This window comes from Enterobacter sp. MGH119 (genome assembly GCF_001037675.1).
In the GTDB taxonomy this organism is placed as follows: Bacteria; Pseudomonadota; Gammaproteobacteria; order Enterobacterales; family Enterobacteriaceae; genus Enterobacter; species Enterobacter hormaechei_C.
Genome location: NZ_KQ089929.1, coordinates 1,057,885 through 1,115,555 on the forward strand (window position 1 = coordinate 1,057,885; position 57,671 = coordinate 1,115,555).

General features: G+C 58.9%; 44 protein-coding genes (2 of these 44 only partly in view). 14 read left to right on the forward strand and 30 right to left on the reverse strand.

The window, feature by feature from the left end:
• Together SK53_RS04965 and SK53_RS04970 are read right to left on the reverse strand one after the other, a co-directional pair.
• Positions 1-14,864, reverse strand: the 5' portion of a protein-coding gene (locus tag SK53_RS04965) for an Ig-like domain-containing protein (protein WP_048208687.1). 3,190 nt of this gene lie to the left of the window's left edge; only the first 14,864 of its 18,054 coding nucleotides appear in the window; its start codon is at positions 14,862-14,864; the stop codon falls past the left edge of the window.
• A gap of 120 nt (positions 14,865-14,984) precedes the next feature.
• Complete coding sequence (locus SK53_RS04970) at positions 14,985-16,322, reverse strand: TolC family outer membrane protein (RefSeq protein ID WP_023324619.1); 1,338 nt, start codon at positions 16,320-16,322, stop codon at positions 14,985-14,987.
• 733 nt (positions 16,323-17,055) lie between these two features.
• Here SK53_RS04970 and SK53_RS04975 point away from each other — a divergent pair.
• Complete coding sequence (locus SK53_RS04975; RefSeq protein ID WP_022651161.1) at positions 17,056-17,799, forward strand: DeoR/GlpR family DNA-binding transcription regulator; 744 nt, start codon at positions 17,056-17,058, stop codon at positions 17,797-17,799.
• A gap of 13 nt (positions 17,800-17,812) precedes the next feature.
• Complete coding sequence (locus SK53_RS04980; RefSeq protein WP_048208690.1) at positions 17,813-18,880, forward strand: oxidoreductase; 1,068 nt, start codon at positions 17,813-17,815, stop codon at positions 18,878-18,880.
• Positions 18,881-18,921: 41 nt separating this feature from the next.
• Here the strand turns inward: SK53_RS04980 and cybB are convergent, their stop codons facing one another.
• From cybB to SK53_RS04995, 3 genes are all read right to left on the reverse strand, one after another.
• Entirely contained in the window at positions 18,922-19,452 is a 531-nt protein-coding gene (gene cybB / locus SK53_RS04985) for a cytochrome b561 (protein WP_003857288.1), read from the reverse strand.
• An 87-nt stretch (positions 19,453-19,539) separates the two neighbouring features.
• The gene (gene aldA / locus SK53_RS04990; RefSeq protein WP_032658358.1) at positions 19,540-20,979 is read right to left on the reverse strand and encodes an aldehyde dehydrogenase; all 1,440 of its coding nucleotides are present in this window, start codon (positions 20,977-20,979) and stop codon (positions 19,540-19,542) included.
• A 199-nt stretch (positions 20,980-21,178) separates the two neighbouring features.
• Positions 21,179-21,973 (reverse strand): YdcF family protein, encoded by a 795-nt coding sequence (locus tag SK53_RS04995; RefSeq protein WP_072202091.1) that lies wholly within the window; start codon positions 21,971-21,973, stop codon positions 21,179-21,181.
• A gap of 214 nt (positions 21,974-22,187) precedes the next feature.
• Here SK53_RS04995 and SK53_RS05000 point away from each other — a divergent pair, with 214 nt between their 5' ends.
• From SK53_RS05000 to SK53_RS05010, 3 genes are read left to right on the forward strand one after another with little or no spacing between them, the layout of a single operon-like run.
• On the forward strand, positions 22,188-23,840 hold the full coding sequence (locus SK53_RS05000) for an MFS transporter (RefSeq protein WP_048208692.1): 1,653 nt from the start codon (positions 22,188-22,190) through the stop codon (positions 23,838-23,840).
• 22 nt (positions 23,841-23,862) lie between these two features.
• The gene (locus SK53_RS05005) at positions 23,863-24,945 is read left to right on the forward strand and encodes an HlyD family secretion protein (protein WP_048208693.1); all 1,083 of its coding nucleotides are present in this window, start codon (positions 23,863-23,865) and stop codon (positions 24,943-24,945) included.
• Positions 24,942-26,321 carry an efflux transporter outer membrane subunit gene (locus SK53_RS05010; RefSeq protein WP_045894326.1) on the forward strand — a complete coding sequence of 460 codons (1,380 nt, stop codon included), beginning with the start codon at positions 24,942-24,944 and terminating at the stop codon, positions 26,319-26,321. The genes SK53_RS05005 and SK53_RS05010 overlap by 4 nt, the downstream gene beginning before the upstream one ends.
• An 84-nt stretch (positions 26,322-26,405) precedes the next feature.
• On the opposite strand, the gene hrpA is transcribed toward SK53_RS05010, so the two are convergent.
• Positions 26,406-30,308 (reverse strand): ATP-dependent RNA helicase HrpA, encoded by a 3,903-nt coding sequence (gene hrpA, locus SK53_RS05015; protein ID WP_045897734.1) that lies wholly within the window; start codon positions 30,306-30,308, stop codon positions 26,406-26,408.
• A 202-nt stretch (positions 30,309-30,510) separates the two neighbouring features.
• Between hrpA and azoR the strand changes: the two genes are divergently transcribed.
• Both azoR and SK53_RS05025 read left to right on the forward strand, forming a co-directional pair.
• A complete protein-coding gene (azoR, locus tag SK53_RS05020) occupies positions 30,511-31,116 on the forward strand; it encodes an FMN-dependent NADH-azoreductase (RefSeq protein WP_023324612.1) in 606 nt (201 codons plus the stop codon).
• A 90-nt stretch (positions 31,117-31,206) separates the two neighbouring features.
• Entirely contained in the window at positions 31,207-31,893 is a 687-nt protein-coding gene (locus tag SK53_RS05025; protein ID WP_023324611.1) for an RluA family pseudouridine synthase, read from the forward strand.
• Positions 31,894-31,900: 7 nt separating this feature from the next.
• Here the strand turns inward: SK53_RS05025 and SK53_RS05030 are convergent, their stop codons facing one another.
• The gene (locus SK53_RS05030; RefSeq protein ID WP_003857300.1) at positions 31,901-32,440 is read right to left on the reverse strand and encodes a DUF2058 domain-containing protein; all 540 of its coding nucleotides are present in this window, start codon (positions 32,438-32,440) and stop codon (positions 31,901-31,903) included.
• A 168-nt stretch (positions 32,441-32,608) separates the two neighbouring features.
• Here SK53_RS05030 and SK53_RS05035 point away from each other — a divergent pair, with 168 nt between their 5' ends.
• Together SK53_RS05035 and SK53_RS05040 are read left to right on the forward strand one after the other, a co-directional pair.
• Entirely contained in the window at positions 32,609-33,613 is a 1,005-nt protein-coding gene (locus tag SK53_RS05035) for a DUF1852 domain-containing protein (protein ID WP_022651153.1), read from the forward strand.
• Positions 33,610-34,638, forward strand: a complete 1,029-nt coding sequence (locus tag SK53_RS05040; protein ID WP_003857302.1) for a methionine synthase — start codon at positions 33,610-33,612, stop codon at positions 34,636-34,638. The genes SK53_RS05035 and SK53_RS05040 overlap by 4 nt, the downstream gene beginning before the upstream one ends.
• A gap of 3 nt (positions 34,639-34,641) precedes the next feature.
• On the opposite strand, the gene SK53_RS05045 is transcribed toward SK53_RS05040, so the two are convergent.
• The gene (locus tag SK53_RS05045) at positions 34,642-35,574 is read right to left on the reverse strand and encodes a LysR family transcriptional regulator (protein ID WP_023303693.1); all 933 of its coding nucleotides are present in this window, start codon (positions 35,572-35,574) and stop codon (positions 34,642-34,644) included.
• Between the two features lie 98 nt (positions 35,575-35,672).
• On the opposite strand from SK53_RS05045, the gene SK53_RS05050 reads away from it, so the two are divergent.
• Both SK53_RS05050 and SK53_RS05055 read left to right on the forward strand, forming a co-directional pair.
• Positions 35,673-36,107 carry a DMT family transporter gene (locus tag SK53_RS05050; RefSeq protein ID WP_003857304.1) on the forward strand — a complete coding sequence of 145 codons (435 nt, stop codon included), beginning with the start codon at positions 35,673-35,675 and terminating at the stop codon, positions 36,105-36,107.
• A gap of 4 nt (positions 36,108-36,111) precedes the next feature.
• Positions 36,112-36,570 (forward strand): DMT family transporter, encoded by a 459-nt coding sequence (locus tag SK53_RS05055; protein ID WP_003857305.1) that lies wholly within the window; start codon positions 36,112-36,114, stop codon positions 36,568-36,570.
• Here SK53_RS05055 and SK53_RS05060 read toward each other — a convergent pair.
• The 8 genes from SK53_RS05060 to SK53_RS05095 are packed head-to-tail and all read right to left on the reverse strand — an operon-like array spanning position 36,567 to position 42,447.
• Positions 36,567-37,100, reverse strand: coding sequence for a DUF3833 domain-containing protein (locus tag SK53_RS05060; protein WP_032658352.1), 534 nt, complete (start codon positions 37,098-37,100; stop codon positions 36,567-36,569). The two genes, SK53_RS05055 and SK53_RS05060, sit on opposite strands and share 4 nt — an antisense overlap.
• Positions 37,097-37,621 (reverse strand): chalcone isomerase family protein, encoded by a 525-nt coding sequence (locus SK53_RS05065; RefSeq protein ID WP_032658351.1) that lies wholly within the window; start codon positions 37,619-37,621, stop codon positions 37,097-37,099. Before SK53_RS05065 ends, SK53_RS05060 begins: the two co-directional genes overlap by 4 nt.
• The gene (locus tag SK53_RS05070; RefSeq protein ID WP_003857308.1) at positions 37,618-38,103 is read right to left on the reverse strand and encodes a DUF2878 domain-containing protein; all 486 of its coding nucleotides are present in this window, start codon (positions 38,101-38,103) and stop codon (positions 37,618-37,620) included. Before SK53_RS05070 ends, SK53_RS05065 begins: the two co-directional genes overlap by 4 nt.
• The gene (locus tag SK53_RS05075) at positions 38,100-39,320 is read right to left on the reverse strand and encodes an SAM-dependent methyltransferase (RefSeq protein ID WP_003857310.1); all 1,221 of its coding nucleotides are present in this window, start codon (positions 39,318-39,320) and stop codon (positions 38,100-38,102) included. Before SK53_RS05075 ends, SK53_RS05070 begins: the two co-directional genes overlap by 4 nt.
• Positions 39,317-40,039 carry a DUF1365 domain-containing protein gene (locus SK53_RS05080; RefSeq protein ID WP_045342874.1) on the reverse strand — a complete coding sequence of 241 codons (723 nt, stop codon included), beginning with the start codon at positions 40,037-40,039 and terminating at the stop codon, positions 39,317-39,319. The genes SK53_RS05075 and SK53_RS05080 overlap by 4 nt, the downstream gene beginning before the upstream one ends.
• A gap of 1 nt (position 40,040) precedes the next feature.
• Positions 40,041-41,300 carry an NAD(P)/FAD-dependent oxidoreductase gene (locus tag SK53_RS05085; RefSeq protein WP_003857313.1) on the reverse strand — a complete coding sequence of 420 codons (1,260 nt, stop codon included), beginning with the start codon at positions 41,298-41,300 and terminating at the stop codon, positions 40,041-40,043.
• On the reverse strand, positions 41,297-42,016 hold the full coding sequence (locus SK53_RS05090) for an SDR family NAD(P)-dependent oxidoreductase (RefSeq protein WP_023324604.1): 720 nt from the start codon (positions 42,014-42,016) through the stop codon (positions 41,297-41,299). The genes SK53_RS05085 and SK53_RS05090 overlap by 4 nt, the downstream gene beginning before the upstream one ends.
• Positions 42,013-42,447, reverse strand: coding sequence for a nuclear transport factor 2 family protein (locus SK53_RS05095; protein WP_003857316.1), 435 nt, complete (start codon positions 42,445-42,447; stop codon positions 42,013-42,015). The genes SK53_RS05090 and SK53_RS05095 overlap by 4 nt, the downstream gene beginning before the upstream one ends.
• Positions 42,448-42,706: 259 nt before the next feature.
• Here SK53_RS05095 and SK53_RS05100 point away from each other — a divergent pair, with 259 nt between their 5' ends.
• Both SK53_RS05100 and SK53_RS05105 read left to right on the forward strand, forming a co-directional pair.
• Positions 42,707-42,904, forward strand: a complete 198-nt coding sequence (locus tag SK53_RS05100) for a hypothetical protein (RefSeq protein WP_003857318.1) — start codon at positions 42,707-42,709, stop codon at positions 42,902-42,904.
• Position 42,905: 1 nt separating this feature from the next.
• A complete protein-coding gene (locus tag SK53_RS05105; RefSeq protein ID WP_048208698.1) occupies positions 42,906-43,658 on the forward strand; it encodes a hypothetical protein in 753 nt (250 codons plus the stop codon).
• Positions 43,659-43,714: 56 nt separating this feature from the next.
• On the opposite strand, the gene SK53_RS05110 is transcribed toward SK53_RS05105, so the two are convergent.
• Positions 43,715-45,691, reverse strand: a complete 1,977-nt coding sequence (locus tag SK53_RS05110; protein WP_045894320.1) for an alkyl/aryl-sulfatase — start codon at positions 45,689-45,691, stop codon at positions 43,715-43,717.
• Between the two features lie 202 nt (positions 45,692-45,893).
• Here SK53_RS05110 and SK53_RS05115 point away from each other — a divergent pair, with 202 nt between their 5' ends.
• A complete protein-coding gene (locus SK53_RS05115) occupies positions 45,894-46,529 on the forward strand; it encodes a helix-turn-helix domain-containing protein (protein ID WP_048208699.1) in 636 nt (211 codons plus the stop codon).
• A gap of 42 nt (positions 46,530-46,571) precedes the next feature.
• Here the strand turns inward: SK53_RS05115 and paaY are convergent, their stop codons facing one another.
• The 13 genes from paaY to paaA all read right to left on the reverse strand — a co-directional run.
• On the reverse strand, positions 46,572-47,177 hold the full coding sequence (paaY, locus tag SK53_RS05120; RefSeq protein ID WP_006810541.1) for a phenylacetic acid degradation protein PaaY: 606 nt from the start codon (positions 47,175-47,177) through the stop codon (positions 46,572-46,574).
• Positions 47,178-47,186: 9 nt separating this feature from the next.
• On the reverse strand, positions 47,187-48,122 hold the full coding sequence (gene paaX / locus SK53_RS05125; RefSeq protein ID WP_045894319.1) for a phenylacetic acid degradation operon negative regulatory protein PaaX: 936 nt from the start codon (positions 48,120-48,122) through the stop codon (positions 47,187-47,189).
• 133 nt (positions 48,123-48,255) lie between these two features.
• Positions 48,256-49,572 carry a phenylacetate--CoA ligase PaaK gene (paaK, locus tag SK53_RS05130; protein WP_022648028.1) on the reverse strand — a complete coding sequence of 439 codons (1,317 nt, stop codon included), beginning with the start codon at positions 49,570-49,572 and terminating at the stop codon, positions 48,256-48,258.
• Between the two features lie 26 nt (positions 49,573-49,598).
• Positions 49,599-50,804, reverse strand: coding sequence for a 3-oxoadipyl-CoA thiolase (gene pcaF, locus SK53_RS05135; protein WP_032609127.1), 1,206 nt, complete (start codon positions 50,802-50,804; stop codon positions 49,599-49,601).
• The gene (paaI, locus tag SK53_RS05140; protein WP_032609125.1) at positions 50,804-51,226 is read right to left on the reverse strand and encodes a hydroxyphenylacetyl-CoA thioesterase PaaI; all 423 of its coding nucleotides are present in this window, start codon (positions 51,224-51,226) and stop codon (positions 50,804-50,806) included. Before paaI ends, pcaF begins: the two co-directional genes overlap by 1 nt.
• Positions 51,216-52,640 (reverse strand): 3-hydroxyacyl-CoA dehydrogenase PaaH, encoded by a 1,425-nt coding sequence (gene paaH / locus SK53_RS05145; protein WP_032609124.1) that lies wholly within the window; start codon positions 52,638-52,640, stop codon positions 51,216-51,218. Before paaH ends, paaI begins: the two co-directional genes overlap by 11 nt.
• A gap of 1 nt (position 52,641) precedes the next feature.
• On the reverse strand, positions 52,642-53,430 hold the full coding sequence (paaG, locus tag SK53_RS05150) for a 2-(1,2-epoxy-1,2-dihydrophenyl)acetyl-CoA isomerase PaaG (RefSeq protein WP_126291860.1): 789 nt from the start codon (positions 53,428-53,430) through the stop codon (positions 52,642-52,644).
• Positions 53,430-54,197, reverse strand: coding sequence for a 2,3-dehydroadipyl-CoA hydratase PaaF (gene paaF / locus SK53_RS05155; protein WP_003857343.1), 768 nt, complete (start codon positions 54,195-54,197; stop codon positions 53,430-53,432). Before paaF ends, paaG begins: the two co-directional genes overlap by 1 nt.
• Positions 54,194-55,264 carry a 1,2-phenylacetyl-CoA epoxidase subunit PaaE gene (paaE, locus tag SK53_RS05160; RefSeq protein ID WP_003857345.1) on the reverse strand — a complete coding sequence of 357 codons (1,071 nt, stop codon included), beginning with the start codon at positions 55,262-55,264 and terminating at the stop codon, positions 54,194-54,196. Before paaE ends, paaF begins: the two co-directional genes overlap by 4 nt.
• A 7-nt stretch (positions 55,265-55,271) precedes the next feature.
• Positions 55,272-55,769: a 1,2-phenylacetyl-CoA epoxidase subunit PaaD gene (gene paaD, locus SK53_RS05165; protein WP_003857347.1), complete on the reverse strand. Its 498-nt coding sequence runs from the start codon at positions 55,767-55,769 to the stop codon at positions 55,272-55,274.
• 11 nt (positions 55,770-55,780) lie between these two features.
• On the reverse strand, positions 55,781-56,527 hold the full coding sequence (gene paaC, locus SK53_RS05170) for a 1,2-phenylacetyl-CoA epoxidase subunit PaaC (RefSeq protein WP_023314089.1): 747 nt from the start codon (positions 56,525-56,527) through the stop codon (positions 55,781-55,783).
• A gap of 8 nt (positions 56,528-56,535) precedes the next feature.
• Entirely contained in the window at positions 56,536-56,823 is a 288-nt protein-coding gene (gene paaB, locus SK53_RS05175; RefSeq protein WP_003857353.1) for a 1,2-phenylacetyl-CoA epoxidase subunit PaaB, read from the reverse strand.
• A gap of 12 nt (positions 56,824-56,835) precedes the next feature.
• On the reverse strand, positions 56,836-57,671 hold the 3' portion of the coding sequence (gene paaA, locus SK53_RS05180; RefSeq protein ID WP_003857355.1) for a 1,2-phenylacetyl-CoA epoxidase subunit PaaA. The gene runs 94 nt beyond the window's last position; 836 of the gene's 930 nt are visible here — the last part of the coding sequence; the start codon falls outside the window, past its right edge — the gene reads right to left on this strand; it ends in the stop codon at positions 56,836-56,838.

The following is a 57,671-nucleotide window of genomic DNA, read 5'->3' on the forward strand; positions in this document are numbered from 1 at the left end:
TCGCCGTCGGCCAGGATGCGCGCGTCGGTATAGCGCCACTGGGTACCGCTTACCGTGGCGTAAACCCAGGTGGTGCCGCCATCCATGCTCACCTGCACATACTCACCCGCCCCGAGTTCGGCCCCGAGCGTCCCGTTGAGCGTGTACGAGGTCGAACTGGTCAGGAAGTCATTGTTATCGAAACCGGTATCGACGGTGATGTTATCCACGGTCACCGTAATCGCCGCATCCGGCGCGACCGTATCGACCGTCACCTGCTGATGAGCGCTAGCACCCACGTTGCCCGCCGCATCCACTACGCGAACGTAGTAGTCATAGGTCTGGTTACCCAGCGTGCGGCCGTCCACGTAGTACCAGCTGTTGCCGGTGACGATCACGTTCTGCCAGGTGACGCCGCCGTCGATGCTGATCTGGGCATATTCGCCGTCGGCCAGCGTCGCGCCGAGTGAGCCGTGCAGGGTCAGGGACGTGTCGCGAGTGATAAAGTCGCTGCTGCTCAGGCCGGTATCGTCGCTGATGCTGTCGATAGCGATCGTTTTGCTGGCGTCCGGCGCGACGGTATCAATGGTCACCACCTGGCTGGTGGTGGCGCTGATATTCCCCGCCTCGTCAATCACGCGCAGCTGGTAGTTGTAATCCCCGTCGGTCAGCGTACGGCCATCAATATACGTCCAGCTCAGGCCGCTAACGCTCACGTCAGTCCAGGTCGCGCCACCGTCCAGGCTGATCTGGGCGTGGTCGCCGCTGCCCAGGGCCGCGCCGAGCGTCCCTTTCAGGCTGATCTGGCTGTCGCTGGTAATGAAGTCGCTGTCGGACAGGCCGGTATCCTGCGAGACGGAATCCACGGTAATGGTCGCCGCCGCAGGCTTCGTCAGATCGATTACCACGTCCTGGCTGTCCGTTGCCCCAACGTTGCCCGCGTTATCAATCACGCGCACCTGGTACTGATACGTACCGTCCGTCAGGGTGCGACCATCAGTGTAGCGCCAGGTGGTGCCGGTGACGGTCAGGTCGATCCAGGTGACGCCGCCGTCAAGGCTGATCTGCGCCTTCTCGTTATTGCCGAGCTGCGCGGTCAGGGAACCATTCACCACCACCTGGCTGTCGTTGGTGATGAAGTCATTCGCGCTGAGGCCGGTATCGTTTTGCAGGGAATCAATGCTGATCCCCATCGACGGTGCGGTGAGATCCACGGTTACGGTGTGGTTATCGCTGACGCTGTTGCCGATGGCGTTGCTCACCTGCGCGTTAATCACGTACGAACCGCCGTCCGCCAGCGCGGTCACGTCTGCGCTGCCGACCGTATAGCTCCAGGTGCCGTCATTTTGAACGGTAGCCGTGTAGGTTTTACCGTTAAGCGTAATTGTCACCGTCTGGCCCGCTGGCGCATCGGTGGTGCCGCTGATAACCAGTGGCGTGCCATGTTCGGCGGCATTTACGATATCGTCCTGCGCAAAGGTGTTAATGGCGATGGTCGGCACGTCGCCGTTAAGCGTCACGTCGTGCGTTGCGCTGCCCGGGTTACCTGCCTTATCGCTCACCGTAGCCGTAATGGTGTAATCCCCGTCGCTCAGGCCAAGGAAATCACGCCCCGGCACGAAGACCGACCAGGAGCCGTTCGCCGCCACGGTCGCCTGATAGCTGTGGCCGTTGAAGGAGACGGTCACCGTCTGGCCCTGTTCCGCGGTGGTGGTCCCGCTGATGGTCTGCCCCGCCAGCTGCTCGGCGTTGTTGACGATATCGTCATCGGCCACGGTGCTAATGGTGACGGCTGGCGCGATGGTATCGACCGTTAAGGTATGCGTCGTCTGGCCGCTGTTACCGGCTTTATCGTTGACCGAAGCGGTGACCGTCAGCGCGCCCTGGCTCAGGGCGGCCAGGTCGGCTGCCGGCACGTCGAGCGTCCAAGTGCCGTCGCTGCCGACAAGCGCAGTGTAGGTTTTTCCTCCCAGCGTCACGGTAACGGTCTGACCCGCCTCCGCGCTGGAAGATCCGTGCACGGTCAGCGGCTGCTGCGCTTCCGCCGCATTCAGCACATCGTCGCCCGACAACGTGTTCACGCTAATCACCGGCGCGGTGGTGTCCACGCTGATGGTGTGCGTCGCCGAGGCGCTGTTCCCGGCGCTGTCCTGCGCCGAAACAGAAACCTGGTAGCTCGCGCCGTCGGCCAGGGTGCCCACGTCGGCGGCCGGTACAGTGGTTGTCCAGGAGCCATCGCTCTGGATAGTGGCCGTATAGCTCTTACCATTCAGGGTGATAGTGACCTGCGTACCGCTGGCGAACTGCGCGCTGGAGCCGTTGATGACCAGCGACGCGCCCGCTTCTGCCGCATTGATCACGTCATCACCGCTGAGGGTGTTGACGGTCAGCGCGACCGATGCGGTATTTACCACCACGTCGTGGGTCTGGGTGCTGCTGTTACCCGCACTGTCGGTGATAGTCGCGCTAAGGGTCACGGTGCCGTCGGTCAGCGCGGAAATCACGCTGGCCGGAACGCCCACGCTCCATTTGCCGCTGGCGTCAACGGTGGTGGTGTACTGGTTCGAACCGATGGTGATGACCACCTTATCGCCGACGCTGGCGCCGGTTGCGGTGCCGCTGACGATCTGCGCCTGCCCGTGCTCCACGCTGTTGATGACGTCATCGCCCGCCACAACGTTAAAGCTGACGGTCGGCGGCGTGGTATCAAGCGTAATCGCTTTCCCCGCGCTGCCCGGATTACCCGCGGCGTCACTCACGCTGGCCTGCACGGTGTAACCGTTATCCGCCAGTGCGGACAGGTCTGTGCCCGGCACGTTCACGCTCCAGACGCCGCCCTGCTGAACCTGTGCGGTATAGCTGTTTCCGCCCAGCGTCACGGTGACCGTCTGACCGACTTCAGCCGTGGTGGTGCCGGAAATGTCCACGCCCGCAGCCGCTTCGCTGCCGTTGATCACGTTGTCGCCGGCTACCGTATCAATGTTCACGGTTGGCGCAGTCGCGTCCACGCTATATTCGCGGCCCGCCGAGGCGCTGTTGCCGTGCGCGTTGGTGACGCTCACCTGCACGCTGGCGTCACCGTCCTTCAGGCCCGCGAGATCGGCGGAAGGCACGGTGGCCGTCCAGTTACCGTCAGCATCCACCTTCGCGGTGTACGTCTTGCCGCCGAAGGTAACGGTAACGGTCTGGTTTTCCTCCACGTTCGAGGTGCTGCCGGAGAGCACCAGATCCACGCCTTTCTCCTCCGCGTTAATCACGTCGTCGGTGGCAATCGCATCAATGCTGATAGCCACCGCCGCCAGATCGACGGTCACGTCATGGCTGATGGTCACCGGGTTGCCCGCCGCGCTCTGGCCTGCCACGGTCACGTTGACGGTACCTGCTGCGAAGGCCGCGACGTCTGCCGCCGGGATCGCCGCGTTCCAGGAGCCGTCTGCCAGTACCGACGCGGCATAGGTCTTGCCATTCACGGTCACGGTGAGCGTTGTGCCTGCCGCCAGCCCGTCACTGGTGCCGGAGACGATCAGGTTTTGACCATGCTCAATGCTGTTGATCACGTCATCGCCCGCCACGGTATTCACGCGCAGCCCCGGCAGGCTGGCGTCGATAGTGATATCGCGCTCGCCTGTTCCCGTGTTGCCGTGGCCGTTGGTCACAGTCGCAGACACCGTCAGGTCGCCGTTGCCCAGCGCCGTCAGGACGGATTCCGGCACGTTCACGGACCAGGTCAGATCGCTCTGCACTGTCGCGGTGTACGTGTTGCCGCCAATGGTCACGGTGACGGTATTGCCCGCCTCCGCGTTCGCTACCTTGCCGCTGAGGGTCTGACCCGCGGCCACTTCCGCCGCGTTGATGACGTTATCGCCCGCAATGGTGTTGATGGTGACGGTTGGCAGCGCGGTATCTACAAGCAGGTTCGCGGTGTTGCTCACGCTGTTGCCCACGCCGTTGGTGGCCGTCGCGTTCAGGGTGTAACTGGCCTGACCGAGACCGGTCAGATCCGCTGCCGGAACGGTCAGGCTCCAGGTGCCGTCTGCCGCCGTCGTGGCCGTGTAGTTTTTGCCGTTGAGGGTCACGGCCACCACGGTGCCTTCTGCCAGGTTGGCGCTGGTGCCGCTGACGCGCAGATCCTGACCCTTCTCTACCGCGTTCAGCACATTATCATCGCTGATGGCGTTGAAGCTGACCGACGGCAGACCGGTATCGACGGTCACATTATGCGTGCCGCTGCCGGTGTTGCCCGCCGCGTCGGTGACTGATGCAGTGATGGTCGCGGTACCGTCGCTGAGGCCTGAAATCACATTTGCCGGGACGCCCACGCTCCAGTTACCCGCCGCGTCCAGCACGGTGGTATAAGTCTGGCCGCCGATCGTGACGGTGACCTTATCGCCCGCCGCCGCGCCGGTGGCGGAGCCGCTGACGATCTGCGCCTGATTGTGTTCAGCCACGTTAATCACATCGTCGCCTGCAACGGTATGGATGGTCACCGCAGGTACGGTGACGTCCACCGTCAGGGTGTGGTCAACCGACGCCGGGTTACCCGCCTTGTCGCTCACGCTCGCGGTTACGGTGACGCTGCCGTCGGTTAATCCTGCCAGATCCGCCGCCGGAACGTTCAGCGTCCAGCTGCCGTTCGCGCTGACGGTTGTGGTGAAATCTTTGCCGTTCAGCGATACGGTCACCGTCTGGCCCGCTTCGGCTGTGCTGGTGCCGGAGATTGCCAGGTCTGACTGCGCTTCCGTGGCGTTCAGGATATCTTCGGTGGCAATCGTGTTGATGGTCACGAACGGCGCGGTAGCATCCACGCTGTACTCACGGCCCGCCGAGGCGCTATTGCCGTTCACGTTGGTGACGCTCACCTGTACGCTGGCGTCACCATCCTTCAGGCCAGCCAGATCCGCTGACGGCACGGTGTAAGTCCAGTTGCCGCTGTCGTCCACGGTGGTGGTGTAGATCCTGCCGTTCAGACTAATGGTCACGGTCTGCCCGGCTTCCACGTTGGTGGTCACACCGGACAGCACCAGATCCGCGCCCTTCTCCGCCGCGTTAATCACGTCGTCGGTGGCAAGCGCATTGATGCTGATGGCAACGGTAGCCAGATCCACGGTCACGTCGTGGCTGATGGTGATCGGATTACCCGCCGCGCTGTCACCGGTAACGCTGATTTTCACGGTGCCTTCCGGCCACGCGCTCACGTCGGTGGACGGGATCGCCGCGCGCCAGGTGCCGTCTGCCAGCACCGTTGCCGCGTAATCTTTACCGTTGACGGTAACCGTCAGCGCCGTGCCCGGCGCCAGCCCGTCGCTGGTGCCTGAAACAATCAGGTTCTGCGCGTGCTCGATGGTGTTGACCACGTCGTCACCCGCCACGGTATCGACGCGCAGCCCCGGCAGGTTAGCGTCGATAGCGATCTCGCGTTCGCCGGTGCCGGTGTTGCCGTGGCCGTTGGTGACGGTCGCGGTTACGCTCAGGCTGCCGTTGCCGAGTGCGGTCAGCACGTCAGACGGCACGTTGACGGACCAGGACAGATTATTCTGCACCGTTGCGGTGTAGCTGTGGCCGCCGATAGCGACGGTCACGGTGTTGCCCGCTTCGGCATTCGCCACGGTGCCGCTCAGGGTCTGACCCGCGGCCACTTCCGCCGCGTTGATGACGTTGTCGCCCGCCACGGTGTTGATGGTGACGGTTGGCAGCGCGGTGTCGACAAGCAGGTTCGCAGAATTGCTCACGCTGTTGCCCACGCCGTTGGTGGCCGTCGCGTTCAGGGTGTAACTGGCCTGACCGAGACCGGCCAGATCCGCAGCCGGAACCGTCAGGCTCCAGGTGCCGTCTGCCGCAGTTGTCGCCGTGTAGTTTTTACCGTTCAGGGTCACGGTGACCAGGGTGCCTTCCGCCAGGTTGGCGCTGGTGCCGCTGACGCTCAGATCCTGGCCTTTTTCAACGGCGTTCAGGACGTTGTCATCACTGATGGCGTTGAAGCTGACCGATGGCAGACCGGTATCGACGGTCACATTATGCGTGCCGCTGCCGGTATTGCCCGCCGCGTCGGTGACTGACACAGAGACGGTCACGGTGCCGTCGCTGAGGCCTGAAATCACATTCGCCGGAACGCCCACGCTCCAGTTACCCGCCGCATCCAGCACGGTGGTATAAGTCTGCCCGCCGATCGTGACGGTGACCTTATCGCCCGCCGCCGCGCCGGTGGCGGAGCCGCTGATAATCTGCGCCTGATTGTGTTCAGCCACGTTAATCACGTCGTCGCCTGCCACGGTGTGGATGGTCACTGCCGGAACGGTGACGTCCACCGTCAGGTTGTGGTCCGCCGACGCCGGGTTACCCGCTTTGTCGCTGACGCTCGCGGTCACGGTGACGCTGCCGTCGCTTAATCCTGCCAGATCCGCCGCCGGAACGTTCAGCGTCCAGCTGCCGTTCGCGCTGACGGTTGTGGTGTAATCTTTGCCGTTCAGCGATACGGTCACCGTCTGGCCTGCTTCGGCGGTGCTGGTGCCGGAGATTGCCAGGTCGGACTGTGCTTCTGAGGCGTTGAGGATATCGTCGGTGGCAATCGTGTTGATGGTCACGGACGGCGCGGTAGCATCCACGCTGTACTCGCGGCCCGCAGACGCGCTGTTGCCGTTCACGTTGGTGACGCTCACCTGCACGCTGGCGTCACCGTCCTTCAGGCCAGCCAGATCCGCAGACGGCACCGTGGCGGTCCATTTACCCTCAGCGTCCACCGTGGCAGTGTAGCTCTTGCCGCCGAAGGTGATGGTGACGGTTTGATTTTCCTCTACATTCGCGGTGGTGCCGGAGAGCACCAGATCCGCACCCCTCTCGGCGGCGTTGATCACGTCATCGGAAGCGATGGCGTCAATGCTGATCGCGACATTTGCCAGATCCACGGTCACATCATGGTTGATAGTCACCGGATTGCCCGCGCTGCTCTGGCCTTCAACGTTCACGGTGACCGTGCCTGCGGCAAGGGCACTCACGTCCGCAGAAGGGATCGCCGCGCTCCAGGTGCCGTCTGCCAGCACGGTGGCTGCATAGGTTTTACCGTTTACGGTGACGGTCAGCGCTGTACCCGCCGTCAGGCCGTCGCTTGAACCCGTGATAATCAGATTCTGCCTGTGTTCGATGCTGTTAATCACGTCATCGCCCGCTACGGTGTCCACGCGCAGGCCCGGCAGATTCGCGTCGATAGTGATATCGCGCTCGCCGCTGCCGCTGTTGCCCACGCCGTTCGTGACGCTGGCGGTCACGGTCAGATCGCCATTGCCCAGCGCGGTGAGCACAGATTCCGGTACGCTGACGGACCAGGTCAGATCGCTCTGCACCGTTGCGGTGTAGTTATGGCCGCCAACAGACACAGTCACGGTGTTGCCCGCTTCGGCATTCACCACTGTGCCGCTAATGGTCTGGCCGGTTGCCAGCTCCGCCGCGTTGATCACGTCGTCGCCCGCCACGGTGTTAATGATGACGCCAGGCAGCACGGATTCCACGTTCACGGTGTGCGAGGTGCTGGTGCTGTTGCCGACGCTGTCCGTTGCGGAGGCCGACACGGTGTAAAGCGCTTCACCCAGTTGCCCCACCTCGCTCGCCGGAACGGTTGTGGTCCATTGGCCATTGGTATCCACCGTGGCGCTGTACGCTTTGCCGTTGAGCATCACGGTGACCACCGCGCCCACGGCCAGCCCGGAAGCCGTACCTGTGATGGTCAGATCCTGCGTTTTCTCACTGCTGTTGATCACATCGTCGCCGGACACGGTGTCAATGGTCAGCACCGGCGCAGTGAGGTTGACTTCAACCTCGTGCGTTGTGCTGTTGCTGTTTCCGGCTTTATCGGTCAGCGCCGCGGTGATGGTGTGATCCCCGGCGGTCAGGGCACTCACGTCCGCCGCAGGCACGCCCACGCTCCACCTGCCGGAAGCGTCCAGGGTCGCCGTGTAATCTTTGTTATTGATGGTGACGGTCACCACGTCGCCCGCCGCCGCACCGGTCACGGAACCGGTGACAATCAGCGCCTGCGCATGCTCGGCGCTGTTGATCACGTCGTCGTCGGAAACGGTGTTAATGGTCAGCTGTGGCACCGTGGTATCCACCAGCACATCGCGGTCCGCCAAGGCCGGGTTACCCGCCTTATCCGCGACGGCTGCCGTGATGGTGTAACTGCCGTCGGTAATCGCGCCGATATCCGCAGACGGTACGGTGACGCTCCAGCTGCCGTTCGCCTGTACGGTGGTGGTGTAGTCCACGCCGTTCAGCGTCACGGTGACGGTCTGGCCCGCTTCGGCGTTGGAGACACCGTTAACGACCAGATCCTGCTGCGCTTCGGCCGCGTTGATGATGTTGTTGTCGCTGACGATCTCGATGGACACCGTCGGCGCGGTGGCGTCCACGCTGTACTCGCGGCCCGCCGAGGCGCTGTTGCCGTTCACGTTGGTCACGCTCACCTGCACGCTGGCGTCGCCGTCTTTCAGGCTACCTAAATCGGCAGACGGTACGGTCGCCGTCCAGTGGCCGCTGGCATCCACCGTCGCGATATAGGTCTTACCGCCGAAAGTGATGGTAACGGTCTGGTTTTCTTCCACGTTGGTGGTGGCACCCGACAGCACCAGATCTGCGCCTTTTTCTGCCGCATTGATTACGTCGTCGGTAGCGATAGCGTCAATGCTGATAGCAACCGTCGCCAGGTCGATCTTCACGTCGTGGCTGATAGAAACCGGGTTGCCCGCTGCGCTCTGGCCTTCAACGGTCACGGTGACGGTGCCTTCGCTCAGCGCGCCGACGTCTGCTGCCGGAACGGCGGCCGTCCAGGTACCGTCTGCCAGTACGGTGGCCGCGTAGGTTTTACCGTTAACGGTCACCGTCAATGCTGAACCCGCTGCCAGACCGTCGCTGGAGCCGGTGATAATCAGGTTTTGTCCGTGTTCGATGCTGTTGATCACGTCGTCACCCGCCACCTTATTGACCCGCAGGCCAGGCAGGTTGGCATCAATCGTGATGTCGCGCTCGCCGGAGCCGGTATTACCGTGGCCGTTAGTGACGCTGGCGGATACGGTCAGGTCGCCGTTGCCGATGGCGGTTAACACGTCAGACGCGACGTTAACCGACCAGCTTAAATCGTCCTGCACGGTTGTCGTGTAGGTATTGCCACCCACCGAAATTGTGACAGTGTCACCACTCGCGGCACCGCTCACTTTCCCGCTCAGGGTTTGTCCGGAAGCCACTTCCGCCGCGTTAATCACGTCGTCGGTGGCAACCGCATTAATGGTGACCTGCGGCAGCGCGCTGTCGACCAGCACGCTATGGCTGGTGTTCGCACTATTACCCGCAGTATCGGTCACGCTGGCCGTCACGCTATAGCTCGCTTCGCCCAATGCCGAGACATTTGCCGCCGGAACGGTGACGCTCCAGTTACCGCTGGCATCGGTGGTGGCGGCGTAACTGATACCGTTCAGGGTTACGGTGATGCGGGTCCCGTCCGGCTGGTTGCTGGTACCGGAGATCAACAGGTCCTGGCCTTTCTCGGTCGCGTTGATCACGTCGTCAACCGCCAGGGTATTGATGGCAATCACCGGCGCGGTCAGGGAGACGTCAAACGCGTGCGTCGCGCTGGTGCTGTTGCCCGCTTTATCGGTGACCGTGGCGGAGATCGTCTGATCGCCGTTAGCCAGCGCGCCCACGTCTGCCGCCGGAACGCCCACGCTCCAGCTTCCGGCACCGTCCAGCATCGCTGTGTAGTCTTTGCCGTTCAGGGTCAAGGTAATCACATCGCCCGCCTGCGCGCCCGTCACCTTGCCGGTGACAATCAGCGCCTGGCCGTGCTCGGCAATATTAACAATGTCGTCGCCCGCCACAATGTCGAAGGTAATCTGCGGCACGGTAGTGTCGACCAGCACGGACGCCCCTGCACTGGCCGGGTTGCCCGCTTTATCGGACACGGTCACCGTGACCGCCGCGCTGCCGTCGGCGATGCCTGCCATATCCGCCGCCGGTACGTCCAGCGTCCAGCTGCCGTTTGCCTGCACCTGGGCGGTGTACTGATTGCCGTTGAAGGCCACGGTGACCGTCTGGCCTGCTTCGGCAGTAGACGTCCCGCTCAGGGTCAGATCCTGCGCCGCCTCTGCCGCATTCAGCATGTTGTCGCCGCTGATGGTGTTGATGGTGACCGCTGGCGCGGCGGTAGCGACGCTGAATGCCTGCGAGGAAGAGGCCGCATTGCCGTTCACGTTGGTTACGCTGACCTGTACGCTGGCGTCGCCGTCCTTCAGGCCGCTCAGATCGGCAGCCGGTACGGTGCAGGTCCAGTCGCCGTTGGCATCGACCATCGTGGTCCAGGTTTTACCCGCAAAGATAATGGTAACGGTCTGGCCCGCTTCAACGTTCGAGGAGGAGCCGGACAGCACCAGATCCTGGCCTTTTTCTGCCGCGTTCAGCACGTTATCGTCCGTCACGCTGTTAATGCTTATCGCCACCGGGGCGAGATCGACATCCACCACGGTGCCGATGTTCACCGGGTTGCCGGAGGTATCCTGCGCGCTGGCGCTGATGGTGAGCGACCCGTCCGCCCACCGGGAGACGTCTGCGGCCGGAACCGCAGCCTGCCATGTGCCGTCCGCCAGTACCGATGCGGAATAACTCTTGCCGTTGATGCTCACGGTGACGGTGCTACCCGCCGCCAGGTCGGTGCTGGTGCCGGAGATAACCAGGTTCTGCGCGTGTTCAATTATGTTAATGACGTCGTCACCGGCGACGGTATCAATGCGCAGGCCGGGCAGCTCGGCGTCAATGGTGACATCCAGGGAAGACGATCCGGTATTGCCGTGCGCGTTCGTCACGCTGGCCGATACGGTCAGGTCGCCGTTGCCGAGTGCGGTTAACTGACTCTGGGTTAACGGCAGGCTCCAGGTGAGATCGTCCTGTACGGTAGCCGTGTATGTCTGCCCGCCGAGGATAATCGTGACGGTATCGCCCGATGCCGCGTTAGAAACCTTTCCGGTCAGGGTTTGCCCTGCGGCCACTTCCGCCGCGTTGACGATATTGTCGCCCGCAAAGTTGTTGAGGGTAACAACCGGCAGCGAGCTGTCCACCAGCACATCGTGCGTGGCAGCGGCGCTATTGCCCACATTATCGGTGACGCTCGCCGTTACGGTGTAATTGGCTTCACCCAGCGCGCTCACCGCAGAGGCGGGTACGGTAACGCTCCAGTTGCCGCTGGCGTCGGTGGTGGCGGAGTAGTTGATACCGTTCAGATTAACAGTGATGGTGGTTCCTTCCGGCTGGTTGCTGGTACCGGAAAGCAGCAGATCTTCGCCCTTCTCTGCCGCATTGATCACGTCATCCGCTGCCAGCGTGTTAATACCGATAACGGGCGTCACAGTATTGACCACCACATCCACTGAACTGCTGCCGGTGTTGCCGGACCGATCGGTCACGGAGACGTTAATAGTCCAGGTGCCGTCCGTCAGCCCCTGAATGACGGACGCAGGCAGGCCGAGACTCCAGTTTCCTGCCGCATCCACCACGGTGGTGTAGTCCACGTTATTGATGGTGATGGTGACCAAATCGCCCGCCGCCGCGCCGGTGACGGAGCCGCTCAGGATCTGCGCCTGAGCATGGGCCAGCTGGTTAACGGTGTTGGTGTCGGTGACGAAATCGTTGATGGTCACCTGCGGTACGGTAGCATCCACCAGCCCAACGCGGTCCGCGCTGCTGCTGTTGCCCGCCACGTCACTGACGGTGGCCGTCACGGTGACATTGCCATCGGTCAGCGCGCCCACGTCGGCGGCAGGCACGTTCAGCTGCCAGCGACCGTCCGCCTGTACCGTGGTCTGGTAAGATTTACCGTTCAGCGTCACGGTGACCGTCTGGCCCGTTTCAGCGGTTGTGCTGCCGCTGAGCACCAGATCCTGCTGCGCTTCTGCCGCATTAATGATGTTGTCGTCGGTCAGGTTATCAAGCGTAATGGCTGGCGGCTGCGTATCGACGATCACCACGCGTGAGGCGTCCGCGCTGTTGCCGTTGACGTTAGTCACGCTGACGCTCACCTGCGCACGCCCGTCGATCAGCGTTTCCATCGCGCTCGCCGGAACGGTCAGGTGCCAGGAGCCGTCCTGCTGCACCTGTGCAGTAAAGGTTTGATCCGCGAATTTCACCACCACGGTCTGCCCGGCCTCCACGCCCTGCGTCTGACCAGAAAGCGTGACATCCGCGCCTTTTTCTGCCGCGTTGAGCATATCGTCAGTGGTTACGGTATCGATGGTGACAGCCACCGCATTCAGGTCAAGCTCGATCGGGTGTTCAGCCGCCACGGTGTTGCCCCAGGCATCTTCCGCGCTGACGCTGACGGTGATGCCTCCCGCCGTCCATGCCTGAAGGTCCGCCGCCGGCACGCCAATCTGCCAGCTGCCGCTGGCGTTAACCGTGGTGACGTATTCGACATTATTGATGGTAACGGTGATCTGTGTGCCTTCGGCCAGATGAGTGCTGGAGCCGGTGACGGCCAGATCCTGCTGCTGCTCGATGGCGTTAATCACGTCATCGCCAGAGATCGTGTTCACGCGCAGGCCCGGCAGTTCGGCGTTGATGTTGATATCACGTTCGCCGGTGCCGGTATTGCCGTGCGCATTGGTGACAGAGGCGCTGAAGGTTAAATCGCCGTCGCCAAACGCCTGGAGGTCGGCCGATGGGATCGTCACGCTCCATTTCAGGTCGCTGCCAACCGTCGCGGTGTAGCTCTTGCCGCCCACGGTGACTGAGACGGTATCGCCCGCCGCCGCGCCGGTGACGCGTCCACTGAGGGTTTGGTCAACCGCCGCTTCGGCGTTATTGACCAGGTTATCCCCGGCAAAGGTGTTGACGATCACCTGCGGCAGCACGGTGTCTACCAGCAGATTCGCCTCGGCGGAGCCGCTGTTACCCACGCTGTCGGTGCCGCTGACGCTGACGGTGTAAAGGGTATTCGCCAGATCCAGCACGTCGGAAACCGGCACCTGAACGGACCAGCGACCGTTCTCAACGGTGGCCTGATAGTTAACGTTGTTCAGCGTCACGGTGACAGCGCTGCCGTTCGGCAGATTACTGGTCCCGCTCAGGCTCAGGGGCTGCATGGCCTCCTGCGCATTCAGGACGTTATCCTGGCTGATGGGATCAAGGGTAAATTCCGGCGGGTTGCCGCTCAGCGTAATGCCGTGCGTCGCGCTGCCGGTGTTGCCCGTCGCATCGGTCACGGCGACCGAAATGCTGTGGCTACCTTCCCCCAGCGCGCCAATGACGGAGGCAGGCACGCCGACGCTCCAGCTGCCGTCCGCCTGGACGACACCGGTAAAGGTCTTGCCGCCAACGGTCACGGTGACAACGTCGCCCTCCGCCGCGCCGTTCGCCTGGCCGGAAATAATCTGCGCCTGCCCCTGCTCGCTGGTGTTCAGAATGTCGTCGCCCGCGACGGTGTTGATAGTGACCACTGGCGCTGCGGTATCGACCGTGAAATCGGCGGTGATGGAGGACCCATTACCCGCTTTGTCGCTGACGTTTACCGTCAGGGTGTGCTCGCCGTTAGCCAGCGTCTGTACTTCACTGGCCGGAAGCGTAACGGACCAGCTGCCGTCGCTGCCCACGGTCGCCGTGTGATTTTTGCCGTTCAGCGTGACCGTCACAATCTGGCCCGCTTCCGCATCGGTTTTCCCCGTCAGCGTCAGCGGCTGATTATGTTCAGCCGCGTTGATGATGTTGTCCTGGGCGATCGTGTCGACAGAGATCACTGGCGAGGCGGTATCCACGCCAATCGTCTGGCTGCCGGACACGGTGTTGCCCGCCGCGTCTTTTCCGCTGACGTTGACCGTCCAGGTACCATCGCCCAGCGCCTGTGCGTCGGCAGCAGGGACCTTCACGCTCCATGCGCCGTTTACCCCCACTTCTGCGGTATAGGTTCTACCGTTGAGCGTGACGGTAAGCGCCGTTCCCTGCGCCAGGTTTTTGCTGGTGCCGGACAGCGTAAAGCCCGCGGACTGTTCGCTGGCGTTGATCACGTTATCACCCGCCGTGGTGGCGAGCGTCACGCTGGTATCCGCTGTAGAAACGGTTACGTTAATACTGCCCGCAGAGGTCGTTTTACTGCCGTCGATCTGTACGACGGACCAGGTATGTTCCCCGTCCGCCTGGGTCGGGAGTGTTACCGTCCAGGTGCCGTCCTTCGCGACCATGGTGCTGGCGATGGTGCTGCCGCTGCCGTCTTTAACCTGAATGGTCGCGCCCGGCTGCCCGGTACCGCTGAAGGTGGGGGTGTTATCATCCGTGACCTCTTTTGCACTCAGCACGCCCTGCTTGTCACCCGCGTTGTCCGTCAGCAAAAATGTCGGCGTGGCGCTTTCGACTTCTTTTGTATTATCAATAACCTTCGTTTTGGTTTCGCCATCGCCGCCGTGAGCCAGCAGTGCGCCGATCGCACCGCCCCCTAACGCCGCACCGGCAATCCAGCCCCACGGCGCATCGCTTAATACGCTTCCCTGCTCCAGGAAAGGTTCAATGCTGCTAATGGGTGCAGCCTGGGCGGTTAATTCGGTGGCGGCAACGCCTGATGCTTCCCCGGCATCGGCAAATGAAATATGCGTCAACGCCTGGTTATCGTTAAATACCAGTTCGGAATGATTATGGGTTTCCGTGTCTTCGACAAAATAATTATTGCAGCGGATCACGCTGCCATCTTTCATATAAATGAGGAGGTCATTCCCCTGGCGGACATAACGCACCACGTCCTGAGCAGAACCCTGAATTTCAATCACGCTCGGTGAGGAAATAGAAACCGAGAGATTCCCTTCACCGGTTAATTTCGTCTTCTCTGCCGTTTTGCGAATGATGACATCAACAACTTTTGCGGTACTCATATTCTTCTCCTTGCAGGTGCGCGTATTCCTGTGGATATGTCCACCAGAGGGATGTAGCTATCCTTGGGAAAAATCACCCATTATTGTCTGACTTATTTCGCGCAGAAAGGCGCGCCTTTTTTAACTTAAATCAGGTAATTTCGCGGCAGCGTTTTTCTCTATTCCGATAAGCGGCATGAGATTATCCACCGCAGAGGCGTAATTAATCGCCGCACTCCAGCCATCGTATTCAGCCATTATTTTCGCGGAGGTGGCAGACCAGACATCCTGCTCCACGCTGAGCAGATCGTTAATGCTGCGCTTGCTCAGGGTATATTCATTTTTGTAGACATCGCGGGCGCGCAACGCATTTTCCAGCTGACGTTTCCCGGCTTCCATTCGTCCACGCGCCCCGGTCCAGTCGGCCTGTGCGACGGAGGCTTTTTGCAGGACATCAAAACGGGCCTGATCGACCTGAGACGATGCCATTGCCCTTGCGCCCTCGGCCTGACGGACGCGCGCCGAGACCGCGCCGCCCTGATAAAGCGGTGCGTCAATATTGAGCTGGATCTGATCATCCCAGTACGCGCGATTATCCGACTCATAGCGGGTGCGGCCCCCTTTCAGGCTTAAGGTCGGCCAGTGCTGAGACTTCGCGGTTTCTACGCCGTACTGGGCTGAACGCTCCATGTTCTGCGCGGCCATCACCGTTGGGATCAGTGAATAATCAATCCGATTGAGAGAATCCGGCTCCACGGCCAGACCTCCCGGAACCGGTGAATAGCGTTCAGCCTGTATGCCAGTTAATACCGCCAGCCGCGCGCGGGCGCTGTTCAGGGACGCATTGTACTGCTCTACCGTCGCCTGCATCCCGGCAATACGGGTGCGGGTCTGAAGCTCATCAGAGGTGGAGCTTACGCCAGCGTCGGCGCGGAGTTTTGCCAGCTGCTCAACGTTTTTAAGCGCCTGCACGTTCTCTTTTGCCGCCTGCAACAGATCGCTGTAGCGTTTCACTTCCACATAGCTGAGGGCTGTTTTTTCCGCGACGGCAGACATCGTGCTCATCAGCTGGTAGCGATAGCTGTCACGCTGAGCTGAAGACTGGCTGATGCTGTTGTTGGTCTTGCCAAAATCGTACACCAGCTGCGTCAGACTCAGGCCCCAGGCTGCGGAATTTCGCAACGAGCCGCTTGAATCGGTGGTCTGGCTGTGACCTGTACTCCCGTTCAGGGCTATTTGTGGCATCCAGCCACTGCGCGCTTCGTCTATTTGTGCCTGGCCGATCCCCAGCTGTGCCGCCTGCTGACTCACCGAGGGGTCGCGATCGAGAGCGAAAAGAATACTTTCTTTCATCGTCATTGCCGCAACGGGAGATATCCCCGCCTGGCCGTTATTTGCATTAGCCGCAGTCACCACCAACGAAATTAAGGTCAGGGAGGCAGATAATCTGAGTAACCTGTTATTGCATTTCATCTTCATAATATCCCCCGACTCCAGGTGATAGCCAAATAAATACCCAGGAAGAGGTACAAATAATTCGCCAGAAATCCATTGCCCCTTCTCCATTAATTCCGGGCAAGAGTTCCCCTAACCCATTTCAATTGAGACGAGAGCCGTTCAATCCTTTTTTTCTTTTAAGAATTTACTTAAATATTTATTGATTCGCAGCATAACAAAATGTGATATAAGCAACCACACCCGCAATGTTAATGTGTTGTTACAAATAAGAAAAAAGATGGGGTTTCTGGACAAAACGTTATAAAAGACCTTTCAGATGAAACAAATAAACCCCCTGTAATATAAAGAAAATTCTAAAATACCCCGGTGTACATTTTTGCGTTAATTTCACCCCGAATCAGACACAAAGATTTTCAAAGAAATGTCAACTTAAGTAATCCACCGAATAAAACTGGATTATTTTACTTTATAAACACAGATTGTTAGATATATGCACTAATTTATAATTACAAATTAGTTATAAATATCAATTAGGCGCTGGAATGTGGCAGCTTAAGCCAAATTTATAAGTAAAACATAGCGATAACAACATACCTAAAAGATACATACATGTTTTTGATGACTGATTAATGCGATATCAATAATCACACCATTAAACTGTTTTTGGATAACATCCCGCGCCTGTCCCGATTCCCTTTTCTGCAAAATGCTGTAAAATGCGAAGTATTGCGACATTTTGCAGGATACTGCGCCCATGCATAAAACCGCCAGACAGAAATATGTGCTTGATATCATTACTGAACAAGGCCAGGCCAGCATTACCGAGCTGGCAGATCGATTGCAGGTTTCAGCGGACACTATCCGTCGCGATCTGACCGACCTGGAAAAACAGGGACTGGCACAAAAAAACCATGGTGGCGCCATCGCGCTGAATCTCTCGACGATGAACCGGGTTAGCAGGAATACCTTGCTGCCTGAAATCAAGCAGCGGCTGGGTAAACAGGTTGCGCAATGCGTGCCTGCGGGCTCGACGCTGTTTCTGGATGCCGGAAGCACACTGCTGGCCGTTGCCTCTTTCCTTCATGGGCCGCTGACCATCATCACCCCTTCTCTTGATATCGCCCAACAGGTGAGCGATCGGGAAGGTATCGACCTGATCCTGCTCGGTGGAAAGTGGGATCAGAAACAGCGCCTGTTTGCCGGAAGCGCCACCCTTTCACTGCTCTCTCGCTACCGGGCGGATATTGCCATCCTTGGCGCATGCGCCATCCATGCCGAACTCGGATTGAGCGCCAGTCAGGAGGCGGATGCCGAAGTGAAGCGTGCCATGCTGGCCGCAAGCCAGGCGCACTGGGTAGTCGCCGACCATCTAAAACTCAACCAGTGCGAACCGTATCTGGTGTCAGGGTTATCCGAGATTCATCAACTGTTTTTAGATCGTCCCTGGGCAGAGCTCGGGGACCATAGCGCCGTGCAGGTTACCGTTTGCGCACATTAACGTGGAGAAGGTCATGAATAAAGTGAAGACAATGAATATTGCGCTGATCGGGTATGGTTTTGTGGGTAAGACGTTCCATGCCCCGCTGATCCAGTCCGTTGACGGCCTGAAGCTGGCGGTGATCTCATCCCGGGATGAAGAGAAAGTGAAACGCGATCTGCCGGACGTGCTCGTTGTCGCCACGCCGGAAGAGGCCATTCAGCACCCGGATATCGATCTGGTGGTTATCGCCTCCCCTAACGCGACCCATGCGCCGCTGGCCACCCTGGCGCTCAATGCCGGCAAGCATGTGGTAGTAGATAAGCCGTTCACGCTGGATATGCAGGAAGCGCGGGATCTGATTGCGCTGGCTGAAGAAAAACAGCGGCTGCTTTCTGTCTTCCATAACCGCCGCTGGGACAGCGATTTTCTCGGCATTAAGCAGGTGATTGCGCAAGGCAGCATCGGCAAGGTGAAACATTTTGAGTCGCATATCGATCGTTTCCGCCCGGAGGTTCGCGTGCGCTGGAGAGAGCAAAACGTTCCCGGCAGCGGCCTGTGGTTCGACTTAGGCCCGCACATGATTGACCAGACGCTACAGCTTTTTGGTCTGCCGCAGTCGGTACAGGGCAACATCGCCATCCTGCGTGACGGCGCGGAGATTAACGACTGGGCGCACGTGGTGCTGAATTATCCGGAACACAAAGTGGTCCTCCATTGCAGCATGCTGGTGGCGGGCGGCGTATCCCGCTTTACCATTCACGGTGACAAGGCTAGCGTGGTGAAAGCGCGCATCGATCAGCAGGAAGCCCAGCTGCTGGCAGGCGTCATTCCGGGTAGTGAACGCTGGGGTGAAGACAGCGACGCTATGGTGCTGCTTAATGCCCAGGGTGAAGCCAGCGCTATCCCTGCGCCAAAAGGCGACCAGCGGCAGTACTATATAAACGTGCGCGATGCCCTGAACGGCAAGATTGACAACCCGGTCCCGCCGGTGGAAGCCCTGGCGGTGATGGCGGTGCTGGAAGCGGCGGTAAAATCTTCAGAAACGGGTACAACTCAGGAACTGGACTTAACGGCGCAGGAGCGCGCGCAACTGCAATAAGCCGCAAAAAAATGCCCTGCGGGTTCGCAGGGCATTATCGGTTACTGACGCTTTTTTGGCATCATCCGCAGCAGCGTGTTGTCTTTCCAGAAATAGTGATGCATCAGCGCGGCAAAGGCGTGCAAACCAATCACGAAATATCCCAGATTCGCCAGCGTCACGTGCCACGCTTTTAGCGTATCCACCAGGTCAAAATTCCCCTCCGCCGCATGCGGCATCGTCAGGCCAAACGCAAACCAGTCATTTCCCCGGTTATACATCATCACCATGCCGATCAGCGGCAGCGCAATGAACAGCAGGTAGATAACCAGATGCCCCAGATGGGACAGCCCGGTGATCATCGCTTTTGGTTTCGGTTGAATAGGCGGAGCCGGGAATTTGAGGCGGATAAGCAGGCGCGCCACCATCAGCACCAGGATGCTGATCCCGCAGGAAACGTGGATCATATTAATGAGCGGACGATCGCTTCGCGGGAACCATCCCCTGAACTCCATGGCGCAATAGGCCATAATAACTAACAGAAAAACCAGCCAGTGAATGCTGATTTGCAGACCCGTATATTTTGTGCGCATGTTGTTTCCCGATAAATAACCATTATCGCGCCAACATAACCACCTTTCCTGAAAATGTGAACCCCCTCGCATGGAGGGGGCTCCTGATTACGACTGTAAATAGACCACCTGCGTCTGCAAATACTCATTCAGACCGTGTTTACCATCTGCCCCGCCGATTCCGGATTTCCGCCAGCCCGCATGGAAGCCCTGCATCGCTTCAAAGTTTTCACGGTTAATGTAGGTCTCGCCGAACTTAAGCCCCTTAATGGCTTTCATGGCGACGTTCAGGTCCTGCGTATAAACAGACGAGGTTAAACCGTAGTCGCTGTCGTTGGCCATGTTCAGGGCCTCTTCCAGGGTGTCGAAAGCCACCACCGGCAGCACCGGGCCAAAGGTCTCTTCGTGCATGATGGCCATATCCTGACGCACGTCCAGCAGCAGCGTTGGGGGATAAAAATACCCTTTACCTTCTGCCGCTTTACCGCCAAGGACCACTTTGGCCCCCTCCTGCACCGCGCGCGCCACCTTCTGCTCCACGCGCTCCAGCGCGGCGGCGTTGATCAGCGGCCCCATGGCAATATCCGTTCGCTCAGCCGGATTGCCAAACTGGACGGCTTTCATTGCCTCGCCCAGACGATTCACAAAGCGGTCGTAGATCCCCTTCTGGACATAGACACGTTCCGCGCAGTTACACACCTGCCCGGTATTGATGACGCGTGAATCCACAATGGCCTTCACGGCCAGCTCAAGATCGGCATCGTCCATCACGATGGCCGGGGCTTTACCGCCCAGCTCCAGCCCCACTTTGGTGATGTTTTTCGCAGCCGCAGCCATGATCTTTTCACCTGCCCCGACGCTGCCGGTCATGCTGACCATCGCCACTTTCGGATTCCCGGCCAGCTCCTGTCCGACGGTTTCACCCCGGCCCAGCACCAGGTTAAAGACGCCTTTCGGCAGGCCAATCTCATCGACGATTTTGGCAAACGCAATGGCGTTGTTTGGGGTAAATTCGCTCGGTTTGATAACGATGGTGTTGCCGGTGATCAGCGCGGGAGCAAGCTTACGGGCAATCAGGAAGAAGGGAAAGTTCCACGGCAGAATGCCGGTGGTGACGCCAAGGGCACGCTTAAACACCAGAATATTCTCGCCCGGACGGTCGCTCTGAATGATTTCCCCTTCATACCGGCGCGCCCACTCGGCCATATAGTCGATGTAGTCAGCGGTAAAGTTCACTTCCACTTCCGCCAGCTGCTGGATCTTGCCGCCTTCGGCCACAATCAACGCGCTGATTTCACTGACGCGCTCGCGGATCCCGGCGGAAATTTTGCGTAGCCAGCTGGCGCGTTCAATGGCTGGCAGCGCCTCCCAGCCAGCCTGCGCGCGCTCTGCCGCGTCAATGGCTTTGCGGGCGTCCTCGGCGGTGCCGTCGGGAATACGGGAAATGACCTCTTCCGTGGCCGGATTGATCACGTCAATCCATGCATCACCCTGCCAGGCAACAAACTGTCCATCAATATACATAGGATGTTGTACGGGTACTGTCATAACCTGCTCCTGTAATCATACTGTTTTTAACAAGTAAACTTATTGTTAAAAACTATAATTACCGGGGCAATTGCCTACTCTATGAGTCTGTTTTTGTGAGATATCTCATAAAAGATACGGGTCAGCACGTTGCCAAAATCACAAATCGGCAACAAAGGCTGCCCGTTTGCGTAAAAGATGGCGCAAACGGGCAAGAGCTTTACAGCAGAGAACGGCTCACCAGCGCGTCGGTGAGAATGACGTCGTTTCGCAGGATCTGCCACGCGGCGTCCACGTCGGCAGGGATATCGACATGGGCAATGAAATCACGTCCCGCCGGACCGTAGCCGTTGATGTCGTCCCTGAGTCGCGGAAATTCACCCAGCACCAGCGACAGGTAACGTTCTACCGGCCATAACCCCTCGGCCGGGCCGCTAAACACCAGACCGTCGTCGCTGTTTTGCAGCATGGGCGTCAGGCCGGGATGACTCACCCATGCGGGCGCTGCGGCCTCGTCGCGGCATACGCGGGCAAACGTAGCCATTGTGCGCCGCTGCATCGTCGGGTCCTGCACCACCAGCACCCGGGCGGCGTTCAGTCCGGATTGTTTCATCAACGCCCGGCTGAAGCGGGCGTTTTCACCACAGTTGGTCGACTGATCCTCAACGTGAAGATGCTCAGCCGGAATGTTCCAGAATTCACGGGCGATGTCGGCCAGAATAGCTGCCTCAGCCCGCCCGGTGGTGGGTATCCTGTTATAGCGGGGGTGTTTCGCAATCGCGGCGTAGAGGAAGGTCGTCGAGTGACCGATCCCGCCGCTGATGATCAGAGGAACACCCTGTTCAGCCGCGTTTTTACAGGCAGCATCAATCGCGGGGATCACCGCATTACCCGCCAGAATCACCAGATCAACGGGCTGATTGTCCTGATAGTCGTCCTGAGCAAGCCACGCCCCAACGGTATTCACGGCGTCGAGGGTTGTGCCAGGCAGACAGGGGAAAAGTGCCATTGTCATCGTTACCTCCTTACAGCATACAGAGCCATCGATTATCCCCCTTTCTGCGCGTCATGCTATGGCATGAATGCTGAAAAAACGGGCTGGAACGTTCTCAAAAAGCACTCACATTTGATTAACTTGAGAAAATCGTATTCACTTGAATTATGATTTGCGTCAGCCTTAGAATCATTAGCCCGCTCACAATTCAACATTTTGAAAGGTAAACCACGTTATGCGCCTGCCCCAACGCGACCCTTATGCTCCTCGCGAGTGGCAGCCACACGAGAAACCCGCCCTGCTGGGTTCCCCTTCCACCCCGGAACATCCAACCCCAAAACGGATCGCCTATGGCGTGGTCGGCCTGCTGGTATGTCTGACCGGGGCGCTGGGTAACGCGGTCGTCACCGCTAATCTGCAAAATCTGCAAGGCACTTTTGGCGCCTGGTCGACTGAAATCGCCTGGTTGCCTGCCGTTTATGTCATGACCAACGTTTCCATCAACCTGCTGCTGGTAAAGTTTCGCCAGCAGTACGGTTTGCGCGCCTTTACGGAAGGCTTCCTGGTGCTGTATGTGCTGGTCACCTTTTTCCACCTGTTTGTGAACGATCTTAGCTCGGCGCTGATGGTAAGGGCGGCACACGGGATGGTCGCCGCCGCGCTCAGCTCGCTCGGCATTTATTACCAGATACAGGCCTGGCCCGCGAAGCATCGACTGAAGGCGCTGACCATTGGCATTACCGGGTCGTCCCTGGCGATCCCGCTGGCGCGGCTGTTCTCCACCGAGCTGTTACAGCTTGATGAGTGGCGCGGGCTGTACTTCTTCGAGCTGGGTCTGGCCCTGATCTCCCTGGCCTGCGTGATGGTGCTAAAGCTGCCGCCGGGCGATCGGCGCAAAGTCTTCGAGAAGAAAGATTTCATTACCTTTTTTTTGCTTGCGCCAGGCATGGCGCTGCTGTGCGCGGTTCTGTCGTTAGGGCGTCTGGACTGGTGGTTTGAAGCACCGTGGATCGGCTGGGCGCTGGCCCTCTCGCTGGTGCTGATTGTCTCTGCGATCGTGTTTGAACATAACCGCAGCAACCCGCTGCTTAATACCCGTTGGCTGTCCAGCGGCAGCATCGTACGCCTGGGGCTGATTATGCTGCTGATCCGCATCGTACTGGCGGAGCAGAACACGGGCGTCATCGGCTGGCTGCAATATGTGGGCCTACAGAATGAACAGATGACCCATCTGGCGTGGGCTATTTTCGCCGGGATCGTCTGCGGTATCGTCACCAGCTGTCTGACGATTAAGCCCACTAAACTGGCCTGGCCGATAATCACCTCGCTGGTGCTGATGATCGTCGCCTCGCTGCTGGACAGCCAGTCCAACAACCTGACCCGGCCGGATCAGCTTATTTTCAGCCAGTTCCTGCTGGGCTTCGGCAGCGCTTTCTTCCTCGCGCCTGCGATGCTGGCAGCCATTGGCGGGGTGATCGCCGACCCGCGCAACCTGGTCAGCTTTTCCGTGATGTTTGGCATGAGTCAGAACCTTGGGGGCCTGCTGGGTTCCGCGATCCTCGGCACCTTCCAGACCTGGCGCGAGAAGTACCATTCCAGCCTGCTGGCTGACCAGCTCACCACCCTTAACCCGCTGGTGAACGAACGTATTCAGCTTTACACCCAGATGTACAAAAGCCTGATTGGCGACAGTTCCCTGCTGGGAGCCCAGGCCATTACCCAGCTCCAGACGGTGACGGCGCTTGAGGCAAATATTCTGGCTTACAACGATACTTATCTCCTGACGGCGAGCATTGCCACTGCCACGCTGGTCTGGATTTTATGGCGCTTGCTGCGCCTGCGCATCACCGCCCGTATGGCCCTTAAGAACGCCACTGGCAACAAGTAATGACTATTTTTCAGGAGAGGTTATGAGTCAGCAGGATGCCGCCAAAGAGCAGGCCAACACCCGTAAAAACGTGCGCGTCGTGTCCATTTTCACCGCCGCGGCTATCGGCATTGTCGGGGTACTGGTGATCCTTTATGCCTGGCAGCTGCCCCCGTTCACGCGTCATGCCCAGTTTACCGATAACGCCTACGTGCGCGGCCAGACTACGTTCATCAGTCCTCAGGTAAACGGCTACATTACCGAGGTCCATGTTCAGGATTTCGCGCAGGTTAAAAAAGGCGAGCTGCTGTTGCAGATAGATGACCGTATCTATCGCCAGCGCGTCCATCAGGCCGAGGCGCAGCTGGCAATGAAAATTGCAGCTCTTAATAACAACCTGCAACAGCGCAGAAGCGCGGAAGCGGTGATTGCCAAAAACGAGGCGGCGCTGAAAAACGCCCGTGCCCAAAGTCTGAAAACCCAGGCGGATTTGAAACGCGTGAAAGAGTTGACCGCGGACGGCTCCCTTTCCATTCGCGAACGCGATTCGGCGCTGGCCAGTGCCGCCCAGGGGAGCGCCGATATCGACCAGGCGAAAGCAACGCTTGAGATGTCGCGTCAGGATTTACAAACGGTTATCGTCAATCGCGGTTCGCTGGAGGCCGACGTTGAGAATGCGAAAGCCGCGCTGGAGCTGGCGCAGATCGATCTGCAAAACACCCGGATTGTCGCGCCGCGTGATGGTCAGCTCGGGCAGATTGCAGTGCGTCTGGGGGCTTACGTCGCCGCCGGGACGCACCTTACCACGCTGGTCCCGCCGCAGCACTGGGTGATCGCCAATATCAAAGAGACGCAGCTGGCGAATTTACGCGTCGGACAGCCGGTGAAATTCACCGTCGATGCCTTAAACGATAAAGCCTATCAGGGCCGCGTGGAGAGCATATCCCCGGCCACAGGCGTCGAGTTCAGCGCTATCACCCCGGATAACGCCACGGGCAACTTTGTTAAAATCGCCCAGCGCATCCCGGTACGCATTGAAATACTCGGTGAGCCGGAGGCGTACCGGCTGCTGCGCCCTGGCATGTCGGTGCAGGTGACCATCGACACGCGGGAGGCGAAACAATGACGCTTCGCCCGATAGCCTGCCTGCTGATGATGGCTATCCTGGCGGGATGCCAGTCGGTTGACGTTGAGCCCGCCAAATCGTCCCTGCACATACCGGCCCAGTGGCGCGCGACGTCGGGGCCAGCCAGCCCGACAGAGCAGCTCTGGTGGCGAAATTTTCACGACAGCAATCTGAACCGCTATGTGGATCAGGCGCTGAAGAACAACAGCGACGTGCTGATTGCACGCGAGCGGATTAACGAGTACCAGGCCCGGGTGTTCGCCGCCGACGGCAGTCTGTTCCCGTCGCTTGACGCGGGCGTGACCGGGACGCGTGCGCGCTCGCAGTCCGCCGCCACGGGGCTTCCGGTATACGGTACGTTGTACAAAGGCAGCCTGACCGCCAGCTACGACGTGGATATCTGGGGCGTAAACCGTAGCACCTCCCGTGCCGCTGAAGCATCGCTGGAGGCACAAAAGGCGGCGGCAGCGGCGGCTGATCTTACCGTCGCATCATCGGTGGCCTCCGGGTATGTCACCCTGCTGTCGCTGGATGAACAGCTTCGCGTTACCCAATCCACGCTGAAGTCGCGTGAAGAGGCGTTCAATCTCGCCAAACGACAATTTGAGACGGGATACAGCTCTCGCCTTGAGCTGATGCAATCGGATTCTGAGCTGCGCGCCACCCGCGCCCAGGTTCCACTGCTTCAGCACCAGATTGCACAGCAGGAAAATGCGCTTAGCCTGCTGCTGGGCAGCAACCCGGGTGACGTTGCGCGCGGTGAAAGCTTTGATGCCCTGACGCCGCTGAAACTGCCCTCCCAGCTGCCGTCGACACTACTCAACCGGCGCCCGGATATCGTTCAGGCGGAACGTCAGCTGATTGCGGCAGACGCGACGCTGGCGGCATCGCGCGCCAGCCTGCTGCCGTCGATCAACCTCACGGCCACGGGATCGGTGCAGGATCGCACGCTGTCGGGATTGCTGGATAACCCCCTACAGCTCTGGAGCGTGGGCGGCAGTATTCTTGCGCCGCTGCTGAACCGTCAGGCGCTGAATGCGCAGGTGGATATCTCCCAGTCCCAGCGGAATCAGGCTCTGTATAGCTACGAAAAAACCGTGCGTAACGCGTTTGCTGAGGTGAATGACAGCCTTGATGCCATCACCCGCTATCAGGAACAGCTTACCGAGCTGCTGGCACAGCAGGCGGTCGCGCAGGAGACGCTGCGGATTGCGCAAAACCGCTACCGCAACGGGTACTCTTCTTATCTGGATGTGCTCGATGCGCAGCGCACGCTGTTCTCGGTGCAGACCAGCGTGGTACAGGTGAAAAACAACCTGTTGCTGGCGCAAATTGATTTGTATAAAGCGCTGGGCGGCGGTTGGAGCAGTGCGTGAAAACATGCCGGGTGGCGCTGCGCCTTACCCGGCCCACATGCTCTCCCGTAGGCCCGGTAAGCGCAGCGCCACCGGGTAACGGTTTTAGCCGGAGATCTGCTCCATCGCCTGCAAGATACGCTTATCCGAAATCGGATACGGCGTACCGAGCTGCTGGGCGAAGAAGCTGACGCGCAGCTCCTCGATCATCCAGCGGATCTCCCGCACGTCGTCGTCATCGCGACGCGCTGGCGGCAGTTTGTTGAGCCACTGCTGCCACGCCTGCTGCACGTTTTCGACTTTCAGCATCTGCGCGCGATCGCGATGCGGATCGACCGCCATTTTCTCCAGACGCTTCTCAATCGCCTGCAAATAACGCAGCGTATCGCCCAGACGCTTAAAGCCGTTGCCGGTCACAAAGCCGCGATACACCAGCCCCGCCATCTGCGCCTTCACGTCCGACAGCCCCAGGGCCATGGTCATATCCACCCGACCCTTCAGGCGCTTGTTGATATTGAACACGGCGGTAAGGATCTGCTCGACCTGTTTGGCAATCTCCACCACGGTGTCGTTCAGCTCCGCGCGCACCTTTTCATGAAGCTGAGCAAAGCCCTCTTCCGTCCAGACCGGACCGCCCGCCTCGTGGATCAGCTTATCCACACCGCAGGAGATGCAGTCGTCGATCAGATCCAGCACCTTACCGTACGGGTTAAAGTAGAGCCCCAGCTTGGCTTTGTTCGGCAGCTTCTCGTGCAGATACTTAATCGGCGACGGGATGTTAAGCAGAAGCAGTCGACGCAGCCCGCGCCACATCATCTGCTGTTGTTCCTGCGGATTGTCAAAGAGCTTAATCGCCACGCTATCGCGCTCGTCCACCAACGCAGGCCAGGCTTTAACCTTATAGTTTCCGCGCTTCTGCTCATAGCTTTCCGGAAGCTGACCAAAGCTCCAGATGTGCAGCCCGCTCTGCTCGATACCGTCGTCCGCCACGGCAGACAGGGTTTCCTGCACTTTGCCCTTCAGGGCGTCCTTCAGTTCCGAAAGCGAGCGGCCTTCCAGCAGCTTTTTGTTTTTATCGTCCACCACGCGGAAGGTGATTTTCAGGTGATCGGGCACCTGATCCCAGTTCCAGTCGTCGCGGTCGATGGTGGTCCCGGTCATGCGTCGGAACTCACGCTCCAGCGCGTCCAGCAGCGGCAGCTCCAGCGGCGTGACGCGGCCCAAAAACGCTTCGGCGTAGTTCGGCGCCGGCACAAAGTTACGCCGCACCGGTTTAGGCAGGGATTTGATTAATGCAATGACAAGCTCGCGGCGCAGGCCGGGAATTTGCCACTCAAACCCGCTCTCGTCGACCTGGTTTAACAGCGGCAGCGGAATATGAACGGTCACGCCGTCCGCGTCGGCCCCCGGCTCAAACTGATAGGTCAGACGCAGCTTGAGGTTGCCCTGATGCCAGAAGTTCGGGTAGTCGAGCTTGCTGACCGACTCCGCGCCCTCTTTGATCAGCATGCTCTTTTCAAAGTTGAGCAGGTCCGGGGTCTCTTTGCTGGCTTTCTTCCACCAGCTGTCGAAATGGCGCGCCGAGATCACATCGTGGCTGATGCGCTGGTCGTAAAACTCAAACAGCGTCTCGTCGTCCACCAGAATGTCGCGGCGGCGGGACTTGTGCTCAAGCTCTTCCACCTCGGCGCGCAGCTTGAGATTTTCGCGGAAGAACGCATGACGCGTCTGCCAGTCGCCCTCCACCAGCGCATGGCGGATAAACAGCTCGCGACTCAGCGCCGGATCGATCTGGCTGTAGTTAACCTTACGCGCGGCCACCACCGGCAGGCCGTAGACGGTGACTTTTTCCGTCGCCATCACCGCGCCCTGCCCGCGCTCCCAGTGCGGCTCGCTGTATGAGCGTTTCAGCAGGTGCTGCGCCACCGGCTCAACCCACTCCGGATCGATACGCGCGGCGATACGCCCCCACAGACGGCTGGTTTCCACCAGCTCGGCGACCATGGTCCACTTCGGCGGCTTTTTAAACAACCCGGAGCCCGGGAAGATGGAGAAACGCGCGTTGCGTGCGCCGGTAAATTCCTGTTTATCCGCATCCTTCATCCCGATATGGGACAGCAGGCCGGTCAGCAAGGCGATATGAATTTCGCGGTACTCCGCCGGTTCACTGTTGACCGGAATGCCCAGCTCTTTTACCACCTGGCGCAGTTGGGTGTAGATATCCTGCCACTCGCGCACGCGCAGGTAGTTGAGGAAATCCACCCGGCACTGACGGCGGAACTGATTTGAAGAGAGCGTTTTTTGCTGCTCGCCCAGGTAGTTCCACAGATTCACAAAGGCCAGGAAATCAGACTCTTTATCGTGGAAGCGACGGTGTTTTTCATCCGACGCCTGCTGCTTGTCCATTGGGCGCTCGCGCGGATCCTGAATGGAGAGCGCCGAGGTGATGATCATCGCCTCGCGCACGCAGCCGTGTTTTTGCGCCTCCAGCACCATGCGCGCCAGACGCGGGTCGACCGGCAACTGGCTAAGCTGGCGGCCCAATGGCGTTAGCTTGTAGGCCGTCGCCTGCTCGTCGGTGGTGATGGCCCCCAGCTCTTCCAGCAGGCGCACCCCGTCCTGAATATTGCGTTTATCCGGCGCTTCCACAAACGGGAAGGCGGCGATATCGCCCAGCCCCAGCGCGGTCATTTGCAGGATAACGGATGCCAGGTTGGTCCGCAGAATTTCCGGATCGGTAAACTCCGGGCGCGACAGGAAATCATCTTCCGAATAAAGACGAATACAGATCCCTTCCGACACGCGGCCGCAGCGGCCCTTACGCTGATTAGCCGACGCCTGGGAAACCGGCTCAATCGGCAGGCGCTGAACTTTGGTTCGGTAGCTGTAGCGGCTGATGCGCGCCGTACCCGGGTCGATCACGTATTTAATGCCCGGCACGGTGAGCGAGGTTTCGGCCACGTTGGTCGCCAGCACGATGCGGCGTCCGCTGTGCGGCTGGAACACGCGGTTCTGCTCACTGTTGGACAGGCGCGCGTACAGCGGCAGGATCTCGGTATGGCGCAGATCGCGTTTGCTGAGCGCATCGGCGGTATCGCGGATCTCGCGCTCGCCGCTCATGAAGATCAGAATGTCGCCAGAACTCTCGTTGCCCAGCTCGTCGACGGCATCGAAGATGGCCTGAAGCTGGTCGCGCTCGGTATCGTCCGCCTCTTCCACAATCGGGCGATAGCGCACTTCAACCGGGTAGGTTCGGCCTGAGACTTCAATGATCGGCGCATTGTTGAAATGTTTTGAGAAACGCTCCGGGTCAATGGTCGCAGAGGTGATGATGATTTTCAGATCCGGACGCCGGGGCAGCAGCTCTTTCAGGTAGCCGAGCAGGAAGTCGATGTTCAGGCTGCGCTCGTGCGCTTCATCGATGATGATGGTGTCGTACTGCATCAGCAGACGATCCTGCTGGATTTCCGCCAGCAGGATACCGTCTGTCATCAGCTTAACCATGGTGTTATCGCTGACGTGGTCGCTGAATCGCACCTTGTAGCCGATGCAGCCGCCCGGCTCCGTTTGCAGCTCTTCCGCAATACGGTTCGCCACGGTGCGCGCCGCCAGACGACGCGGCTGGGTGTGACCGATCAGCCCTTTCAACCCGCGGCCCAGCTCCATGCAGATTTTCGGCAACTGGGTGGTTTTACCTGAACCGGTTTCCCCCGCGACGATCACCACCTGGTGGTCGCGTACGGCCTCAAGAATGTCCTGTTTCTTCTGGCTGACGGGCAGGTTTTCCGGATAGGTAATCTCCGGACGTGCGGCTTCACGCAGCACAACTTTCCCTGCCGCCTGTTCAATCTCTTTGGCCATTTCCTGGTAAATGGCCTGTTGTGCATCAGGATTTTTAACCTTCTTAACGCCGTGCAGACGGCGCGCAAACCGCTGTTTATCGCGCAGCATCAGTGAATCAAGCATTTGCATCAGCATGGAGAAGGTCAATTTTTGGTGTTCTGTCATAGCGTTAACGGGCAGTGCACTGCCGGATAAAATCTCTTTTTAATGATTGCTATAGAGTACCACATCAGCGCTTTGCGCGCCTTATTCAAAAAATTCGAACATAGACTTCGATATATTGCGCTATCCCTGTGGCAGGATTGTGAATAAAGTGTCAACAAGCAACGGGGCAACCCCTCAATCAAATACAAAACAGGAATTTCCCATGAGCAAAGTATTAGTGTTGAAATCCAGTATTCTGGCAGGGTATTCACAGTCTGGTCAGCTGTCTGACTATTTCGTTGAACAGTGGCGTGAACAGCACAGCGCGGATGAAATCACCGTGCGTGACCTGGCGGCAAACCCAATTCCTGTGCTGGACGGCGAGCTGGTTGGCGCGCTGCGTCCGAGCGATGCGCCTCTTACCCCGCGTCAGCAGGAAGCCCTGGCGCTTTCCGACGAGCTGATTGCTGAATTGCAGGCGCACGACGTTATCGTGATCAACGCCCCAATGTACAACTTCAACATTCCTACCCAGCTGAAGAACTACTTCGACCTGGTGGCGCGCGCTGGCGTAACCTTCCGTTACACCGAGAACGGCCCGGAAGGTCTGGTAAAAGGTAAACGCGCTATCGTCCTGACCAGCCGCGGCGGTATTCACAAAGATACCCCAACCGACCTGGTGGCGCCGTACATGACCCTGTTCCTCGGCTTCATCGGCATTACCGACGTGAACTTTGTGTTCGCTGAAGGTATCGCTTACGGCCCGGAAGTGGCTACCAAAGCGCAGTCCGACGCGAAAGCCGCTATCGACAGCCTGGTCGCTGCCTAAGATCTCCCCCTCTCACCGCCCGGTGGGAGGGTTTTTCTTTTCCTGCATATTTCGTTATCATCCGCACCCACTCTCCAGCCGGGCGGCCTGATGTCTGTCATAATCGATACGTTTATTGCACCACCCTGTCACGACGACATTGAGATCCTCTGGCAGGACGAGCATCTGCTGCTGATCAACAAACCTTCCGGCCTGCTTAGCCTCTCGGGAAAAAATCCGCAAAACCGTGATTCCGTTCACCATCGTCTGGTGCAAACCTTTCCCGGCTGCACGCTGGTGCATCGCCTTGATTTTGGCACCTCGGGCCTGATGGTCATTGCGCGTAACAAGGCGATTAACGCCGCGCTTTGTCACCAGTTCAGCCAGCGCGCCGTGAGCAAGGTTTACACCGCCCTGTTGTGCGGACATGTGGAACAGGACGAAGGGACCGTGGATGCCCCGATTGCCAAAGATCCGGCACTGTTTCCGCTGATGACGATCTGTGCCCGCACCGGTAAGCCCGCTCGCTCTCGCTATCGGGTGATGGAACGTATTTATCAGGATACGACAATGCCATTGACGCGGGTAGAGCTTACCCCGGAGACCGGTCGCACCCACCAGCTGCGCATTCACTGCCAGCAGTTAGGCCACCCTATTCTGGGGTGCGATCTGTATGGTGGTCTGGAATGGCCGGGCGCGGAAGAAACGCCCCGGCTGATGCTGCATGCCAGCGTTCTGAATTTTATTCATCCGCTGAGCGGCGAGACGATAAACGCCCGTCACGCCGCGCCATTCTGAGCGGGGATTACCACATTAAATCGTCAGGGATTTTAAAGTCTGCGTACGGATCGTCTTCGTCCTGCTCTTCCTGACTCAGCGCGCTGTTAAGCACAATGCTGTCCGCATCGCGCTGGGCAATTTTATCCGCCACCACCGCCGGGATAATCGCGTAATCACAGTCGCCCTTCGCATTAATCACCAGTCGGGCAATCGCCAGACGGCCGTTGATCAGCTGGGTTTGCGTCTGCTTATCGACCTCGATTTTTTTGATCAGGTTGCCGTCGGTAAAGTTAAAGGTAATGTTGCCCTTCGCCACGGTGATGCGGTTCATCTCAATCAGCTGCTTCACCTGCGCCCTGAACTCTTTTGCCAGCACCGCCTGTTTTTGCTGTTCGCTCAGCTGCTTATCACGCTCCAGCTGGGCTTTCTTGTTCTCTTCAACAGCCTCTCTCGCCTCGCGAGCCTGGACGCGGGATTTTTTCGCCGTGCGCTGGACCTTGGCCATCTTTTTACTGCTGACTAAGCCCGCTTTCAGCATCTGCTCTTGTAGGGTGAGTTTTGTCATGTTCGTTTAAACCGGTTGGAAATGTCGGGGGATTATACCTGAATCGCGCAGTTCATGAAGAACCCTCATGTTGCAGTGAAATTAAGTCACTTCCCCTGCGCCAGGGGCTCAGGCATAAATTATGCATTGATAACGTTCCGGCAACATGAACTTAGGATGCATAACCAAATGAGTCAGGCTTTCACATTTACCCTTAAGCGCAGTTGCTTTGATGAAAATTATAACCCGTCAGAAAACACGCGTACCACCACCAACTTCGCCAACCTGGCGCGTGGCGAGAAGCGTCAGGAGAACCTGCGCAACACGCTGGTGATGATCAACAACCGCTTTAACGCGCTGGCGAGCTGGGATAACCCGAAAGCTGACCGCTATGCCGTCGAGCTGGAGATTATTTCAGTCGATATGAATATCGGCGGCGATTTTACTTTCCCGGCCATCGAAATTCTGCAAACGACAATCGTGGATAAAAAAACCCACGAGCGCATCGAAGGCATCGTCGGAAATAACTTCTCATCGTATGTTCGTGACTATGATTTCAGCGTCCTGCTGCTGGAGCATAATAAAGATCAACCCCGTTTTACCCTCCCCGAGAATTTTGGCGAGCTGCACGGCAATATCTTTAAAAGCTTCGTTCATTCTGAGGAATATCAGGCGAACTTCAAAAAAGCGCCGGTGATCTGCCTGAGCGTCTCCAGCAAAGACACCTATCGTCGTACCGGTAACCACCACCCGGTGCTGGGGTATGAGTACCAGCCGGACGGCGAGTCGCTAACGGAACAGTACTTCGCGAAGATGGGCCTGAAGGTTCGCTATTTCATGCCGGAAAACAGCGTCGCGCCTTTCGCCTTCTTCTTCACCGGCGATTTACTGCGTGATTACACCAATCTGGAGCTGATCGGCACCATCAGCACCATGGAGACGTTCCAGAAGATCTATCGACCGGAAATTTACAATGCCAATTCCGCTGCGGGACAGTGCTATCAGCCCGACCTGAATCAGCAGGATCACTCATTAACAAAAATCGTCTATGACCGTGAAGAGCGCAGCCGGCTGGCCATTGAACAGGGGAAATATACCGAAGAGCGGTTTATCAAACCCTACAAAACCCTTCTTGAGCAGTGGTCTCATCACTTCACGCTTTCATTTAATACGGATAAAAGGTTCTTCTCATGAAAACATTGCTCCCGACATCGACGGCTGGCAGCCTGCCGAAACCCACCTGGCTTGCGCAGCCGGAAACGCTCTGGTCGCCGTGGAAACTCCAGGACGAGGAATTACTTGCAGGGAAACAGGATGCGCTACGTTTGTCTCTGGATGAACAGATTCGCGCCGGGATTGATATCGTCAGCGACGGGGAACAAACTCGCCAGCATTTCGTCACCACCTTTATTGAACATCTCAGCGGCGTGGATTTTGAGAACCGTCAGACGGTACGCATCCGTAACCGTTACGATGCGAGCGTGCCGACCGTGGTAGACGCGGTGGCGCGTCAGAAACCGGTGTTTGTTGACGACGCGAAATACCTGCGCCAGCTGACGGACAAGCCGATCAAGTGGGCGCTGCCCGGCCCGATGACCATGATCGACACGCTATACGATGCTCACTATAAAAGCCGTGAAAAGCTGGCCTGGGAGTTCGCAAAAATCCTTAATCAGGAAGCCCGCGAGCTGGAGGCGGCCGGTGTCGACATTATTCAGTTCGATGAACCTGCCTTTAACGTCTTTTTCGACGAGGTGAATGACTGGGGCATTGCCGCGCTGGAGCGCGCCATTGAAGGACTGAAATGCGAAACCGCGGTACATATCTGTTACGGGTACGGCATCAAAGCCAATACGGACTGGAAAAAGACGCTCGGCTCCGAGTGGCGCCAGTATGAAGAGGCGTTTCCTAAGTTGCAGACCTCAAAGATCGATATTATCTCGCTGGAGTGCCACAACTCGCGCGTACCAATGGATCTGCTGGAGCTTATCCGTGGTAAAAAAGTGATGGTCGGGGCAATTGACGTCGCCACCCAGACCATCGAAACGCCTGAAGAGGTCGCCGATACGCTGCGCAAGGCGTTGCAGTTTGTTGATGCAGATAAGCTCTATCCGTCCACCAACTGCGGTATGGCTCCCCTTTCCCGCCAGGTCGCCAACGGTAAGCTGAAGGCGTTAAGCGCCGGGGCTGACATTATCCGTCGCGAGCTTGCCCGCTAACCTTCAGGTTTGCCAGTACAGCGGCGTACCGAATCGCTCAATATAGTAATCAATCACCGCCCTGACGTTCAGGGGCGGATGACGCGCGTTCGGGTAAATCGCCGCAATCGTCAATGGCTCCGTATTAATTGAACACTCCATTTCCGGCAGCAGTGCCACCAGCTCACCGCTTTTGAGTCGTTCGCTCACCATCCAGTCCGGGAAAAGCACAACGCCCATACCGCCCAGCGCCGCAATCAGGAGCGTTTCCGCGTTATTGGAAGTCATCAGCGGTACGATGGGATAGTGAACCCACGCCTCGCCCGGCTGTCGGATCAGCCAGCGGTTAGGCCCGGACGAGCCGCGGTAAACCAGACAGTGGTGACGGCTGAGATCGTCCGGCCCCTCGGGCGCGCCATGTTTTTGCAGATAGTCCGGCGAGGCCGCCAGATGGTAGAACTGCTGCCCGAACACCCGGGCGTGAAACGAGGAGTCCGTCAGCGCGCCGATGCGGAAGATAACGTCCGCGGCGTCACGGTGCGGATCGATAAAATCGTCGGTGAGGGTCAGTTCAATGGAGAGGCGAGGGTAACGCGCCAGAAGCCCCGGCAGGCCCGGCGCGATGTGCCTCTGTCCGAAAAAGACCGGGCCATTGATACGCAGCGTGCCCGACGGCTCGCGGGCGCGTTCATCCAGCTCGCGTCGCGCGTCCTCCATATTCCCGGCCATTGCCCGGGCATAGCGCACAAAAAGATGCCCGCTCTCTGTGGGCATAATCGCCCGCGTGTTGCGGTAGAAAAGCTGTTGCCCGAGGGCGTCCTCAAGCTGGTGGATCACGCGTGAGACCTGCGACGCAGAAATCCCTTCCCGCCTCGCCACCACGGAGAAATTCTGCGTTTCATAAACGTCGATGAAGATCAGCAGCGCGCGAATGCTGATATGTCCGGCATCCATCATTAATGCATTTCCTGCACAGGTGTTTCCTGCATTATGGCATTTTTCTCAATGATGTTCAGACGTAATCTTCACCGCCTGGAAAAAGGAGAAAAAGCGTTATGCACATTATTTTAATTTTACTGGTGATTGCCGGTGGCATGGGGCTGTCCGTGGAAGCCGGGCTGCTGGGGCCGCTGGGCGCAGAGGTGGGCGACCTGTGGGCGGCGTTCAGCATATTTAGTGTGGGAACGGGGCTAACGTTTCTGCTGATGCTGTTTTTCAGCCCCCGCAACAGTCCCTCATTTTTTGCGCAGCCTTCATGGCACCTGTTGGGCGGCGTGCTCGGCCCGGTTTACGTCATCATTCTCACCATTGCCACGCCTGCGATCGGCATTGCCATGACGATGATCGGCATTCTGGCAGGCCAGGTTTTTAAAAGCCTGATTATCGACCACTATGGCCTGCTGGGTACGCCGCACCGCAGGATCGATACAAAACGCATTATTGCGCTGGGATTTATCATCGCCGCGCTCATTCTCGTGGCGCAGGGGTAACGTTATGACAGTGATTATGATTATTCTGGCGGTGATTGGCGGCGCAACGCTGAGCATTCAGGCTGCCATTAACGGGCAATTAGGCAGCAGCGTGGGGGTATTCAAAAGCGCGTTTCTGACGTTTTCCGTCGGCGCGCTGGTGACCGCCCTGCTGATCTTCTTTTTTGAGCCGAAACAGGCGGTCAGCCTGATGGATGTACCCAAATGGCAGCTTCTGGGCGCCCTGTGCGGCGTGCCCTATATCGTGATTATGGTGCTCGCGGTGCAGCGCATCGGGACCGCTGTTGCCACGGTAGCGGTTATCCTGGGCCAGCTGGCCATGAGCATGCTGATTGATAACTTTGGCTGGCTGAACAATGAAGCCATTCCGTTTTCAGTGAGCCGTTTCGGGGCCGTCGTCTGCCTGAGTATTGCGCTCTTCTTCATCTACTCAAGCAGTAAACCTCAGCCCGAAGAGGATTAACCGCCCTCTTTGCGGGTAAAGAACAGCGTCACCGTGGCGACGGTGACGCCAAATTTCTTCATCTCCGTTTTATTGAACAGACGGGTGCTGTCCTGCAAATACATCCAGTCATCAAAGTGCAGCAGCCAGGTTTTGCCGTCCGCCTTCACGTTCATGCTGTAGCGCCAGTTAAGGGCATTGCCCGCCGCCTGGCCTGTCGCGACACCTTCTATGTCATCCGCCGTGCCTTCATAGCGATTCTGCCCAACGCGGCGGATATGCCAGACGCGCTGCTGCTTTTCGCCGTCATCGTAGACAAAATGCTCGTTCAGGGTCAGCGTATCGCCGATAACATCACCGGCGATCTCGACGTGAAAACGGCGGATCTGCTTACCGCTGCGATCCTGCACCATCCCCCACGCCTCGGTTTTCCCCTGGAAGTAAGTAAAAATATCAAGCCGTGGCTGCTGCTGACGATACTCTGTCACCTCGGTGCTACATCCGGCCACCAGCATCGTCAGGGCAAGCGCCACTAGCAGGAAACGTTTCATTGTGCTCCTCCAGTTAACTGCTGACGCAGTTCAGGATATTCGGTGCGGGGATCGAGCCATATCGCCAGAAAGCGTGAGCTAAACGCTGCCGTCTGGCGTGGCCCGAGTGGCGTAAATTTTTTCTGCGACGCCGTGGGGCGATACCAGAATTGTCCCTGGCCGTTATTAACCACAAACGCGAGCTGCGTGCCGGGCGTGACGTCGGGCCAGAGCGCTTTTAGCATCCGCAGCCAGGCTTGACTCTGCGGCTCCTGTTGCAAAATGCCCTGCGCCTGCCATTGGTCGCGGGTCGCCTCGACCAGGTCGTCACCATCGATGTCCCGGGCATAGGTGATAATCAGCGCATTATCGCCGTCTAATCCTGTATAGCTGCCGTCGGGCGTCAGAAGCTGAGAGGTATAGACGGTAAACGGCCCCCAGGTGAGGGTGGCGTCACCCACCTTGCGCCAGCTCAGCCAGTCTGCCGCCTGCACGGTACAGGTGAAGACGGATAACGCGAGCATCAGTACCAGATTTCTCATTGTTGTCTCCCCATCAACAGGTGGAAAAACAGCATCAGCACCAGCCAGCCGGGGAACATCCAGCTGACGACGATAAAGGTCGGCTCCTGAAACGTAATGGCCCCAAGATGCTCGCCGATCAGGTAGGCTACCGGTCCGCCCAGAGTCGCCAGCACCGTCAGCAACCATCCTGGCAAGGTGGTCGTGCGGGTCAGGTGCGTCCAGACGGTGGCAAACATTAGCCACAGCGCCACCATCCATAGCGGCATCAGGGACGCGCCTGTGAACGCAATCAGCCCCGTCAGCGCCCAGAGGGCGTCCAGCAGCGCACCCGACGCCGCCAGCACAAGGGCGTATACCCGGTGTGATGGCGGTAATAACAGCCAGGCAAGCACCGCCAGCGCGATCCAGATGACCAGCCCCTGCTCGCGAAACAGCACCACCAGCGTCCAGTAGAGATCAAAACCGATGGCCAACAGAAATACCTGCCCGTAACGCTTCATACGCGTTCCGCAGTCAGCTGCACCACGCTGATGGTGCGGGCATTAAACCCGGCTTCACAGTAGCCGAGGTAGTACAGCCACATCCGCCGGAAACGGTCATCAAACCCGAGCTTTTCAATCTCCTGCCAGGCGTGAACGAAACGCTGACGCCAGTGCGCCAACGTGCGGGCGTAGTCCGGCCCCATATCGAAGAGATTACGCACCACAAAATCGGTATGGCGGGTCATCAGTTCATTCATGGCGGTGATGCTGGGCAAAAAGCCGCCGGGGAAGATGTAGCGCTGAATAAAATCGACGCTTTTGCTGTAGTCGCGATAGCGTTGATCCTGAATGGTGATGGCCTGAATCGCCATCCGCCCGCCTGGACGCAGACGCGCCTGACAGGTACGGAAAAACGTTGGCAGGTAGCGTTGGCCGACGGCTTCGATCATCTCAACCGAGACCAGTTTGTCGTAAACCCCGGTCAGATCGCGGTAGTCGCAAAGCAGCACCTCAACGCGATCCTGCAACCCTGCCCGGGCGATCCGCGCGGTGGCCCAGTGGTACTGCTCCTGCGACAGCGTGGTGGTGGTCACCCGACAGCCGTAGTGACGGGCGGCGTATTCCGCCATCGCCCCCCAGCCGGTGCCAATCTCCAGCAGATGATCGTTTGCCGTGAGCGCCAGCTGGTCGCACAGCCTGGCCATTTTCGCCTGCTGAGCCGCGTTCAAATCCTGCTCGTCCCCGTTAAACAGCGCGCTGGAGTACAGCAGGTCTTCATCAAGGAAATGGGCGTAGAAGGCGTTGCCCAGATCGTAATGGGCGGCAATATTTTCACGCGCCTGAGCGCGGGAGTTGCGCCGCATCCAGTGCCGTAGCCGCTCCACCGGTTTCCCGAGCAGGCGAAACCCTTTTTCCAGCTGCCCGAGGATTTGGCTATTACGTGCAATCAGCTCCAGCAGCGGCGTCAGGTGGGGCGTCTCCCAGTCGCCATCCATCCACGCTTGTGCCGCGGCGAGGCTGCCCCCGGTTAAAATGCGCCAGTAGACGCCCGGAGCAAGTACCTGCACCTCAGCATGAAGCGCGGCGGAGGCGTCGCCGAACTGGAACGTCTGCGCGCCTTCACGCAGCGTCAGCGAGCCACCGCGCAGACCGTTCAGCAGGCGGAAGAGCAACCATCGCGCGACGCGGACGTTGCGCGGGATATCGGGTTCAAGCGCAAAGACGGGATCGGTCATGAGCGTTCACTCCTGCTGAGGGGATGGTTATGCAGCGGCACGCGCTTCAGCCACAGCCTGAGCGCCTGCCAGTAAATGGCGAAAACGGTTTTGAGGGTCATCAACGGGATCCGCGCCAGCAGCGAACGCAGCGCTGCGCGCGTCAGCGTCGCCCGGCGTAGCGTCAGGGTGGCATCAAACACCTTCGTCTCCTGATGGTTTTCGATATGCATGCGCAGCGTGCTGTCCGGGCTGTTGAAGCGCCAGTGGTAAACCATATCCATCGGATTAAAGGGCGAGACGTGAAACGCTTTCTCCGTCGGCGGGGCGTCCCGCCCCGCTACCGCGTAGTAATGTCGTTCATTCCACGGCGTGTTACGCACTTCGGCGAGAACCCAGCGCAGAGTGTCTTCGCCGTCATAGCAGTAGTAAAAATTGACCGGGTTGAAATGAAAACCGAAATAGCGCAGCTGAGTCAGAAGCATGACCCGCCCCGCCGGACGTTCGCCGGTCAGCTTTTCCAGACGCTCAAGGACACGCGCTTTGAGCGGCGTGCCCAGCGGGTAATCCGCATCATAAAATGCCGCGGGCGCAACGCGGTTACGACGCACGCCGACAGAGGGCAGCGCGTCCAGCTCATCGAGATCGAGCCACGCCATAAACACGCTATAGGTAAAATGGTGCGCTTTCGGCGCAAGCCGACGATGGCGCAATGTACCGTGGTAAAGGCAGCTCTTCATCTCAGTTGCCCTCCCCGGCCGCGATAGCGTTGACCACGTCCAGCGCACTGCGCACGCCATCTTCGTGGAAGCCGTTGTACCAGTACGCGCCGCAGAACCAGCTCCGATGGCGACCATTTATTTCGCCGCGCCGGGCCTGAGCTTGCCAGCTTTGCGGGTTAAAAAGCGGATGCTCATAGACAAAGCGGCGCAGCACATAGCGTTCTTCCACCGGCGTTTCCGGGTTGAGGGTGACGCAAAACAGCGGGCTACCCGGCGGCAGTCCCTGCAAGATATTCATGTTGTAGGTGACGCAGGCGCTGGCCCGATCCTGTTCGCTGAGGCGGTAGTTCCAGCTCGCCCACGCGCGCTTGCGCACCGGCAGCCAGCGCGGATCGCTGTGAAGCACCACCTCGTTACGCTGCCAGCCGATATCACCCAGCACCTCACGTTCAGCCTGCGTTGGGCTGGCGAGCATCGCCAGCGCCTGAGCAGAGTGACAGGCGAAGATCACCTGATCGAAGGTATGAGTGACGCCTTCCCGCTCAATATCGACGCCACGATCGTGGCGAACAACCTTCTGAACCGGCGCGTTGAGGTGCAGCGTCAGGCGATCGCCAAGCTTGTCCATCATCGCGCGGATATACTCCCGGGAGCCGCCTGGCACGACGTACCACTGCGGACGATGGGTAATGTCCAGCAGACCGTGGTTTTCAAAAAAGCGTAAAAAGAGCGGCAGCGGAAAGCGTTTCATCTCCTGTAGCGACGACGACCAGATAGCCGCTCCCATTGGCAGGATGTAGTGGCGCGCAAAAAAGGGCGTAAAGCGGTGCTGGCGCAGGAACGTTTCCAGCGTGGCGGATCCATCGACTTCGCCCCGGAGCGTCTGTTTCGCCAGCCGGTTAAAGCGCACGATCTCCTTCAGTAGCGTCCAGAAGGCAGGGTTCAGCAGATTACGACGCTGGGCGAACAGCGACGTCAGCGTGTGGCCGTTGTACTCCAGCCCGCTCTGCGGGTTATGTACCGAAAAACTCATCTGCGTTTTTTGCCCGCTGATGCCCAGTTCGCTGAGCAGCCCCATGAAGCGCGGATAGGTGCGGTCGTTGTAGACGATAAAACCGGTATCGATGGCAAAGGTACCCTGGGGCGTGTCGACATCTACCGTTGCAGTATGGCCGCCCGGGGTGGCCTGCGCCTCAAACACCGTGATCTGATGATGTCCGGCGAGCCGCCAGGCACAGGTTAACCCGGCGATGCCGCTGCCGATAATTGCGATTTTCATGGTCGCACCATCCTGCGCAGCAGTGCGCGCTGAAGTACATCGGGCAGGCCGGAAAGCAGGCGCAGCGCCAGGCTGAACCCGGCGGGAAACGCGATGTGATCCTTCCCTTTTGCCAGACCGCGACGAATGGCGTGGACGGCGTCCCCCACGCTGACCCGGCCCGGCATCGGGAAATCGTTTTTGCGGGTCAGCGGCGTGTCGACAAAACCGGGTGAAACGACCGTGACGGCAATCCCTTTCGGTTCCCAGTCGAGGCGCAGCGTGTCGGCAAACCAGGTTAACGCCGCTTTAGAGGCCCCATAGGCTTCGGCTCGCGGGAAGTGAAGCCAGTGCGCCATCGAACTGACCAGCACCACGCGGTTGCCGGATACCAGTTGCGGCTGCAACGCCGCAAGGCAGTTTACCGGCCCCATGAAATTGGTGGTCATGACCCGCGCCACCAGCTCGGCATCCACCTCGCCGCGGTCGAGATACTCGCAGGTTCCGGCGCAGAGAATCACCGTGTCGGCAGCACAGTCCGCCAGCGCCTGGCGACAGGCGTCCCTGTCTGTCATATCGAACAGGCGCACCGTGATGTTGGGGCTGTGCTGATGCACAGCGGCCAGACGTTGCGCATCGCGCCCGCAGGCAATCACCCGGTAACCATCGTCGGCAAAAGATTTCGCCAGCCCCGCCCCGATGCCCGAGCTTGCGCCGGTGATCAGAACCGTTTTCATGATTTCACTCTCCGCTTCACGCCGCGTACGGCCCAGCCGAGTATCGGGAGATGTTCGTAAATCATCTCTCCGGCATCGTAGTAATCCCGCTGGCGAACAATGCGATCGTCGCGCATGTCTACCACGGAGCAGCCCGGCAGCTGTCGCACTGCACCCCGGGCAATACGCGGGTGCGACCAGTGCATCATCCAGGTGACCACAAAGCGATCGCCCTGCTGCAACGGCGCATCAACGGTAAAGCGACAGTGCTGGACGTTAGCCAGCAGATGGGTGAAATAGCGCTGGATCGCGAACACCCCGCTATGTTCGCCAAAGGGATCGATAAGCGTGGCATCGGCGCGATAAATCCCCGCCAGCGCCGAAGGTGGCTGGGTATCCAGCGTGGCGTAGTAATCAACGAACCGACTGATGACGGACGGCAACGTGCTCATGGGTCACATCCTGGGTGTAAACAACGTAGCGAAATCGCATAATTTAAACTTACACAATTAACGTTATTTGTCCAAGTTTGCGCAGGTATATTTTTTATTCTTATTATTTTTCAAAGACCTGAAATGTTACCTCGCGCAACCATTTTGTGCATAAAGTTTAATTTCGCCGCCAGGCTGCCGTTTTTTTAGGGATAACCTTAAGGCAAAGGTGCCATTTATCTTCCAGACTTATCCTTTTAATTCATAAGGATGTCACGCGATGAAACATTTACTGATGACGCTCTTTTCCAGCCCGGAATCCTTGTTGCAGGTCATGAGTCACCAGGAAATTATCGAAGCCGTAGAGGATGGCGACCGCATCATCATCGATCAGGATGGAAACGCCTCGGTTAACTACAAAAGCCACGAGGTGCGGCAGGACTTTCTGCGCCATGTCAACGCGCTGAAGAGGGCCTGAAATGGGTACGGCAATATTCATGGTATTGATGGTATGCGGCTATTGGTACACCAGCCGCGATCTCTCAACCCGGTTCAAAATTAAGCGTTCATTCGGCTGGGACGTCTATTTTCTTGTGGCGCTGTATGGCTGTATTTTTGTTCTTCAGGGAGTGATCGCCACCGGCCTGTTGTGGCTGCTGTTGTTCGCCCTCTCCGCCGCCGATAACACGTTCCATTTCACGTCTGCAAAATATGCCGACTGGCAAATTGATTTTATGAACTGGAGCTTCCTGGGGATTCAGGCCCCGGTGGTGGTAATGCTGACCTTCGCGATCCTGTTCTGTCTCTACCGCTCGAACTGGGCCGGGAGCGCGCGGCTGGACGGCGAAGGCCGAAAAAAGCTCTACAAGCGGCTGGCGCAATCGAACGGGATTGAACAGCTGCTCTATCAGTGCATGGAGGAAGGTGAACTGGCGCACGTCACGCTGAAATCGCGGCGGATCTATATTGGGATGATCCATACCGCCACGCTGGAGTATGAAAAAACGGCCAATATCGTGCTTATTCCGATGTTGAGCGGCTACCGTGACGGGAAAAACATGCAGCTCTGTATCGAACATAACTACAGCAAATGGTATGCCGAGCATGATATTACGCTCGATTCAGAGCCCAAAAGCGCCATGGATTTTCGCAAAGTGATCATGCTGGATCAGATCGAGAGTATTTCGCTGTTCGATCCGGCAAGCGCGAGCGCGCTGGCAATGCGTGAATAAAAAAATGGCGCCTTATCGCAACAAGGCGCCAGGATTAACCAGGATGAACGCTAAACTTATGGCGTCACAATATTGAACCAGAAGTCAAATGTGTCCATGTAGCTCAGCATCTCTTCCAGCTTCGCCCCGTTTCCGCTCACCTTCACGTCACCCTTATCCATCGCCTGCTTCAACGTCTCTTTCTTAAGGATGATGTTGTTCAGCGTGGTACGGTCCAGCGTGATGGTTGCGTCAGCATCCTTCGCCTGCGCGTTGGCGGTATGGTTCAGCACGCCGTTTTCCAGCTCCAGCTTGTATTTGCCGCCATCCTTACCGAGATCGACATTGAAGACCGCCTTCGCGTTACCGGCCCGTACCCCGTTGATGTGCACACCCAGGTAGTCGAAGAACATTTCCGGGGTCATCGCCCGCACGGTATCCGGGCTGGCGGTGTTCGGCGTCGGCAGCTTCTTCACGCCATTACGCAGTTCTTGCGCGCCGGTCAGGTAGAAGTTACGCCAGGTGCCCGCTTCCGCCTGGTAACCTAACTGCTCCAGCGCGTCGGCTTCCAGATTACGGGCAGCCTGGTTGTTAGGATCGGCAAAGACCACTTTGCTGACTACCTGAGCAACCCAACGGTAATTACCCTGCTGATAATCCGCTTTGGCTTTCTGCATGATGGCATCAGCGCCGCCCATGTACTGCACGAACTTCTTCGCAGCCAGTTCAGGCGGCAGCTCGTCGAGGGTTGCCGGGTTGCCGTCGAACCATCCGAGATAAAACACGTAGGTGGCTTTGACGTCGTGGCTAACGGAGCCGTAGTAACCGCGGCTCGCCCACTGTTTTTCCAGCGATTCCGGCAGTTTAAACTCGGCGGCGATCTCGTCGCGGGTGAGCCCCTTGTTTGCCATACGCAGGGTCTGGTCGTTGATGTAGCGATACATATCGCGCTGGCCTTTCATCAGCTTGACGATATTCTCGTTGCCCCAGGTCGGCCAGTGGTGCTGCGCAATAATCACTTCCGCGTCCGCCCCCCAGCGCTCAATGGCAGCGTTGATGTACTTAGACCAGGCCAGCGGATCGCGGATTTTCGCGCCGCGCAGGGAGTAGGTGTTGTGCAGAGTATGGGTCACGTCCTCTGCGGCCTCGATCATTTTCTTCTCTTTGACGTACCACAGCATCTCCGACGGAGCTTCTGAACCCGGCGCCATCATAAAGTCGTAGGTCAAACCGTCGATCACTTCTTCCTGACCGGTATGGGTAATGTAGTCGGTCGGCGGGATGAGGGTGACAGTACCCGCAGAGGTGGTGGTGCCAAGGCCTGCACCCACCTGGCCTTTTGCATCCGGCTTCAGCAGGTTGCCGTACATATAGCTCGCACGGCGGCTCATCGCGTTTCCGGCCATAATGTTTTCGGAAACCGCCTCTTTCATAAAGCCATCCGGCGCGTAGATTTTCACTTTGCCAGACTTGACGTCAGCTTCGTCAACCACGCCGCGCAGGCCGCCATAGTGGTCAACGTGGCTGTGGGTGATCACCACAGCGACGACCGGTTTCTTGCCGCGGTTTGCATAGTAGAGATCCAGCGCTTCTTTCGCCGGTTCAGCGCTTAACAGCGGGTCGATAACGGTAATGCCCTTCTCGCCCTCAATGATGGTCATGTTGGAGAGATCGAGATTACGGATCTGATACACGCCGTCGGTGACCTTAAACAGCCCGCCAATGTTGATCAACTGTGACTGACGCCACAGGCTCGGGTTTACCGTATCCGGGGCTTTCTCACCCTCTTTCACGAAATCATATTTCGCCGGGTTCCAGATAACGTTCCCCTGCTCGCCTTTAATCATGTTTTGCGGCAGCGGGGCGATAAAACCTTTATGGGCGTTCTCAAAGTCGGTTTTATCGGCAAACGGTAATTTGTTATACAGGGCGTTATTTACCTGCCGGGTCGTGGCAGTGGCATCCTGCGGCTGTACTTCCGCAAACGCGGAAAGCGACAGCGACGTCAACACACCGGCAAGCGCCAGATGTTTAGCAATTAGGGTTAATTTCATTGAATGGCCTCATAGATTAATTGCGCCGCCTGGATATTTACTGTTGGCGGATAATTTTAATGCGAACTCATTGACGACCATTCTAAACAGAATACCTTTCCATCATAGTCCCATATGGGACTGGTTATTTATGGGTTCGTAATTCGGGGCCTATTGCTGCTATACTCGCTACCACGGCAAACGTTGCGGGGAGAGGCTTAGCGTGAATTTTCAGGATATCCATACCTATTATCAGCAACTCAATATTGGGCAATTTTTTCCGCACATGCTTTGTAAAGGCGAGGCCTTAACCGTTGCCGCAAATAAAAAACTCACCGTCGAGCCTGGCTATATCTATTTTTGCACTGAAGGGTCGCTGACGATATTAATGCCTGATGATGGCCTTAATATTGGCAATACTATCGAGTATATGCCGATAGGGTTAATGGAAAGGTATTGTCCACTGGCGAAGTATGAATATCGCAGCAGTGCGAAGGTGAAGCTGGTGAGAATATCCTGGGTCGACTTCGACCAGATATTTTTCCAGGGCGGGCCTGAGCGCATGCAGGCGCTGGCCACCATACTGACCTACATGTCCATATTTACCATCGACCTGCACAATGAACGCAGGCAGGTCACCAGCTACCAGACCATCAAACCAATGCTGTACCGCTATCTCTATCGGCAGGAGACCCACACGGGAGAGAATGAGGGCCTGGCGCTGTTTATCATCAAGCGCACTAGCCTGTCACGAACGCATGTCTTTCGCGTGCTGGCAGATCTTAAAGCCGGGGGATATATCACCATGAAGCGCGGAAAGCTGGTGTCGATTGACCGGCCCCTGCCGGATGCGTATTGAGCTCATTTTCACGCCTTGATCAACGTGCGGGAGCGAACAGCCTTATTTATCCCGGCCAGCCGACTTAGGCCGTAAATTCTCATCGAAGACCAGCCGTTTGCGTCCTGGCTCTTCTTCACGCAGCGGCTCCACCTGGTGCAGCGTCTGCTTACAACGGTCCACCAGCACCTGATACTCCCGCGTGCCCTGCTTTTTCCACTCTATTTCCTGCGCACTTAGCTCACGAATCGCTTTCGCCGGACTGCCAAGAATTAAGTGATTCGCAGGCATTTCCGCTTTGGCCTTCACAAACGCCGCCGCCCCAACGATGCTGTTTTCGCCGATCGTCGCCCCGTCCATCACGACCGCATTCATCCCCACCAGCGCATTACGGCGGATAATGCAGCCGTGCAGGATCGCGCTGTGGCCGATATGCCCGTCCTCTTCCACCACCGTGTCCTGCTCCGGAAAACCGTGCATCACGCAGTTATCCTGGATGTTCGCGCCGTCTTTCACCACGATCCGGCCAAAATCGCCGCGCAGGCTGGCGTTGGGCCCCACGTAAACGCCTTTGCCGAGGATCACGTCGCCAATCAGCACCGCGGTCGGGTGAACATAGCTCTCTTCAGGCACGACCGGCGTCAGACCATCAATTTGATAAACAGGCATACCCTCTCCTTATGTGATATTCAGACCACCAAAACGCTGGTGATAAAGCGTGCCGGGAGCGGGCAGCTCGCCCACAGAGGTTTCCCCCTTCTCACTGACAAACGCCAGGGCTCCCGCCGCCACGCGCTGGTAGATGTTAATGCACAGCTGTCGCGCGCTCTGTCCCGCCCAGTGCGCAGGGAGTAACTCCTCCGGCAACAGCGGATCTTTCAGCACCACGCGACGATAAAAATGAATGAGTAACAGCTGGATCTGGAAGCAGCGTTCCGGGGTCAAATCCTCAGGCGGCGCTTCTTTCAGCAGCGGCAACAGCGGACGGAACGAGTTGATAAACGTTTCGTACATCGCGTTTTGTTCGGTCAACTGCCAGCACTCTTCCACGCGGGCTCGTAACGCCGCACGTGATAAGGCCAGCGGTGAATGGGCCTCAAAGAAAATGACGTTTTCCGCCACGCCCGCGTCATGCAGCAGAGACTGCACGTCCGCCAGGTTCTGCGACGGCGAGGCCATCAGGCTCGGCGCCAGCGTGCCGAACCCTTGCCAGATGAGCTGTTTTTTCACGTCCGCGAGGGTGGTTTTATCCAGCCCCTCGGAGAGCAGCAGCAGCCATTTGCCATCCCACGCCGGCAGTTCCGCACGGTAGATTTTATTTTCCGCGCGGCGTGTCAAACGCAGCCCCTTGTCGCTGAGACGGTAAAAGCTGCGGCGGCCAATGCGGGACACATCCAGCCAGCCCTCTTTGTTGAGGCGAAACAGCGCGGTGCGCACAAAGCGCTCGCCAAATCCCATCCCTTCCAGCAGGGCCGCCAGGCTGCCGAGCCAGATCTCTCCGCCGCGGTGCGAAAGCGCGTCGCCATACAGTGAGGAGATAAGCGACGTTCCGCTGACGGGAACAGAGCTGACTGCATGCTGGATAAAGGCATCAAGTTTATTCATGTGATTCATTCTGTTGTTATTTTTTTCCTGGATGAATCATAGCATACGAATCTGGAGTGTACCCTCACCCTAACCCTCTCCCAAAGGGAGAGGGAAATTAATACACCCTCTCCCATGTGGGAGAGGGCTGGGGTGAGGGAATTCAACCGTTGGCTGCCACTTTACGCAAATCAAACACCCGGCAAGCTTTACCCTCGGAGCGCGGTATGCTGCCACAGTTAACGATCATCACGTCGGTCGAGATCCCCACCATCGATTTAATCCGATGACGCAGCTGATGGCAGACCTGACAGCGCTGCTCATGGGTCAGCGTTAAGCTGCTCTGTTTCAGCTCGACCTTCACCGAAAGTGAATCAAGATGCCCGCGGCGGTTCACCTCCAGCTGATAGTGTGGCGAAAGATGTTCGAACTTAACGATCTCCTCTTCCAGCTGTGACGGGAAGACGTTCACGCCGCGAATGATGAGCATGTCGTCGCTGCGCCCGCTGATGCGATCCATCCGGCGCATGGTGCGTGCAGTGCCCGGCAGCAGGCGCGTCAGGTCGCGGGTGCGGTAGCGGATCACCGGCAGCGCCTCTTTGGTCAGGGTGGTGAACAGCAGTTCGCCCTGCTCGCCGTCGGCCAGCGGCGTGCCGTCATTCGGGTTGACGATCTCCGGGTAGAAGTGATCTTCCCAGATGGTCGGGCCGTCAGCGGTTTCAAGACACTCCATCGCCACGCCCGGCCCCATCACTTCGGAGAGACCATATATATCCAGCGCGGTAATGCCCAGCCGTTTTTCAATTTCGCGGCGCATCGCCTGCGTCCACGGCTCGGCGCCAAACACGCCGACGCGCAGGGAACAGGCGCTGGCGTCACCGCCCATCTGACGCTCCAGCTCTTCAATTAAATTCAGGCAGTATGAGGGCGTCACCATGATCATATCCGGCTGAAAATCGCGGATCAGCTGCGCCTGCTTCTCCGTCTGGCCGCCGGACATCGGGATCACCGTCGCACCCAGACGCTCGGCACCGTAGTGCGCCCCCAGCCCGCCGGTGAATAGCCCGTAGCCGTAGGCCACGTGAATTTTATCCTTCGCGCTGCCCCCGGCGGCGCGCAGGGAACGGGCGACGATATTGGCCCAGTTGTCGATATCATTCTGGGTATATCCCACCACGGTCGGCTTTCCGGTGGTGCCCGACGAGGCGTGGATGCGCACCACCTGCTCCATCGGCACCGCAAAGGTATCGAACGGGTAGTTGTCGCGCAGATCCTGCTTGGTGGTGCACGGGAATTTTTGCAGGTCCGCCAGCTCGTTAAAATCGTCAGGGTGAACGCCCGCGGCGTCAAACTTGCGTTTGTACATCGGAACGTTGTTGTAGGCGTGGTTCAGCGTCCACTTCAGGCGCGCGGTCTGCAACGCCTGCAATTCATCAATGGACGCGGTTTCGATCGGATCAAGCTTTGTTGTATTTATCATCGCAGGGTACTCACATTATTGTTCGCTCAAACACGCTCAAGGATCATGGCAATGCCCTGACCCACACCGATGCACATCGTACACAGCGCGTAGCGCCCGCCGCGTCGGTGCAATTCATTGCTCGCGGCCAGCGCCAGTCTGGCACCGCTCATTCCCAGCGGATGACCTAACGCGATCGCCCCGCCATTCGGGTTCACATGCTCCGCGTCATCCGGCAAACCCAGCTGACGCAGCACGCCCAGCGCCTGTGCGGCGAAGGCTTCGTTAAGCTCAATGACGTCCATATCGGTGATACTGAGTCCGGCACGTTCCAGCACCTTACGGGTGGCGGGAATCGGGCCTAATCCCATCAGGCGCGGCTCGACGCCCGCGGTCGCCATGGCCACAATGCGTGTGCGCGGGGTTAACCCCTGGGCAAGCGCCATCGGCTCGCTGGCGATAATCAGCGCCGCCGCCCCGTCGTTCACGCCGGAGGCGTTCCCCGCCGTCACCACACCGTTCTTGCGGAACGGAGCTTTCAGCGCGGCAAGCTGTTCAAGGGTGGTTTCGGCGCGCGGATGCTCGTCCACGCTCACTTCCGTTACGGCACCTTTTTTCCCCGCCAACTGTACCGGGATAATCTCCTGCGCCAGAACGCCATTCTGCTGCGCCCGCGCGGTGCGCTGCTGGCTGCGCAGGGCAAATGCATCCTGATCGGCACGGCTTATATTTAACAATTCCGCTACATTCTCTGCCGTTTCCGGCATGCTGTCAGTTCCGTATTGCTGATGCATGAGCGGATTCACAAATCGCCAGCCGATGGTGGTGTCGAAGATTTCCGCCTGACGCTGAAACGCCGCGGTGGCTTTGCCCATCACGAACGGCGCACGGGACATGGATTCGACGCCACCGGCGATCAGCAGATCGCCATCCCCGGCCTTAATGGCGCGTGCCGCAAAGCCAAGGGCATCCAGACCGGAGCCGCACAGGCGGTTAATGGTGGTACCGGAAACGGTCTGAGGCAGCCCGGCCAGCAGCGACGACATGCGCGCTACGTTGCGGTTATCCTCTCCGGCCTGATTTGCGCAGCCGAAGATCACATCATCTATGCGCTCCAGATCGAGCTGCGGGTAACGCGCCAGCAGCGCACGCAGCGGCACGGCCCCTAAGTCATCGGCACGCACGCTGGATAATCCTCCACCGTAGCGACCGACCGGGGTACGCACACCCTCACAAATAAATGCGTCACGCATCAGGCTTCTCCTGTCACACTGCCGCCGGTGCGGTGCGATTTCCCGCGAAAAAGAGCGACGGTTTTCTGTTGTTGGTTCTGAATTTCAATGTCGTATACGCCGGTCAGTTTGCCCTGATGCTTCACCCACGCGGTAGCGGTCAGCTTATCGCCGGCAAAGCCCGGACGCAGAAAATCGATGGCGCAGCCTGAGGCCACCGCCGCCAGCCCCTGACTGTTGCAGGCGTAGGCAAAGGCGGTATCGGCCAGCGAGAACAGCTGTCCGCCGTGGCAGGTTTTATGCCCGTTGAGCATCTGCGGGGTGATGGTCATGGTCACCACCGCGTAGCCCTCGCCCATGTCGAGAATGTCCATCCCCATCGCCTGCGCGCAGGCGTCCCGTTCGTACATCGCACGGGCGTTATGCCAGGCGTTATGACTCATAGCTACTCTCCAGAAGCGCACGCTGGCGCAGCAGTGAACAGGGGCGATAGCGTTCCTCGCCGTAGTGACGTTGCAGGTTCTCCAGCAGCGTTAACAGACGCTGCCAGCCAAGGCGCTCGCCCCAGGCGATGGGCCCGCAGGGATAGTTGACCCCTAAGCGCATGGCGGTATCGATGTCTTGCTCGCTGGCGACCCCTTTTTGCAGGGCGTCCAGCGCTTCGTTGGCAATCATCGCTACCGTGCGCCAGACCAGCAGACCGGGGTAATCCGCAATCTGGACCACCCGTTTCTGCTGGTGCTGCAACCAGTAAATGGCTTTCTGCGTGGCGGCGTGCGGGTTGCCGGGTGCGGCGGCTATCACGGCCACATCCCGCTCGATGCGGTCGACCACCACCACCGGGCAGCCATGGCGCAGCGCCAGCGACTGCGCGGTCTCACCCTGCGTTTCGATCAGCAACAGATCGTCAATTTCCGTGACACCGTCACTTCTTCGCTGTACGCGCATGGGGTTGAAGCTGTCGCTGACCGGGGCGAGCCATCTGACGGCGGGTTTGTCCTCCAGCCAGCGGTAAACGCCCTGCCCGCTTTTCTTACCCAGACGCCCCGCCAGCACCAGCTCCTGCTGCACCAGCGACGGCAGAAAACGACGCTCCTGCCAGAAGGCATTAAACACGGAGCAGGTCACGGCAAAGTTGACATCCTGACCAATCATGTCCGTCAGCTCAAGCGGCCCCATCGGGAAGCCTCCGCCGTCTCGCAGGGCGGCGTCAATCACCTCGGGCGTTGCCACCTGCTCTTCCAGCGCGCGCCAGGCTTCCGAGTAGAACGGGCGCGCCACGCGGTTGACGATAAACCCCGGCGTGGACTGGCAGCGTACCGGCTGCTTTCCCCAGCTCAGCGCCAGCTCGCACAGCGCATCGGCCACTTCTGGTGAGGTCGCCAGCCCGCTGACCACCTCCACCAGCTTCATCACCGGGGCAGGATTGAAGAAGTGCAGCCCGGCGACGCGTTCAGGGTGGTTTATCTCCGCCGCAATCGCGGTAACGGAAATGGACGAGGTATTGCTGGCGAGCAGCGTCTGCGGCGGGCAAACCTCTGCCAGCTGGGTAAACAGCGCCTTTTTCACTTCAAGCCGCTCGGAGGCCGCCTCGATCACCAGATCGGCTTTCGCCAGAGCACTGATATTCGTCACCGGCGTCAGGCGGGCGAGGATCTGCTCCCCGGCGTCGGCAGAGAGTTTTCCACGCGCAACGCGTGAGGACAGCCGCTGGCGAATGCCGTCGACGGCGCGGGAAATCGCCGCTGCGTCAATGTCGTACACCAGAACCGGATGACCGTGGCTGGCTGCCACTTCGGCAATCCCGGCGCCCATGGTGCCGCTGCCAATGACGGCGACCGTATGGATATTCACCATATTATTTCCCCGTAAAGTTCGGCGCGCGTTTTGCCAGGAACGCGCTGACGCCTTCCCGGTAGTCGTCGCTGCGTCCGGCCAGGCGTTGATAGTCGCGCTCCAGATCAAGCTGGGCGTCGAGGGTGTTGGTTTCGGCGGCGTTGATCGCCTGCTTGATCAAGCCCAGGCCAAAGGTCGGCTGCGAGGCAAAATGCAGCGCCATCTGCTGTGCGGTGGCGGAGAGCTGATCGTCGTCCACCACCTGCCAGATCATTCCCCAGGCCTGTGCCTGCTCAGCGCTGAGCTTATCGCCCAGCAATGCCAGCCCCATGGCGCGGGCGCGTCCGGCCACGCGCGGCAGCAGCCAGGTGCCGCCGCAGTCCGGGACGAGGCCGAGCTTGCTGAAGGCCATCACAAAACTGGCGGAGCGCGCCGCAATCACCATGTCGCAGCCGAGGGCCAGCGTCGCCCCCGCGCCCGCCGCCACGCCGTTAACCGCGCAAATCACCGGCTTCGGCAGTTTTGCCAGGCGGCGCACCAGCGGGTTGTAAAAAGTCTCAACGGACATGCCCAGATCGGGCGCCGGGCCGTTCGGGTCGACGTTACGGTCGTTGAGATCCTGCCCGGCGCAGAAACCGCGTCCTGCCCCGGTGATAAGCAGGCAGCGGATGGCGTCATCGCGCTCGGCCTGCTTCAGGCATTCGGAAAGCTGCTGGTGCATGACGTCGTTAAAGCTGTTCAGGCGCTCCGGGCGGTTCAGCGTAATGGTCATTACGCCCTGCTCAACATGGCTCAGAATAGATTCCACAATTAGCGTCCTTTAAAGTCTGGGGTGCGTTTTTGTAAAAAGGCGTTGATCCCTTCCCGGCGATCGTCGGTGGCCGCGAGCAGCGCAAACAGCTGACGCTCCTGCGCCAGCCCGGCCTGAAGCGGGACTTCCTGCGACTGGCGAAGCGCCTGCTTCGCCGCCTGTAGCGCCAGCGGCGAATGGCGCGCCATCAGCGCTGCCTGCTTCAGGGCGTACTCCAGCGTCAGCGAGGCCGGATAGACGTCGCTGACCAGCCCGGCGCTGTGCGCCTGCACCGCCGTGATGCTTTCGCCCGTCAGCACCATTTTGCTGGCCAGCGATTTGCCTACGCTGCGGATCAGCCGCTGGGTGCCGCCTGCGCCCGGCATGATCCCGAGGGTGATTTCCGGCAGGCCAAAACGGGCGTTATCGCCAGCAATCACGACATCGCAGAGCAGCGCCAGCTCACAGCCTGCCCCCAGCGCGAAGCCGTTTACGGCGGCAATCAGCGGTTTGGTGAAGGCGTTGATCCGCGCCCACAGCTGCGGACGGATATCGTTCAGGGTGGCGGGCAGGTCTTTCTCCGCCATTTCGTTGAGATCGGCCCCGGCGGCAAAGCAGCGTTCGTTGCCGTACATCACGCAGACGGCGATCTCAGCATCCGCGGCGGCGGCCTCAAGCTGCTCCGCGATTTGCAGGAGCAGCGCATTGTTGAGCGCGTTGCGCGCCGCCGGACGGTTAAGCGTTAGCTGCAACACGCGGCCATGACGGGTAACAATCAGTTCGCTCATGCCATCCCCTTCGCATCAAAATCGACGATAACGTCGGCGGTTAACGGCAGCGCCTGACAGCTCAGCACATAGCCTGCGGCCAGCTCGTCCGGCTCCAGGCTGTAGTTGGTCGCCATATCGACTTTCCCACGCAGCACTTTGCATTTGCAGGTGGCGCATACGCCGCCCTTGCAGGCGTAAGGCAGATCCGCCCCCTGACGCAGGGCCGCGTCAAGAATGCTCTCGTCGTCCGCCGTCAGGGTGATCTCCCTGTCGCGCCCGTCCTGACGGACGGTGACCTTCTGGCCATCGGCCTGCACGCTGGCTGTCCGTTTAACGGCGGTACCCGGCGTGTTAAAGCGCTCAAGATGGATCGCTTTTTCCGGCATACCCAGCGCTTGCAGCGCCGCTTCGGCCTCATCCATCATCGCCGACGGGCCGCAGATGAAGGCTTCATCGTACTGACGGAAATTCACCAGCGTTTTTGCCAGCGCCTGGAGCTTTTCCCCGTCAATGCGGCCATGGAGCAGATCGCTGTCGAGCGTCTCCTGGCTGAAGATGGCGATCAGCTGCAAACGCTGCGGGTATTTATCTTTCAGGTCCGCCAGCGCCCGGCGGAACATCATGCTCTGGCTGCTGCGGTTGCCGTAAATCAGGGTGAAGTGGCTGTGGGCTTCAGTGGCCAGCGTAGCGGACATAATCGCCAGCATCGGGGTGATCCCGGACCCGGCGGCAATCGCCAGATAATGGCCTTCGCGTTCGGCCTGCGGCTGGTAGCCAAAATGCCCCTGGGGCACCATCACCTCCAGCGCCATGCCCGGTTTGATCTCGTCCCGGGCATAGCGGGAAAAACGTCCGCCCTCGATGGCTTTGACCGCCACGCTGATCTCACCGCACGCGGTGCTCCGGCAGATGGAGTAGCAGCGGCGCAGTTCATCCCCGCCAGGGCTGGCTTTCAGGGTCAGATGCTGACCGGGACGGAAGCGGTACGCCTCCTGTAACGCCTGCGGCACCGCGAAGGTAATGGTCACCGCGTCGCGGGTTTCGGGCTCCACTTTTGCCACTGTTAATGAATGAAACGTTGTCATGGCAGCCTCAAATACATTTGAAATAGTCGAAGGGCTCACGGCAGGTATTGCAGCGGTAGAGCGCTTTGCAGGCCGTGGATCCAAATTCACTGATAAGCGAGGTATCGGTGCTCGCACAGCGCGGGCAGCTCACCTCCGCGGGAACGTGGGCATGGCAGCTATGGCCGACAGGCGGGCTGATGCCATATTCACGGAGGCGCCTGCGGGCATCGTCGGTCATCCAGTCGGTGGTCCAGGCGGGCTCCAGTTGCAGCACAATATGTACCGGGCTAAAGCCGTTTCCGGTCAGGGTTTCGCGGATCGCCCCCAGCAGATGCTCCGTTGCCGGACAGCCCGAATAGGTTGGCGTGAAGCCGATGACCCAGCCTTCCCCCTGTGCCTTCACGCTGCGCACCATGCCCAGGTCGGTGATGGTCAGCACCGGCACTTCCGGGTCGGGGATCTGGCTTAACAGCGCCCAAATCTGCGGGATTTGTGCAGGCGCGATGTCGACGAGGCGTTGCATGGCGTCCTCCTTTACCACTGCTGGCCGGGGTAAACGCGCTGGAGATACTGCATCTCTGCCAGCATCGGCCCGAGGTGTTCGGTATGTAGCCCCTTCTTACCGCCCGTGCGATACGCCACCTCTTCGGGCACGCGGAGGGTGGCTTCCGCCAGGCCAGCAAACACTTCGCGCTCCCACGGGTCCCGCAGGTCGCGCGGATCAACCGCCACGCCGTCATCAATTAGCGCCAGCTCGACCTCGTCAGCGTCGAACAGTTCAGCCGTAAAGCGCCACAGGCTATCCACCGCCTGCTGCATTTTTTGTGCGGAGGTTTCTGTTCCGTCCCCCAGCCGCACCAGCCAGCCGCGGCTAAAGCGCAGGTGATAGCGCGCCTCCTTAATGGCTTTTGCCGCGATGGCGGCAAGCTGACTGTCGCTGCTGTGGATCAGCCGCTCGTAGAGCGCCACGTTCCACGCATCCATCAGATACTGACGGGCAATGGTGTCGGCGAAGCTGCCGTTTGGCTGTTCCACCAGCAGCAAATTGCGGAACTGACGCTCATCGCGGCCATAGGCCAGGGTATCTTCATCACCCTTACCTTCCCGTTCAGCGGCGTAGGTCAGGAAATTGCGCGCCTGCCCGAGCAGATCAAGGCCGATATTGGCGAGCGCCAGGTCAATTTCCAGCTCCGGCGCGTGGCCGCACCAGGCGCCCAGACGCTGTGAGAGCACCAGACCGTTGTCGCCCAGACGCAGGGCATAAGCAGATACGTTGTTCATCCCCAACCTCACATATGCTCGATACCATCAGGGATGGTGTAAAACGTCGGATGGCGGTAGACCTTGCTTTCCGCCGGATCGAAAAACTCCCCGCTCTCTTCCGGCTGGGAAGCGACGATTTCACTCGCCTTCACCACCCAGATGGAACAGCCTTCGCTGCGGCGGGTATAGGCATCGCGCGCGTTTTCCAGCGCCATGCGGTCGTCGGCAGCGTGAAGGCTGCCCACATGCCGGTGCGACAGCCCCTGCTTCGAACGGACAAAAACTTCGTATAACGGCCAGTAAACGTTGCTCATGGTTGATTCCTCTTATGCGGCCTGGCGGGCGCGTTGTTTTTCCGCGTGGGCCAGAGCGGCTTCACGCACCCATGCGCCGTCGTCCCAGGCTTTACGTTTTGCGGCCAGACGTTCGTGGTTGCAGATCCCGCGCCCGTTGATCACCTCGTCAAATTCCTGCCAGTCGATTTCGCCGAAGCGGTAGTGACCGCTCTCTTCATCGAAACGCAGGTCGGGATCCGGCACGGTCATGCCGAGCATCTCCACCTGAGGCACCGTGTTGTCCACGAAGCGCTGGCGAAGCTCATCGTTGCCAAAGCGTTTGATCTTCCAGGCCAGACTGCGGGCGCTGTTTGGGGAGTTGTCGTCGTTGGGTCCGAACATCATCAGCGCGGGCCACCAGAAGCGGTTGATGGCGTCCTGCAACATCTGCCGCTGGGCTTCGCTACCCTGCGCCAGCGCCATGCAGGCCTCAAAACCCTGACGCTGGTGAAAGCTCTCTTCTTTACAAATCTTCACCATCGCCCGGGCATACGGGCCGTAAGACGTACGGCACAGCGCCACCTGGTTCACAATGGCCGCCCCGTCCACCAGCCAGCCAATGACCCCGATATCGGCCCAGCTCAGGGTTGGATAGTTGAAGATGGAGGAGTATTTCATCTTGCCGTCGAGCATCTTTTGATAGATGTCCTCCCGGGCGCAGCCCAGCGTTTCCGCCGCGCTGTAAAGGTACAGGCCATGTCCGGCTTCATCCTGCACCTTCGCCAGCAGAATGGCTTTCCGGCGCAGCGTCGGTGCGCGGGTGATCCAGTTCCCTTCCGGCAGCATGCCGACAATCTCAGAGTGGGCGTGCTGTCCAATCTGGCGGA

Bases quoted from the DNA above. Each gene is read 5' to 3' on its own strand.
- SK53_RS04970 (WP_023324619.1), bottom strand. From the start codon at position 16,322: ATGAAGATGAAATGCAATAACAGGTTACTCAGATTATCTGCCTCCCTG.
- SK53_RS04975 (WP_022651161.1), top strand. From the start codon at position 17,056: ATGCATAAAACCGCCAGACAGAAATATGTGCTTGATATCATTACTGAA.
- SK53_RS04980 (WP_048208690.1), top strand. From the start codon at position 17,813: ATGAATAAAGTGAAGACAATGAATATTGCGCTGATCGGGTATGGTTTT.
- cybB (WP_003857288.1), bottom strand. From the start codon at position 19,452: ATGCGCACAAAATATACGGGTCTGCAAATCAGCATTCACTGGCTGGTT.
- aldA (WP_032658358.1), bottom strand. From the start codon at position 20,979: ATGACAGTACCCGTACAACATCCTATGTATATTGATGGACAGTTTGTT.
- SK53_RS04995 (WP_072202091.1), bottom strand. From the start codon at position 21,973: ATGACAATGGCACTTTTCCCCTGTCTGCCTGGCACAACCCTCGACGCC.
- SK53_RS05000 (WP_048208692.1), top strand. From the start codon at position 22,188: ATGCGCCTGCCCCAACGCGACCCTTATGCTCCTCGCGAGTGGCAGCCA.
- SK53_RS05005 (WP_048208693.1), top strand. From the start codon at position 23,863: ATGAGTCAGCAGGATGCCGCCAAAGAGCAGGCCAACACCCGTAAAAAC.
- SK53_RS05010 (WP_045894326.1), top strand. From the start codon at position 24,942: ATGACGCTTCGCCCGATAGCCTGCCTGCTGATGATGGCTATCCTGGCG.
- hrpA (WP_045897734.1), bottom strand. From the start codon at position 30,308: ATGACAGAACACCAAAAATTGACCTTCTCCATGCTGATGCAAATGCTT.
- azoR (WP_023324612.1), top strand. From the start codon at position 30,511: ATGAGCAAAGTATTAGTGTTGAAATCCAGTATTCTGGCAGGGTATTCA.
- SK53_RS05025 (WP_023324611.1), top strand. From the start codon at position 31,207: ATGTCTGTCATAATCGATACGTTTATTGCACCACCCTGTCACGACGAC.
- SK53_RS05030 (WP_003857300.1), bottom strand. From the start codon at position 32,440: ATGACAAAACTCACCCTACAAGAGCAGATGCTGAAAGCGGGCTTAGTC.
- SK53_RS05035 (WP_022651153.1), top strand. From the start codon at position 32,609: ATGAGTCAGGCTTTCACATTTACCCTTAAGCGCAGTTGCTTTGATGAA.
- SK53_RS05040 (WP_003857302.1), top strand. From the start codon at position 33,610: ATGAAAACATTGCTCCCGACATCGACGGCTGGCAGCCTGCCGAAACCC.
- SK53_RS05045 (WP_023303693.1), bottom strand. From the start codon at position 35,574: ATGATGGATGCCGGACATATCAGCATTCGCGCGCTGCTGATCTTCATC.
- SK53_RS05050 (WP_003857304.1), top strand. From the start codon at position 35,673: ATGCACATTATTTTAATTTTACTGGTGATTGCCGGTGGCATGGGGCTG.
- SK53_RS05055 (WP_003857305.1), top strand. From the start codon at position 36,112: ATGACAGTGATTATGATTATTCTGGCGGTGATTGGCGGCGCAACGCTG.
- SK53_RS05060 (WP_032658352.1), bottom strand. From the start codon at position 37,100: ATGAAACGTTTCCTGCTAGTGGCGCTTGCCCTGACGATGCTGGTGGCC.
- SK53_RS05065 (WP_032658351.1), bottom strand. From the start codon at position 37,621: ATGAGAAATCTGGTACTGATGCTCGCGTTATCCGTCTTCACCTGTACC.
- SK53_RS05070 (WP_003857308.1), bottom strand. From the start codon at position 38,103: ATGAAGCGTTACGGGCAGGTATTTCTGTTGGCCATCGGTTTTGATCTC.
- SK53_RS05075 (WP_003857310.1), bottom strand. From the start codon at position 39,320: ATGACCGATCCCGTCTTTGCGCTTGAACCCGATATCCCGCGCAACGTC.
- SK53_RS05080 (WP_045342874.1), bottom strand. From the start codon at position 40,039: ATGAAGAGCTGCCTTTACCACGGTACATTGCGCCATCGTCGGCTTGCG.
- SK53_RS05085 (WP_003857313.1), bottom strand. From the start codon at position 41,300: ATGAAAATCGCAATTATCGGCAGCGGCATCGCCGGGTTAACCTGTGCC.
- SK53_RS05090 (WP_023324604.1), bottom strand. From the start codon at position 42,016: ATGAAAACGGTTCTGATCACCGGCGCAAGCTCGGGCATCGGGGCGGGG.
- SK53_RS05095 (WP_003857316.1), bottom strand. From the start codon at position 42,447: ATGAGCACGTTGCCGTCCGTCATCAGTCGGTTCGTTGATTACTACGCC.
- SK53_RS05100 (WP_003857318.1), top strand. From the start codon at position 42,707: ATGAAACATTTACTGATGACGCTCTTTTCCAGCCCGGAATCCTTGTTG.
- SK53_RS05105 (WP_048208698.1), top strand. From the start codon at position 42,906: ATGGGTACGGCAATATTCATGGTATTGATGGTATGCGGCTATTGGTAC.
- SK53_RS05110 (WP_045894320.1), bottom strand. From the start codon at position 45,691: ATGAAATTAACCCTAATTGCTAAACATCTGGCGCTTGCCGGTGTGTTG.
- paaY (WP_006810541.1), bottom strand. From the start codon at position 47,177: ATGCCTGTTTATCAAATTGATGGTCTGACGCCGGTCGTGCCTGAAGAG.
- paaX (WP_045894319.1), bottom strand. From the start codon at position 48,122: ATGAATCACATGAATAAACTTGATGCCTTTATCCAGCATGCAGTCAGC.
- paaK (WP_022648028.1), bottom strand. From the start codon at position 49,572: ATGATAAATACAACAAAGCTTGATCCGATCGAAACCGCGTCCATTGAT.
- pcaF (WP_032609127.1), bottom strand. From the start codon at position 50,804: ATGCGTGACGCATTTATTTGTGAGGGTGTGCGTACCCCGGTCGGTCGC.
- paaI (WP_032609125.1), bottom strand. From the start codon at position 51,226: ATGAGTCATAACGCCTGGCATAACGCCCGTGCGATGTACGAACGGGAC.
- paaH (WP_032609124.1), bottom strand. From the start codon at position 52,640: ATGGTGAATATCCATACGGTCGCCGTCATTGGCAGCGGCACCATGGGC.
- paaF (WP_003857343.1), bottom strand. From the start codon at position 54,197: ATGAGCGAACTGATTGTTACCCGTCATGGCCGCGTGTTGCAGCTAACG.
- paaE (WP_003857345.1), bottom strand. From the start codon at position 55,264: ATGACAACGTTTCATTCATTAACAGTGGCAAAAGTGGAGCCCGAAACC.
- paaD (WP_003857347.1), bottom strand. From the start codon at position 55,769: ATGCAACGCCTCGTCGACATCGCGCCTGCACAAATCCCGCAGATTTGG.
- paaC (WP_023314089.1), bottom strand. From the start codon at position 56,527: ATGAACAACGTATCTGCTTATGCCCTGCGTCTGGGCGACAACGGTCTG.
- paaB (WP_003857353.1), bottom strand. From the start codon at position 56,823: ATGAGCAACGTTTACTGGCCGTTATACGAAGTTTTTGTCCGTTCGAAG.